This window comes from Ottowia thiooxydans DSM 14619 (genome assembly GCF_000422885.1).
GTDB lineage: Bacteria > Pseudomonadota > Gammaproteobacteria > Burkholderiales > Burkholderiaceae_C > Ottowia > Ottowia thiooxydans.
Genome location: NZ_AUGX01000026.1, coordinates 1 through 57,671 on the forward strand (window position 1 = coordinate 1; position 57,671 = coordinate 57,671).

Annotated in this window: 45 protein-coding genes (1 of these 45 running past the window's edge); 18 read left to right on the forward strand and 27 right to left on the reverse strand. The window is 58.4% G+C overall.

All coding sequences use genetic code 11. The features are described 5' to 3' along the window. Positions 1–507: 507 nt before the first annotated feature. The 7 genes from G518_RS0118685 to G518_RS0118725 form a co-directional block, all read right to left on the reverse strand. Entirely contained in the window at positions 508–981 is a 474-nt protein-coding gene (locus G518_RS0118685) for a (R)-mandelonitrile lyase (RefSeq protein WP_028603844.1), read from the reverse strand. A gap of 27 nt (positions 982–1,008) precedes the next feature. Continuing rightward, positions 1,009–1,596 carry a flavodoxin gene (locus G518_RS0118690; protein ID WP_028603845.1) on the reverse strand — a complete coding sequence of 196 codons (588 nt, stop codon included), beginning with the start codon at positions 1,594–1,596 and terminating at the stop codon, positions 1,009–1,011. Beyond that, positions 1,593–3,812 (reverse strand): xanthine dehydrogenase family protein molybdopterin-binding subunit, encoded by a 2,220-nt coding sequence (locus G518_RS0118695; RefSeq protein ID WP_036595283.1) that lies wholly within the window; start codon positions 3,810–3,812, stop codon positions 1,593–1,595. Before G518_RS0118695 ends, G518_RS0118690 begins: the two co-directional genes overlap by 4 nt. Before the next feature lie 10 nt (positions 3,813–3,822). After that, entirely contained in the window at positions 3,823–4,326 is a 504-nt protein-coding gene (locus G518_RS35860) for a (2Fe-2S)-binding protein (protein ID WP_051237018.1), read from the reverse strand. A gap of 299 nt (positions 4,327–4,625) precedes the next feature. Further along, positions 4,626–5,606, reverse strand: a complete 981-nt coding sequence (locus G518_RS0118710; RefSeq protein ID WP_028603847.1) for a LysR family transcriptional regulator — start codon at positions 5,604–5,606, stop codon at positions 4,626–4,628. A gap of 197 nt (positions 5,607–5,803) precedes the next feature. Further along, positions 5,804–6,832, reverse strand: coding sequence for a LysR family transcriptional regulator (locus G518_RS35865; protein WP_084651978.1), 1,029 nt, complete (start codon positions 6,830–6,832; stop codon positions 5,804–5,806). 156 nt (positions 6,833–6,988) lie between these two features. Further along, positions 6,989–7,891, reverse strand: coding sequence for a LysR family transcriptional regulator (locus tag G518_RS0118725; protein WP_028603848.1), 903 nt, complete (start codon positions 7,889–7,891; stop codon positions 6,989–6,991). A 159-nt stretch (positions 7,892–8,050) separates the two neighbouring features. Here G518_RS0118725 and G518_RS0118730 point away from each other — a divergent pair, with 159 nt between their 5' ends. Then, the gene (locus G518_RS0118730) at positions 8,051–9,247 is read left to right on the forward strand and encodes an MFS transporter (protein WP_036595284.1); all 1,197 of its coding nucleotides are present in this window, start codon (positions 8,051–8,053) and stop codon (positions 9,245–9,247) included. Between the two features lie 13 nt (positions 9,248–9,260). On the opposite strand, the gene G518_RS35870 is transcribed toward G518_RS0118730, so the two are convergent. The 3 genes from G518_RS35870 to G518_RS0118745 are packed head-to-tail and all read right to left on the reverse strand — an operon-like array spanning position 9,261 to position 13,254. Then, positions 9,261–9,938, reverse strand: coding sequence for an enoyl-CoA hydratase/isomerase family protein (locus G518_RS35870; protein ID WP_036595287.1), 678 nt, complete (start codon positions 9,936–9,938; stop codon positions 9,261–9,263). Beyond that, positions 9,935–12,283 (reverse strand): N,N-dimethylformamidase beta subunit family domain-containing protein, encoded by a 2,349-nt coding sequence (locus G518_RS35875; protein ID WP_051237020.1) that lies wholly within the window; start codon positions 12,281–12,283, stop codon positions 9,935–9,937. Before G518_RS35875 ends, G518_RS35870 begins: the two co-directional genes overlap by 4 nt. A gap of 2 nt (positions 12,284–12,285) precedes the next feature. Continuing rightward, complete coding sequence (locus G518_RS0118745; protein WP_028603850.1) at positions 12,286–13,254, reverse strand: tripartite tricarboxylate transporter substrate-binding protein; 969 nt, start codon at positions 13,252–13,254, stop codon at positions 12,286–12,288. Positions 13,255–13,483: 229 nt separating this feature from the next. Between G518_RS0118745 and G518_RS0118750 the strand changes: the two genes are divergently transcribed. The 4 genes from G518_RS0118750 (at position 13,484) to G518_RS0118765 (ending at position 17,120) form a co-directional block, all read left to right on the forward strand. Then, complete coding sequence (locus G518_RS0118750) at positions 13,484–14,401, forward strand: LysR family transcriptional regulator (protein WP_028603851.1); 918 nt, start codon at positions 13,484–13,486, stop codon at positions 14,399–14,401. 241 nt (positions 14,402–14,642) lie between these two features. Beyond that, entirely contained in the window at positions 14,643–15,527 is an 885-nt protein-coding gene (locus tag G518_RS0118755) for an NAD(P)-dependent oxidoreductase (protein WP_281170545.1), read from the forward strand. Between the two features lie 311 nt (positions 15,528–15,838). Next, positions 15,839–16,480 (forward strand): Vat family streptogramin A O-acetyltransferase, encoded by a 642-nt coding sequence (locus G518_RS0118760; RefSeq protein WP_028603853.1) that lies wholly within the window; start codon positions 15,839–15,841, stop codon positions 16,478–16,480. A gap of 277 nt (positions 16,481–16,757) precedes the next feature. Then, positions 16,758–17,120 (forward strand): DUF1801 domain-containing protein, encoded by a 363-nt coding sequence (locus tag G518_RS0118765; protein ID WP_028603854.1) that lies wholly within the window; start codon positions 16,758–16,760, stop codon positions 17,118–17,120. Between the two features lie 109 nt (positions 17,121–17,229). Here the strand turns inward: G518_RS0118765 and G518_RS0118770 are convergent, their stop codons facing one another. Genes G518_RS0118770 through G518_RS0118780 form a run of 3 tightly spaced genes read right to left on the reverse strand, consistent with a single transcriptional unit; the run spans position 17,230 to position 18,716 of the window. Next, complete coding sequence (locus G518_RS0118770) at positions 17,230–17,661, reverse strand: carboxymuconolactone decarboxylase family protein (RefSeq protein ID WP_028603855.1); 432 nt, start codon at positions 17,659–17,661, stop codon at positions 17,230–17,232. Next, on the reverse strand, positions 17,658–18,272 hold the full coding sequence (locus G518_RS35880) for an FMN-dependent NADH-azoreductase (RefSeq protein WP_051237022.1): 615 nt from the start codon (positions 18,270–18,272) through the stop codon (positions 17,658–17,660). The genes G518_RS0118770 and G518_RS35880 overlap by 4 nt, the downstream gene beginning before the upstream one ends. A 12-nt stretch (positions 18,273–18,284) precedes the next feature. Beyond that, positions 18,285–18,716 (reverse strand): GNAT family N-acetyltransferase, encoded by a 432-nt coding sequence (locus tag G518_RS0118780; protein ID WP_028603856.1) that lies wholly within the window; start codon positions 18,714–18,716, stop codon positions 18,285–18,287. 91 nt (positions 18,717–18,807) lie between these two features. Between G518_RS0118780 and pdxR the strand changes: the two genes are divergently transcribed. After that, entirely contained in the window at positions 18,808–20,232 is a 1,425-nt protein-coding gene (gene pdxR, locus G518_RS0118785) for a MocR-like pyridoxine biosynthesis transcription factor PdxR (RefSeq protein WP_028603857.1), read from the forward strand. 91 nt (positions 20,233–20,323) lie between these two features. Here the strand turns inward: pdxR and G518_RS0118790 are convergent, their stop codons facing one another. Both G518_RS0118790 and G518_RS0118795 read right to left on the reverse strand, forming a co-directional pair. Further along, positions 20,324–21,211: an amino acid ABC transporter substrate-binding protein gene (locus G518_RS0118790; protein WP_028603858.1), complete on the reverse strand. Its 888-nt coding sequence runs from the start codon at positions 21,209–21,211 to the stop codon at positions 20,324–20,326. 47 nt (positions 21,212–21,258) lie between these two features. Further along, on the reverse strand, positions 21,259–22,587 hold the full coding sequence (locus tag G518_RS0118795; RefSeq protein WP_028603859.1) for an aspartate aminotransferase family protein: 1,329 nt from the start codon (positions 22,585–22,587) through the stop codon (positions 21,259–21,261). A gap of 187 nt (positions 22,588–22,774) precedes the next feature. Between G518_RS0118795 and G518_RS0118800 the strand changes: the two genes are divergently transcribed. Beyond that, entirely contained in the window at positions 22,775–23,701 is a 927-nt protein-coding gene (locus G518_RS0118800) for a LysR family transcriptional regulator (protein WP_028603860.1), read from the forward strand. A 51-nt stretch (positions 23,702–23,752) separates the two neighbouring features. Here the strand turns inward: G518_RS0118800 and G518_RS0118805 are convergent, their stop codons facing one another. Next, complete coding sequence (locus tag G518_RS0118805) at positions 23,753–24,118, reverse strand: translation initiation factor Sui1 (RefSeq protein ID WP_028603861.1); 366 nt, start codon at positions 24,116–24,118, stop codon at positions 23,753–23,755. Positions 24,119–24,185: 67 nt separating this feature from the next. Between G518_RS0118805 and G518_RS0118810 the strand changes: the two genes are divergently transcribed. The 4 genes from G518_RS0118810 to G518_RS0118825 all read left to right on the forward strand — a co-directional run bounded on the left by G518_RS0118810 (position 24,186) and on the right by G518_RS0118825 (position 28,825). Beyond that, a complete protein-coding gene (locus tag G518_RS0118810; protein ID WP_028603862.1) occupies positions 24,186–25,451 on the forward strand; it encodes a DEAD/DEAH box helicase in 1,266 nt (421 codons plus the stop codon). Between the two features lie 392 nt (positions 25,452–25,843). Further along, on the forward strand, positions 25,844–27,052 hold the full coding sequence (locus G518_RS0118815; protein WP_028603863.1) for a Fic family protein: 1,209 nt from the start codon (positions 25,844–25,846) through the stop codon (positions 27,050–27,052). A 130-nt stretch (positions 27,053–27,182) separates the two neighbouring features. Further along, positions 27,183–27,608 (forward strand): MarR family winged helix-turn-helix transcriptional regulator, encoded by a 426-nt coding sequence (locus G518_RS0118820; protein WP_028603864.1) that lies wholly within the window; start codon positions 27,183–27,185, stop codon positions 27,606–27,608. Positions 27,609–27,640: 32 nt separating this feature from the next. Next, the gene (locus tag G518_RS0118825) at positions 27,641–28,825 is read left to right on the forward strand and encodes an HPP family protein (RefSeq protein WP_084651982.1); all 1,185 of its coding nucleotides are present in this window, start codon (positions 27,641–27,643) and stop codon (positions 28,823–28,825) included. A 71-nt stretch (positions 28,826–28,896) separates the two neighbouring features. On the opposite strand, the gene rtcA is transcribed toward G518_RS0118825, so the two are convergent. From rtcA to G518_RS0118845, 4 genes are all read right to left on the reverse strand, one after another. Beyond that, positions 28,897–29,934, reverse strand: coding sequence for an RNA 3'-terminal phosphate cyclase (gene rtcA, locus G518_RS0118830; RefSeq protein WP_028603866.1), 1,038 nt, complete (start codon positions 29,932–29,934; stop codon positions 28,897–28,899). Between the two features lie 130 nt (positions 29,935–30,064). Beyond that, entirely contained in the window at positions 30,065–30,877 is an 813-nt protein-coding gene (locus tag G518_RS0118835; RefSeq protein WP_051237036.1) for a nucleotidyltransferase domain-containing protein, read from the reverse strand. Positions 30,878–30,943: 66 nt separating this feature from the next. Beyond that, entirely contained in the window at positions 30,944–32,170 is a 1,227-nt protein-coding gene (locus tag G518_RS0118840; protein WP_028603868.1) for an RtcB family protein, read from the reverse strand. Positions 32,171–32,851: 681 nt separating this feature from the next. Then, positions 32,852–34,426: a vWA domain-containing protein gene (locus G518_RS0118845; RefSeq protein ID WP_028603869.1), complete on the reverse strand. Its 1,575-nt coding sequence runs from the start codon at positions 34,424–34,426 to the stop codon at positions 32,852–32,854. Between the two features lie 206 nt (positions 34,427–34,632). Here G518_RS0118845 and rtcR point away from each other — a divergent pair, with 206 nt between their 5' ends. Beyond that, positions 34,633–36,237 (forward strand): RNA repair transcriptional activator RtcR, encoded by a 1,605-nt coding sequence (gene rtcR / locus G518_RS0118850; RefSeq protein ID WP_028603870.1) that lies wholly within the window; start codon positions 34,633–34,635, stop codon positions 36,235–36,237. Between the two features lie 76 nt (positions 36,238–36,313). Here the strand turns inward: rtcR and G518_RS0118855 are convergent, their stop codons facing one another. Then, the gene (locus G518_RS0118855) at positions 36,314–37,216 is read right to left on the reverse strand and encodes a LysR family transcriptional regulator (protein WP_028603871.1); all 903 of its coding nucleotides are present in this window, start codon (positions 37,214–37,216) and stop codon (positions 36,314–36,316) included. Between the two features lie 100 nt (positions 37,217–37,316). Between G518_RS0118855 and G518_RS0118860 the strand changes: the two genes are divergently transcribed. From G518_RS0118860 to G518_RS0118870, 3 genes are all read left to right on the forward strand, one after another. Beyond that, complete coding sequence (locus tag G518_RS0118860) at positions 37,317–38,108, forward strand: NAD(P)H-dependent oxidoreductase (protein ID WP_028603872.1); 792 nt, start codon at positions 37,317–37,319, stop codon at positions 38,106–38,108. Positions 38,109–38,430: 322 nt separating this feature from the next. Further along, complete coding sequence (locus G518_RS38640) at positions 38,431–40,977, forward strand: IPTL-CTERM sorting domain-containing protein (RefSeq protein WP_051237024.1); 2,547 nt, start codon at positions 38,431–38,433, stop codon at positions 40,975–40,977. A 257-nt stretch (positions 40,978–41,234) separates the two neighbouring features. Further along, positions 41,235–42,176 (forward strand): DUF5655 domain-containing protein, encoded by a 942-nt coding sequence (locus G518_RS0118870; protein WP_028603873.1) that lies wholly within the window; start codon positions 41,235–41,237, stop codon positions 42,174–42,176. 181 nt (positions 42,177–42,357) lie between these two features. Here G518_RS0118870 and G518_RS41070 read toward each other — a convergent pair whose 3' ends face one another. From G518_RS41070 to G518_RS0118890, 5 genes are all read right to left on the reverse strand, one after another. Beyond that, the gene (locus G518_RS41070; protein ID WP_245598028.1) at positions 42,358–43,779 is read right to left on the reverse strand and encodes a type I restriction enzyme endonuclease domain-containing protein; all 1,422 of its coding nucleotides are present in this window, start codon (positions 43,777–43,779) and stop codon (positions 42,358–42,360) included. A 68-nt stretch (positions 43,780–43,847) separates the two neighbouring features. Then, entirely contained in the window at positions 43,848–45,611 is a 1,764-nt protein-coding gene (locus G518_RS41075; RefSeq protein ID WP_245598030.1) for a type I restriction endonuclease subunit R, read from the reverse strand. Positions 45,612–45,711: 100 nt separating this feature from the next. Beyond that, positions 45,712–46,788, reverse strand: coding sequence for a Fic family protein (locus G518_RS0118880; protein WP_028603874.1), 1,077 nt, complete (start codon positions 46,786–46,788; stop codon positions 45,712–45,714). Positions 46,789–46,958: 170 nt separating this feature from the next. After that, a complete protein-coding gene (locus G518_RS0118885; protein ID WP_028603875.1) occupies positions 46,959–48,188 on the reverse strand; it encodes a restriction endonuclease subunit S in 1,230 nt (409 codons plus the stop codon). Further along, positions 48,178–49,740, reverse strand: a complete 1,563-nt coding sequence (locus G518_RS0118890; protein ID WP_028603876.1) for a class I SAM-dependent DNA methyltransferase — start codon at positions 49,738–49,740, stop codon at positions 48,178–48,180. The genes G518_RS0118885 and G518_RS0118890 overlap by 11 nt, the downstream gene beginning before the upstream one ends. A gap of 989 nt (positions 49,741–50,729) precedes the next feature. Between G518_RS0118890 and G518_RS35895 the strand changes: the two genes are divergently transcribed. The 3 genes from G518_RS35895 to G518_RS38645 all read left to right on the forward strand — a co-directional run bounded on the left by G518_RS35895 (position 50,730) and on the right by G518_RS38645 (position 55,090). After that, the gene (locus G518_RS35895) at positions 50,730–51,410 is read left to right on the forward strand and encodes a Wadjet anti-phage system protein JetD domain-containing protein (RefSeq protein WP_051237026.1); all 681 of its coding nucleotides are present in this window, start codon (positions 50,730–50,732) and stop codon (positions 51,408–51,410) included. Positions 51,411–51,618: 208 nt separating this feature from the next. Continuing rightward, the gene (locus tag G518_RS0118900; protein ID WP_028603877.1) at positions 51,619–53,868 is read left to right on the forward strand and encodes a P-loop NTPase family protein; all 2,250 of its coding nucleotides are present in this window, start codon (positions 51,619–51,621) and stop codon (positions 53,866–53,868) included. A gap of 28 nt (positions 53,869–53,896) precedes the next feature. Continuing rightward, on the forward strand, positions 53,897–55,090 hold the full coding sequence (locus G518_RS38645) for an HNH endonuclease (RefSeq protein WP_028603878.1): 1,194 nt from the start codon (positions 53,897–53,899) through the stop codon (positions 55,088–55,090). Between the two features lie 38 nt (positions 55,091–55,128). Here G518_RS38645 and G518_RS40700 read toward each other — a convergent pair whose 3' ends face one another. Further along, positions 55,129–57,671 carry the 3' portion of a hypothetical protein gene (locus G518_RS40700; protein ID WP_028603879.1) on the reverse strand. The gene runs 1,210 nt beyond the window's last position, so the window shows 2,543 of its 3,753 coding nt (coding positions 1,211–3,753); its start codon lies beyond the right edge, outside the window; it ends in the stop codon at positions 55,129–55,131.

Genomic DNA, 57,671 nt, shown 5'->3' on the forward strand with positions numbered 1-57,671 from the left:
CTCTCCCTCTGGGAGAGGGCTGGGCGGGGCCGGCCAACCGGTGAGGGCAAGCGGCGGTCGATTAAGCACTGCAGTTGCTAAATACTTTCTGCTCTTGTCTTGAAGTCGGAGGCCGGGATTGCCCCCGGCAGTGCAGTCCCTTTCTTTGCTCGCACAAAGCAAGGAACCAAAGAAATGCGACCCCAAGTCCGTGTCCCTGCGCTGCGCTCCGGGCACCCTGCGGTGCTCAGGCAAGGGGCGGTGCGGCAGAACTCTCTTCTTTCGCTTCGCTCACTACGTTCAAACAGCTGCCGCAAGCTAGTTCTTGAAGCAAGAACATCTTGCAGTGCTCTTGCCCGCCCCTTGCCCTGCGCTCCTCAGCACGGCCTAAAGGGGTGGGGAGCCTTGCTCGGGCCATTGCTGCGCTCGGCCCTCCGCTTGCCAGTTCCCCTACCGGGGAAAGACGCATGGAGACCTTGAATGCGCTTTCTTCGTGGGCAATCACGTTTTAAGCTTTCGCTGCTGCGCTCACTTACCGTACTGTTCGTTATTGACCTGCTCCATCCAGTCGGTGGTCTTGCCGTCCAGAGCTTCCGCAATAGCGACATGGCTCATGGCGGTAGTGGGCGCCGCACCATGCCAATGCTTCACATTCGGTGGAATCCAGACTACATCGCCTGAGCGGATCTCCTGCAGGGGCTGGCCCCATTTCTGAACCCTTCCTGAACCCGCTGTAACGATCAGCGTCTGACCCAATGGGTGCGCGTGCCAAGCGGTTCGGGCGCCAGGCTCAAAGGTGACGATGCCACCACCGACGCGAGCAGGCGCAGGGGTTTGGAAACGTGAGTCAACTCGCACGGCTCCGGTGAAATTCTGTGCGGGTCCCGCTGTGGACGGTATGGTGCCCACACGGGACACAGTGACGGGCGCGGATTCTTGCGCGCCGACGCCGGACATCCCGATGACCGAAGCCAGGGCCATGGAAACAGGTAATTTTTTCATCTTCATTCTTTGTCTTGTTAGATAGGTTCAATTGGCGCCGCGGATGCCACCCAGCCAGCGTGTCACTTGGGCCAAAGTCTCGCGCTCCTGGTCCGCCTTCAGCACAAGACCGGCGTCACGCACACGTGCTTTGGGCGCATGGGCGGCCAGCACGGCCTGGCTGTCGCCGGGCCCATAGCCGCCATGTGTAATGAAAGGGATCAACGTCTTGCCCGCCAGATCGTGGCGCGAGAGGAACGTGCGGACCACTGCCGGAACAGACTGCCCCCAGATCGGAAAGCCCAGGTAAACCGTGGAGTAGGTGGCCAGGTTTTGCACGCTGGCTTTCAAAGCGGGCTCATAGCGGCTTTCGCGTTCTCGAGCAGCTTGGGCCACGGTTTGTTCGTAGTCTTCAGGGTAGTCGTCCACGGGCAGGATTTCGAACAACTCAGCATCGCGTGCGCGGCGAATCTGCCGCGCCAGCACGCGCGTGTTGCCGGTGCGTGAAAAATAGGCCACCAGGGTGTCACGCCGTGCACCTTGTGCGCGTAGCTCGGCCGTTCCGGCGAGCCCTGCTAAAGACACTGCAGCGGACACCGTCAGGAGCTGCCGCCGTGGCACGGAAAAGCGCGTCATAGTTTGGTGTTCTTCAGCGGTAGCTGTCGCACCCGCTTGCCAGTGGCAGCGAATACAGCGTTGAGGACTGCGGGCGCAGCCACCGCAATGGTGGGTTCGCCCACGCCACCCCAGAAACCGCCGGAGGGCATGACGATGACTTCCACCTTGGGCATATCGTCCATCCGCATCACGTTGTAGGTGTCGAAGTTCTGCTGCTCTATGCGCCCATCCTTGACCGTACATTCTCCGAACAACATGGCTGACAAGCTGAAGACGAAAGACCCCGTGATCTGCGTCTCAACCTGCTGCGGATTCACCACGTGGCCGGGGTCTGTCGCGGCCACGATGCGGTGGATCTTGAGTTGCCCATCTGTCACTGAGACTTCTGCAGCCGCTGCCACGTAACTTCCGAAGCCCATGATCTGCGCAATACCGCGGTGCCGGCCCTTGGGTGGTGGCGTGTCCCACCCAATGCCCTTGGCGGCAGCCTCCACCACCGCGAGGTGCTTGGGGTGCTTGCTCATCAGCTTGCGCCGAAAAACCAGTGGGTCTATACCCGCGGCATGGGCCAACTCGTCTATGAAACACTCCATATAGACGGCGTTCTGGTTCAGGTTCACTCCACGCCACGCACCGGGTCGTACGTGAGGGTTGCGCATGGCGTGGTCCACCAGCAGATGCGGGAAGGAATACCCAATGGCCATCTCCGCGCCACTCCCCACCAAGCCTTGGTAGACGATAGGGTCACCTCCTTCGGGCGTGACGCGCGAGGGCGCGTGGTAGGCAAAGATGGACTGACCCGAAAGGCGCATGTGCAACGCCTGTACGTTGCCGCTGCTATCCAGCGAAGCGCGCAGTCGGCACTGTGTGACCGGGTGGTACTGGCCCTGGGCCATGTCTTCTTCGCGCGTCCACAGCATCTTGACCGGCGTATTCGGAACCTGCCTGGCGATCAGTGTGGCAATACGTACATAGTCGGTGTAGAGGCGCCGGCCAAAGCTGCCGCCAATGCGCATGGTGTGAATCTCGCAAGCCGTGGCGGGCAAACCGGCAGCCTTGGCCATCTCATCCAGCGCTGCGTCAGCCACTTGAGTGGGTCCCCACATTTCGCAGCGGCTCGAGGTCCAACGCACGGTCGCGCTCAAGATCTCCATTGGCGCGTGATTTTGGTAGGGGTAGCCGTAGTCGGCTTCGATCACGCGAACACTTTTATCTTGAGCCGCCTTATCCAGTGCGCCCTTGGCATCGCCCACCTTGTTGCCCACATAGGCTTTCTCCGCCGAAAGCCCCTCGCGCAGCGATGCGGCAATGCTCTCGTTGGAGACCTTGGCGTTGGGGCCTTCCTCCCAAACGATGGGCAGGGCGTCCAGCGCTGTCTTGGCGCGCCAGAAAGTGTCGGCAATCACAGCCACCGTGGCGTCGTCTACCCGAATCACATGCTTGATGCCGCGCCGGTTAGCGATGGCTGCCGCATCAAAGCTCTTCAGCTTGCCGCCATGCACCGGGCAACTCTTGGGTACTGCGATCAGCATGCCGGGCATGGTGAAGTCCGGGCTGTACACGAGGCTGCCGTTGAGCTTGTCCGAGGTGTCCAGCCGCTTGAGCGGTTGCCCGGCGATCGTCCAGGTCTTGGGATCCTTGAGCGCGATCTGTGTGGGTGGCGTGATCTTGGCGGCAGCGGCGGCCATGGCGCCATAGGTGGTGCTCCGGCCGCTGGCGGCGTGGGTGATCACCCCTTTTTCTACGGTGCATTGGGCGGGCGTGACACCCCAGCTGTTGGCTGCTGCTTGCACAAGCATGGCGCGAGCGGTGGCGCCGCCCTGCCGCACATACTCGTGTGACCCACGGATGGCGCGCGAGCCACCTGTAGAAAGATCGCGCCAGACATTCTGGCGGCTACGGTTCAGAGCCGGATTGACCAACTCGAACCGCACTTTGGCCCAGTCGCATTCAAGCTCCTCGGCTATGAGCTGAGCCAGGCCTGTGAGTGAGCCCTGGCCCATCTCGGTGCGTGAGATGCGGATGATCACGCTTTCGTCGGGTTGGATGACAACCCACGCATTGACCTCGGGTGGCAATGCCTGCACCTGCGCTTGCGCAGCTGCAGGTTGCGGTGCCAACGTGGAAAAGCCCAGTGTGAACGCGCCGGCTGAGGCGCTAGCGGTGGTGAGGAAACCCCGGCGCGACAGACGCGGGCCGGTTTGTTCTGGCGCTGATGTAATTATTTGGTTCATCATGCGTTCCTCAGGTGCGTGCCTGTGCGGTGGCGGGGGCGCTCGCCGGCGCGCCGGCGGAGTTCATCCTTCGTGCGGCGAGCTGAATGCCCTCCAGCACCCGCATATAGGTGCCGCATCGGCAGATATTGGTGATTTGCGAGCGGATTTCTTCTTCGCTCGGGTTGGGGTTTTGCGCCAGCAGCGCCGCCGCCGCCATCAACATGCCGGATTGGCAGTAACCGCATTGCGCGACATCCAGTTCAGCCCACGCGATCTGCACGGGGTGTGGCTGGGATCCCGCCAGCCCTTCAATGGTGACAAGCTTCTGCTCAGGGGTGATGGCACTGACGGGCATCACGCATGAGCGCAGCGCCGCCCCATCCAGGTGCACGGTACAGGCGCCGCACTGAGCAATACCACAGCCGTACTTGGTACCCGTGAGCCCTGCCTGCTCCCGAATGACCCATAGCAGGGGGGTATCACCCTCGACATCGATAGTCACGGGTTTGCCGTTGAGGTTTAGTTGGGCCATGGTGAATCCAGATTGAGAAAGGTGGATGGATGACGGGCCTTCAGGGCCGTCAGACGATGGCGTGGATGCGTGGGATACAGTTTTTCTTTGAGAACGCGACGACGCCTGCGCGATTGGAGTGACTTTAGCCCTGGAAGGTCCGTTTGAACACCCAAGCAGATCTTGTTCCTTTGACAAGCCTTGCTTGTCAGTCTCGGGGATGCGCTTCCCCGTGTGACTGCGAACGACGTGAACGAGCGCTGCCAGCGATGCGGCGGCGCGAGGAGTTTTGCAGCGGGTCGTTCGGGACCCTCAAGTGTTTAAGATGCCGGCTTGCGGACGAACAGTGCCCGTCCGCGCTCCTCTGCGGTCGTCAGCTCCTGCTGGCTCAGCACGTAGGTGTGGTTGTTGGCCAAACGTTCTATGGCCAGATCAATGAAAGCGCGTACTCGGGTGGGTTGGGAGATGCGGCTTCCGTAGTAGACGAATACGTTGGCGTAGTCTGCAACGTGTTGAGTCAGAAGTGGAACCAGGCGGCCTGCACGAATGTGAGCCGCCGCCGTGACGGCAGTCAGGTGCCCTAATACACGGCCTCCAAGTACCGCGTCAGTTTCCAGCTCCTCTTCATTCACGTAGAAAGCGGCCGGAACGTCCTGCTCGATCACGGTGTCTCCATTACTGAGTCGCCAGGGCAAAGGGCGGTCAGTGATGGTGTTGCGGAAAACGCTGCAACGGTGGTTGGCCAACTGTTCTATGGTGTCTGGCGCGCCATGTTGCTCCAGGTAGCGCGGTGCTGCGCAAATGATCACCTGCAGCGGAAAGAGCCTGCGCGCAATCACCCCTTCGGCGGCTGATGGGCCTATGCGAAACCCTACGTCCACCCGGTCTTCCACCCAGTTGCCCAGACGGTCGTCCAGCTTCACGTCTGGCTGCACCAGCGGATAGGTATCGCAGAACTCCTGAAGAAGTAAGGCCAGCACCGGGCGGAACACGGAATGCGGCCCAACGATCCGTAGCGGCCCAGCAATCTCGTCCGTCGCATTGCGTGCCTGTGCCAAGGCGCGCTCCAGCCCCATGAGCGACGGGCGGGCCGCCTCAAGAAACGCCTGGCCTTCGGCCGTCAGCTGCATATTTCGAGTGGTTCGGTGAAACAGCCGCACCCCCAAGTGCTTTTCAAGCTGCGCCAGCGCCTGGCTGGCGGCCTGGGGACTCATACCTTGTGCTGCCGCCGCCTGGCGCAAGCTACCAAGGTCCGCAGTCTTTACGAAGGTGGAGATGGAACGCAGTTCGTTGATCGGCATCAGAGCATTGTGCACATCCCGGTGTGCAGGCAATCGTACATCTGGGCGAGAGCTTGAAGGCGGTTGATTTGGTGCTAGGTGCGTCTGATCCGCAGGTGATTGACGCCGCCCTAAGGGCGTTGCACATCGAAAGTGAGTCCCTCCCCACGCGATTGGCCGTCTCGATCGAGCGCTGAAACCTTAAGTGTTCCCTGCCATCAAGGCATTTCAGCGACTAAGGCCCCACGCTCGAGCTCGGCCCATTGAAAGTCCTGGCGCGGTAGCGTGACTGCAGCAGGTATCGGTCGCTTCGGGTTCGGCAATGAGGTGCTCGCGGGTTTGTTCGCCAGCCGTTCCGCGAAGAGTGAGATCGCCCAGTCTGCGAACGCGCGTACGCGTGGGTTCGTGCGCCGGCTCAAGGGGTACACCAGATGGATCGGCAGTACCGGGTGCGACCACTCCGGCAGCAACTGCACCAGAGAGCCGTCTGCCAGAAACGGCCTGGCCTGGAAGCTGGAAATCTGAGTGATGCCCAGGCCGGCCAGTACGGCGGAGGTCAAGGCATTGCTTTCGTTCACGGCCAACTGATAGCGTCCGGAGAGTTCCAGGTGCTCATGGTCCTTGATGAATTCATGGGGGAACACACGTCCAGTGCTGGACGAGAAGAAGTTGATGGTGCGGTGACCATCCGTTTCCAGATCCCGGGGATGGCTCGGTGTGCCGTGGCGCTGCAAATAACCAGGCGCTGCCACAGTAAGGAACGACACGGTGGCGACCCGGCGCGCCACCAGCGACTGATCGGTAAGAGGGCCTACGCGCAGCACGCAATCCACGTTGTCTGCGATCAGATCCACCGGCCGGTCGCTGACGCCCAGGTCAAGCTGAATATCCGGATGGCGGGCAAAGAACTTGGGAAGCTCGGGTATCAGCAGCAGCCGAGCCATGGAGGCTCCTATGTCTACGCGCAATCTTCCGCTGAGTGCGGCATTGGCTTGGGTCATGCTGGATTCAAAATCATCCAGGTCGGTGAGCAAGTTCAACGTACGCTCGTAGTACGCCGCTCCCTCGGGAGTCACCGTCACGCTTCGCGTGGTTCGGTTCAGCAGGCGGACTTTCAACCGGGCCTCTAAGTGTTGAATTTGCTTGGTTAAGCTGCTTTTAGGCAAGGAGAGGAGATCGGCTGCTTTCGTAAAGCTGCCGGACTCCACAACGCGAATAAAGCTGCGGATGGAAGAAATCTGATCCATGGATCGAACAAGTTCGGACAATATGGGGGAATACCCGCATAGTAGAGAGCCGCCGCCAGCAATCGTTCCGCTGGCGCCCAGCAAGCCAGGCTTGTCAATGCAACAAGTCGTACGGTGCCCCGAGGGTGGCGTGCAATCCAGTTCTCCAGCCAGGGCTCAGGTTTCGAGCGGCGACTTGCCCAGTACCTCGGCTACGTGGTCTACAAAACACATGATTCGTGCGGCCAGCGCAGTGTTTCGGTAATAGACCGCGTTGATCGGTTGCCGCACTTCTACGGTGTGTTTCGAAAGCACGGGCACCAGGCTGCCGTTGCTGCGGTCTTCACGCGTCATGAAATCCGAAAGGCACGCCAGGCCCAATCCAGCTAAGGCCATATGGCGCAATGTTTCGCCGCTGGAGGCTGCGATGGTGGGCTGAATTCGCAGGTTGCTGCCGTCCGGTTCGCGCAGGGGCCAATTGTTCAGGGTTTCGGGCTGCGTGAAGCCCAGTAATACATGTTGTTCGAGTTGGCCAGGCGTCGTCGGTGTGCCCTGACGTTTGAGGTATGCGGGGCTGGCAAGAATTCGTATGCGGGTTTTGCCGATGGGGCGCGCGTGCAGCGTGGAGTCTTTCAACGCACCAATACGAAAGGCCACGTCCGTGCGCTTTTCAATCAAATCAATAAAACCTTCGTTTGAAATGAGCTCCAACTCCACGTCCGGGAATTTTTCCCTGAAACCCGCCAGCAGCGGCACCAGCAGGTGCAGCATGAAAGGCGAAGAGGCATCTACCCGCAGCAAACCGGCGGGCCGACTGCGCCGCGCCGCCATCTGCTCTTCTGCCGTATCGACCGAGGCCAAAATGGCGCGAGCCTGTTGAACGAAAGCGCACCCTTCTTCAGTCAGCTCCAGGCGCCGTGTCGTTCGGCGCAACAAGGTGGTCTGTAGCTTTTCTTCCAAGCGACCTAGCGTGCGGCTGGTGGCCGAGACCGTCAGACCGAGCCACTCTGAAGCGGCGGTGATGGAACCAGTATCCACGACCGCCACAAACGCCTGCATCTCATCAAGGGTGATCTTCATTGTTGAATTTTAATCAACAGAATATGTCTTATTAATGGCTATGTCTGCAATAGTAATTCGCGCACACTCCATCCCCCAGAGATAAGAAACACGTCGTGTCGTGAATCGGAAGTCGATGTTCAGTGAACTCTTCATTCGTGACACGAGGTCCAAGCCGCCATGAATTCCCTAGCGAAACATCAAGTCAAACCCTCCACGGCCCTGTTCGCCCTGGCTACCGGGGCATTTGCCATCGGTACCACGGAGTTCACTCCCATGGGCCTGCTGCCCGTGATCGCCGAGGGGGTGAACGTAGACATCCCCACTGCCGGCATGTTGGTCTCCGCCTATGCGGTGGGGGTCATGGCCGGCGCGCCGGTCATGACTCTGCTATTCAGCCGCTTCGGCAAGCGTGCGGCGCTGATCGCATTGATGCTTATCTTCACTCTAGGCAATGTGCTCTCGGCGTTAGCGCCCAGCTACACCACCCTGCTGCTGTCGCGCCTCGTCACCAGCCTCAACCATGGCGCCTTTTTTGGCATTGGTGCGGTTGTCGCTGCCAGCCTGGTGCCCAAAGACAAACAAGCGAGCGCCATCGCGGCCATGTTCATGGGCTTGACGGTGGCTAACGTGGGTGGCGTACCGGCGGCTACCTGGATCGGGCAGCAAGTGGGCTGGCGCATGGCCTTCGGTGGCACGGCCTTCCTCGGTCTCATCACCATTGCCGCCTTGTGGATTGCCTTGCCCAAGGGCGAACCCGGTGAACGCCCCAATGTGCGCCGCGAATTAGGGGTGCTCACCCGCCCTGAAGTGCTACTGGCCTTGGGCACCACGGTGCTGGGGTCGGGCGCCATGTTTGCGCTCTACACCTATATAGCGCCCATCTTGGCGGAAATTACCCACGCCAGCCCGGGCTTTGTAGCCGTTGCCTTGGTGTTGATCGGTGTTGGCTTCACGCTGGGTAATAGCCTGGGCGGACGCCTTGCCGATTGGTCCCTGGACCGCTCCACCAAGCTCTTGCTGGCTGCACTCGCCCTCATCATGCTTGCACTACCCCTGCTGCTCATGACTCATGTGGGTGCGGCCATCGGCCTCGTCGTGTGGGGTGCTGTTTCCTTCGGCATCGTGCCGCCAGTGCAGATGCGCGTTATGCAAGCTGCATCACAAGCGCCAGGTCTGGCTTCCTCAGTCAATATTGGCGCGTTCAACCTGGGCAATGCGCTGGGCGCCGCCTTGGGTGGGTTCGTCATCGGCCAGGGCTTGGGCTATGCCTCAGTCCCCTTGGTGGGCGCAGCGCTCGCAGCAGCTGGTCTGGCCTTGGTGTGGTGGGGCAGCGCTGGCCGCCGGGGTGCGTTGGCGGCTTCTTCTTGCAACTGAAATTCAGTCGGTATCAAGGGGCGTTCTCGCCCTCCAGAGTGGCTTCAAACCCTTGAAGCACCGATTGATGCAACAGTGCCTTCACCCGGCTGATGGCTCGCGGGTCCGCTCTTGAAATCAGCTCGGCGCACGCGGCCACTTCGGTCTCCAATTGTTCCGGCGGCACCACGCTCCAGAGCAAACCCCATTGAAGAGCCTGCTGCGCATTGAACTCCTGGCCAAACCACAGCAGTGCTTTGGCCCGGCTCAAGCCTATGAGGCGAGGTAACAACGCATGCACGCCGCCCGTGCCGGGCAATCCGAGTTGTGCTTCAGGGAGTTTGAATCTTGCGTTGTCACTTGCGATCACCAGGTCGCAGTTCAGCGCCAACTCAAGGCCAGCGCCAACCGCCCAACCGTGCACGGCTGCGATGGATGGCTTCTCGCTGTTGACCAACGCATCCGCAACCGCCTGTAGCGCTGCCACGAAGGCGGAGGTGCCAGGCGCATCTCTATCCTTTCCGGCGCAAAACGCACGACCTTCGCCCTTGATGATCAAGACCTTCACCTGCGGGTCTGCAATACCTTGCTGGATGCATGCCAGAAGTTCGGCGGCCATCTCGGGTGTGAGGGCGTTCAGGCTCTGCGGTCTGTGCAGCTGAATCTCCCACACGTCATGCTGGTGTTTGCAAAGAATCTCCGGCGTGTTCACGTGCTCTCCACGGGCATGAGCGATTCTGTCTTCTTCATATAGGGTCCTTCTGAGGGGTATGGAACAGCAAACGCATTCAAAACGTTGGCGAGCAACCTCCCCATTTTCTCGTCAACTCCCAGGACCCAGCTGGCTCCTACGGCACCGGCATTGAAAACTCTACCGCCTGCGGGACGATCCCACACAATCATTTCGCATGAGAGCCCGTCCAATGATTTTGTAGGCGTTTCGAAATAGCCCAGATACGCATCCATTTTGCCGGGGCTATCCCTCACCCCTTGTGCAATGACCGTGATGCCCTTCTGTGGCTCGGGTACATCGGCGTCATGCGGAATGTGAGGTGTCATGCGCATCAAGGTCGCTGTCGTCAAATCCCATTCGTGGCCAATAGCCCGGGGAAGGCTTCCATCGGGGCCATGTCCAAAGGTGTCACCGTTTTTCAGCTCGGTCGCAAATGGTGTATTGAAGAGTGCGTGACTGACATCGCCCACTTTATAGACACCAAAGTCTTGCGCTTCTGCAAAACCCCACCCGGCCGTTTCAAGGCCAATCGCCTCCGTGCTCGGCCTGCCTGCAAATCGCCATAGTCCGCCCCTTCGCCCATCCTGGCTGTGATACTGCTCGCCGTGCGGTCCGGCAGGAGCCATCACGTCTTCACCATCTTCTTCGGAGCCGTCGTGAACGGTGCGCGTCTTGCGTTGCTCCATGACATGTCCACTCTCGTCAAAACTGACACGCCAGTACATGGAATTTCCGGAAAGCACGATGGCGTGGCCACCTAGATCTAGATACTTTTCCAGGCCGTTGCGCGCAGGCTCAGACCAATATTCGCTATGGCCGTTGATGATGACGGCGCTGTATTCATTGAGCAGACTGGGTGATCGATGAAGATCAATGTCCGCGATCAAGTCGTACTCGTAATCATGGGAGTCCAGCCAGGTGTGAAGTTCCCGCTCAAGCCGCGTCCATTGCGCAAAGCCGCTGCCCGCAGGGTCATATTTTTCATAGGGCGCCGTATGCGGCCTGGGCATGCGTGTGCCCGCGTAGTAGGTGGGTTGCCCGCCGTGGTGGTAGGAATACACACACTGCTGAGGTGCCAGCGGGTGGCTGTTCGGCAAACCCGTGCATCGCCGCGGCCAAGTGGCTGGCTGCAAATACGATGCCGCGAACGGTGTGGCGGCATAGGCCAACCAGCTATTGGTGGCACAAAGAACCAGTAGCTTTGGTGCAGGCGCTTGCCTGTTTCGTTTGACGACGAAGGTCACGTCGTAACGTGCAGGCTTCCCATTCAAAGCGTATTCAAAGCGCGCCACATATAGGCCGGAACGGGCGTTCTCTGGAATGTGGAACACATGCGTAGGTTCCCAATCACAGTCGACCAAGTCGTCGCTTGCGAACCTCAGGCCAGCGCGATCTGGTGGCGCGCTGTGCTCAAAGTGCAGGCTAGGGTCGTCGCGGTAGCGAGGCACCGTGCTCGGATCGAATGCTGGCCCGTTAATGACCCGGGTACCGTGGTTCACAAGGCTACCGTGGCGCTCGTTCGGGGAAGAGTCGCGAACCAGTGTACCGGTCAATTCATTCAAAGGCCAGCATGCAAGGACGTCAGGGTGATCAACTGGGCTTACCCCAAGAGCCTGAACCCGCGCTGCCATATCCGCTGCATCAAGCGCTGACCCATACAACGTGGGCATGGCCAAGTCGCCCTCAAGGAACATATCAGCGACTCCGCCTAACCCACACGCACCAAGCCTGATGGGACAGTCTTCAACGCTGACTGCGCGGGTAAGCTGGGTGCGAGCGACGCATGTTCCATCCAGCCAGATCTCTGCGCGCTCGTGATCAATGACCGCAGCGACGTGCACCCACTGTTTCAGGCTGATGGGCGCGGGCGATTTCAGAAGCCCGGGAGTGCTATCACTCTCCACGTCAGGGCTTACGCTGCAACCGAATGCGAGGTATCCCTCAGGATCCACAAACAAGCCAATCCCCTTGGCATCAACGCGTTGCTCCATCTGCGAGAACACGCATTGCCAATCCCTGAAGCTCCAGACCTTGAGCCAACCCTCAAACGTCAACTGAGGAACCGGACCCGCCGGCAAGCCGCAGGGCACATGAGCGTAAGACCCAGGGTGAATAGGTTGAAGGCGAGGTTCAGGGCAAGCCCGTTTCTCCAGCACCTCGTCTTTCGCAGGCGAGTCCAGGTCCGGCCCCAAGCGGCAAAGCGAGACCGAGTAAGGCCTGTCGGCGCTGACGTGAAGCGTGATCTGCTGGCCAGCCTCTACGCTGATCTGATCAGCGTAGGCGTGAAGGCCGGGAAGCTCCACGGCCCGATGTGGCGCGATCATGCTCAATCGATGGTGAAACCGGAAGCTTTGACCACCGGCCTCCAGGTGGCCAGATCGCTGCTGACCAAGGAGCTCAGTTCAGCCGGCGTGCTGGGATGAGACTCCATGCCAAGCTTGAGCAAGCGTTCCTGAACGCTCTTCTGCGCCAGCACCTTGTTCAATGCCGCATTGAGCCGTTCAGACGTTGCATCAGGCGTTGTTCGCGGTACAAACAGGGCTGTCCATTCCAGGGAATCAAAGCCGGAAACCCCGAGCTCTTTCAGAGTGGGAACCTCTGGCAACAGCTGGGCGCGCTTGGTGCCATTGACCGCAAGGACGCGCATTTTTCCGGATTGCGAGTGTTGCGCCACATCCAGGATAGGCAGAATGCCGGCGCTGATCTGGTTGCCCAGGAGATCTTGAACCAAAGGCGCAGCACCCTTGTACGGAACAGCTTGCAGCGAGACCTTGGCATCCGCGCCCAGCTTGTAGCCAATGAAGTGCGACACGCTTCCCGCAGCGGGCACGCCGAAGCTGGAAAGCTTGGCATCCCCTTTGGCTAGATCTATCCACTGCTTGACGTCGGTGGCGGCAACCGAGCTGGGCAGAGCTATCGCTTCATAGAAGCTGGTCATCCGCCCAATAGGTTTGAAATCTGCCACGGAATCGTATTTCACGGCCTTGGAGGTGAGCGGCAGCATGACCATCATGTGCGAATTAGCCACCAGTATCGTGGTGCCGTCCCCCGGCAAGGCGCGCACGTAATCGGCGGCAATTTGGCCCCCTGCGCCGGCCCTGTTCTCTACCACTACAGAAGTTTTGATCTCATCTTTCAGACCCTCTGCCACCATCCGGGCCACAGCATCGGCCGAGCCACCCGCCGGATACCCCACGATCAATCGAACCGGCCCTTTCAAATCCTGCGCCTGAGGGGCGGTACTGAAGGCCAATAGGGCTGCGGTGGCTAGGATGAGTTGGCGAGGTAGGTTCATGGGGGGGCTCCGTGGGATGAGTGACGAGCGTTCTTAGACCAAATACTGTTCAGTTAGTCAAAAACCGTTCGGGCTGAGCTTGTCGAAGCCTTTACGCTACAAGCAGGCCCTTCGACAGGCTCAGGGCGAACGGAGCTAACTGAACAGCATTGCGCTTAGCCCCCATCTTCCGGCCAAGCAGCCGCATTGGGTAGCATGCTCGCATTGATATCTTCTATACGTGAAGCGTATGACCACCAAACTTGATCGCCTTCATCTGGTTCTGACCTTCCTGGCTGTGGCGCAGCACGGCAACCTGTCGGCGGCGGCCAAGGCCCTCGGAACCACGCAACCCACGGTCAGCCGTCGGCTACGCGATCTGGAGGTTCTACTGGGAACGCGCCTGGCAGCGCGAACCACCCACAGATTTCATCTCACCCCTGAAGGAATTGAGCTGCAACGCCGAGCCATGGTGTGGTCGGACGAGTGGTCGGAGTGGGAGCATGACCTGAAGACGACTACTTCCGTACCCAGAGGCGTCTTGACCATCGTCGGCCCTCATGCGTATGGCAATAGCTTTCTCATGGAGGCCATAGGGCAGTACCGGGCCACCTACCCGCAAGTGCAGGTGAGGCTCAGGCTCACAGACGGCGCGGTGGATCTCATTAAAGAGGGGGCTGATCTGTGGGTATGCGCTGGCGGCTCACAGGATCAGACCCTGCATGTTCGGCGCCTGGGGCTCATGCGCCGGATACTGATCGCTTCCAAGGACTACCCAGGCCGAACAATACGGCAGCCAGAGCACCTGAAGGACCATCCGCTCATAGGGTTGATTCCTCTGGTCTACGACCGTTTGGTTCTCAGGTCGGTTCGCACGGAGGAACGGCGCGAGGTCCGTATGCAGTCAGCCGTGGCCACGGACGGATTGCTGTCCAGCTACAGAGGGATTCAATTGGGAATGGGGATCGGGGCCTCGGCATTCTGGCTTTGTGGGCCAGACTTGGCGAGTGGTGCAGTCAAGCGCATCTTGCCAAGCTGGGAGCTTGAACCGGTACCGATTGAAGTGGTCACCGTAGCAGGGAGGTTTAGGCCTGCCCGGATTGATGCCTTTGTGGAAATTTTGAGCCGGTTGATGGCGAACACCAAAGGGTTTGAGCCGTCGAGTTGATGCCGTTTGCCCTTGAGCGTGTTCGTCCCTCCATCCTTAGCAGGCAATCACTGCTTGCCGCTACTTGCCGCGATTTGCTGCGGTAAGCTTACCTGCGCGCTGCGCGATGTGTGCATTGACGCAGTGAGTCAGCGTCTAATCCAACAGATCGTAACCGTGCGCCGCCCTTGGTGTTTACGTTGAACATCGCGGCGCGAGAGGTACGCCCCTGTGGAGCAAGGTCGCTGCAGGTCAATCTGAAATTCAGGGAGCACTCTTCATGAAAAAGACTATCGCAATTGTGGGCATGGGTGAAATGGGTGCTGGCGTGGCTGGCCGCCTCGTTGAGAATGGCATCGAAGTCATCACCGTACTGAGCGGCCGTAGCGCAGCCAGTGCGGAGCGCGCTCAGCGAGCCGGCGTACGTGTTGTGGCGAGCGACGCAGAGATGATCGAGCAAGCAGATGCGTTTCTGTCCATCCTGCCGCCTGCGCAGGCAGGTGCGTTGGCCGACCGAATCCGGCCCGTCATCCAAGCCAAGAAACCTGCGGTGACTTATGTCGATTGCAATGCTGTGGCGCCAGAGACCGTCAAGTCAATCGCTGCGAAGTTCTCTGCCTTGGGATTGCCATTCATCGATGCCGCCATCATTGGGCCGCCGCCAAAGCCGGGTGCCGCTGTGACGCGGTTCTACGCGTCAGGTGCTGAGTTGAGCGTTTTCTTGGAGTTGAATTCTTACGGCCTGGACGTGCGAGCACTCGGCCCGCTTCCGGGAGAGGCGGCAGCACTCAAGATGTCGTACGCGGGTATCACCAAGGGATTCCAGGCTCTTGCAACCGCCATGGTCCTGGGGGCCAAAGAGTACGACGTGACTGATGCGTTTCTGAACGAGTTGCGCACCAGCCAACCGATGTTATTGAAATGGATTGTGAGCGAATTGCCGCGCATGGTTCCGAAAGCTCATCGGTGGGTTGGCGAGATGAATGAGATCTCCCTCTTTCTCAATTCAGAGCAGGGGGCTTCGGAGATCTTTGCTGGAGCCGCCAAGTTGTACGAAGCAGTGGCTGCAGACAACGCCGTCGGGAGTGAGTCGCCAAGAGTCAAGGCTCTTGATCAGTTTGTTGCTCAAGAGAAAGGCGGGGTGTGACGAACGCCTTTGCAGTCAAAAAACGGGTTGGCGCCCAAGGTTTCCAAACTCTTGACCCCGTTGCTCCGAGATTTTGAATTTCCTATCCGTTCGGGCTGAGCTTGTCGAAGCTTTGCGCAACGCTTCGACAAGCTCAGCCCGAACGGTTTTATATTCTTGAAAGCGAGTAAGAATGAAACGCTGACGCCCGCTGGCTGGAGAACGCCTGGGGGTAGGCGGGGAGCTCTGCAACTGAGTCGCGTTGAATCCATCAGCACCGTTCAGGCTCAGGACTAATACATCACAGTGCCAGATCAATAGCCTTCAGAAAAATGCACGGCCCGGACCCAAAAACAAAACACCCCATGCCGGGCTTTCCACAGGTGTGCTTCATCAAGAACACCGTGCAGAACCCGAACATTGTCATTGGCGACTACACGTACTACGACGACCCTGAAGATTCGGTGAACTTTGAGCGCAATGTTCTCTATCACTTCCCATTCATCGGCGACAAGCTGGTCATAGGCAAGTTCTGCGCCATTGCACGTGGTGTGAAGTTCATCATGAACGGCGCCAATCACAAGATATCCGGCATATCCACGTACCCATTCCAGATCTTCGGAAGTGGATGGGAGGCGGTCATGCCTGCTCCCGGTGACTTGCCGTTCAAGGGTGACACCATCATCGGTAACGATGTCTGGATTGGCTACGAGGCGCTCATCATGCCCGGGGTCCGAATTGGGAACGGAGCCATTGTGTCTTCACGTTCAGTGGTCGTGTCTGATGTCCCCCCGTACACCATCGTGGGTGGCAATCCAGCCAAGCCCATTAAGCAGCGCTTTGAGCCCGAGGATGCAGCCAAGCTCAATGAGATCGCGTGGTGGGACTGGCCCATTGAGAAGATCACAGAGCACCTGGGGAAAATTGTGGCGGGTGACATTGACGCATTACGCCAGTGCGCTAGTAGTCTTTAGCGGGGTTCCCTGCTAGGTGTGCTTGCGAGCGCACGACATAACCCTGTTCCCGTTCTTCAGGGCATCCGTGCATCCGGGGATGACGGTGAACCAAAATAGTGATTTTTCTCTTCACGAAGCGGGCTGTTCGCCGGGACCGCCGAGCTCCCGCTCGGCATTGCAGCAGATGCAGATCCCACGAATGCCAATCAGGCGCTCGGCGTCGGCTGCTCCAGCCAATACCATGTGGAACCACGTATGCGAGTCCTAGTGTGAACACGCTCTAGATCAGACAACAATGCCAACCAAATCCGTAGAAGCCCTTCTCGAAGACATTCGTTTCCTGAGCGAAGACCGTCATGCCACCGTCCAAGCGGTCCGATCCTTGGTGAAGAAGCTCGTGAAACCTTTGGCAGAAGAGGTCAAGTACGGAGGCATCCTGTTCACCTCAGGCGTTCAGTTCGGTGGCGTGTTCGCATACAAGGATCACGTGTCCGTAGAGTTTTCTCATGGTGCCTCCATTGCTGACGAGTTGGGGCACCTGCAGGGCGGAGGCAAGTTTCGGCGACACATCAAGTTGAAAGCCCCAGCCGATGTCGAATTGACACAGCTAGCTGACTACATTCCGCTGGCGTTGCAAGCGGCGAAAGGGGCCGCTTGACGCCTTGGCTGAGCCAAGCTATTCCGTGACCGAACGCGGCCTGCCACCATGGAGCGAGAATTTCCAAGCGCTGCCACCCAGATGACTAGCTGCCATCTGTGCTCGCGTCTCACTGACGCATGCCAATCGCCAAGCGATTGAATGCACTCATCAGTGCGATGGCAAAGCTCAAGTCGGAGATTTCCGCGTCGCTGAAATGCGCTTTGAGCGGCTCGAAATCTTCATCAGGTGCATGAGTGGTTGCTACGGCCACCAGTGATTCTGTCCAGGCCAACGCGGCCTTTTCGCGTTCGCTGAACAGCGCGCTTACGCGCCAGCCGGCCAAGCTGTCCAGCTTGGCGTTCGGCACACCACCGGCGCGCAGAGCCGCTGCGTGCATTTCCAGACAGAAAGCGCATCCATTGATCTGGGAAACGCGTAGATAGACCAGCTCGATCAATGGTTTCCCAAGGCTGCTCTTGTCCAGGGCGGTCTTGGTGAGGCCGAGGCCCCGATAGGCATCAGGTGAGAGGGTTTGATAAGGCAATCGAAGTGTGTTCATGACATGGTTCCGGCATCAAGGGTGGGAGCGAAGAATGAAGTCAGCGCGTGGTGGACTTGATCCAGTACATCTGAGCTTGGGTATGGCCCTGCCAAGTACAGGAATTGAACCTCGTGAATACCTATAGTGGACAAAGCATGACGCAGGTAGGGCGTCAGGAAGTCGGGCTGCCTGGCCGTATCGCCAACGCACGCACCGCCTGAGCGCACCAGTACCAGGGTGGGGCGATCCTGCAGCAAGCCGACTTTGCCTTCCGATGTCACCGTGAAGCTGCGGGCTATGCGCAGTACATGATCGATCCACAGTTTCAGCGTGGCCGGTACGGTGAAGTTGTGCATCGGGGTGCTGATCAGCAATCCGTCGGTGGCTTCCAATTCGCTAATCAGCCGCTCGGAAAGCTCCAGGGCGGGGTCATCGAAGGGCGCTAACGAGGTAATGGCATTCGCGTATTGCGCAGTCAGTGGCGCAAGAGGTTCAGCCACCAGGCTGCGCGTGGTCATGCTAACGCCGTGCTCGCGGGATTCACCATCCCTCAAAACCGCTGCCACCTGTTGCGCCCCCAGAGACTGGTTGCCCATGGGGCTGCATTCCAGAAAGAGAATGTGATTCATGGTCTTAGTACCTTAAAGCGCCTGGGAGAAATGCATTCCTTTGGAAAGCAAGCCCTGGCGGAAATAGAAACGTTGTGCCAGGGCGTTGCCAAGGCCTGTATCGAGCACGAAATGGGCGCAGTCTTGCTGCTTCGCTGTTTCGCGCAGCGCCTCAATCAGAACGCCGCCTAACCCCTGGCTGCGTGCGTCAGCGGTGGCCACCAAGTCGTCGACATAAAGGAAGCGCCCGTAAATCAGGTTCTCCTGGATGCGGTATCCCGCCAATCCCTTCACTTGATGGCCTTGCCATGCGCCCAGCAAACGGTAGCCCTGTTCGGACTGTCGACGGGCCTGCGCAGTAAATGAGGCTGCATCGCGCAGGTGTGGCCGCAATTCCCGCATGACGTCGAAGCAGGCGGCGTAGTCCTGATCGCTGTCAATGAGGCTCAATCGAAAAGTGCTCATACCGATTTCCTTGTAACTAGGGCACTAATTTAAGAGAATCATGGCCTAGCAGGAAGGTGCAAGAATCAATTAAATGAATGGGACATAGCACATGGACATGCAGCAACTAAAGCTGAGCAGAGAACACGATGCGCCCATCTATTTGCAGCTGTATGGGCGCTTCCGAGATTCAATTGCGTCGGGAAAGCTGCGTCCAGGCGACCGAGTGCCTTCCGTGCGAAGCCTGGCCAGCGAGCTGAACCTGGCGCGTGGCACCGTTGAAATGGCCTATCAGATGCTGAGCAGTGAAGGCTATTTCCTCTCGCGGGGCCCAGCAGGCACCGTCGTGTCTCCACGGCTGGAAACTCTGAGCGAGTCTGGCCAGCAGGCTGCGTCCAAACCGTTGGCGCGAACTTCCCCAGGTTCCCAGACAGTCACCGGCGTCATCCGGCCTTTCCAGCTGGGGTTGCCAGCGTTAGATGCGTTTCCACGAAAGACTTGGGCGCGCCTGGCAGGCCGCAACGTGCGCACTTTGCAGGCGCAGTCCATGACCTACCCTGATCCAACAGGGTACGAGCCGCTGCGCCGCGCCATCGCCACCTATCTAGGCATATCGCGCGGCATTGCCTGCACGCAGGAGCAGGTGTTTGTCACGGCGGGCTACCGCAGTGGTCTTGAGTTGGTGTGTCGTACCCTGCTGACACCTGGAGATGCCGGATGGTATGAAGACCCCGGCTACATATTTGCCCGCCAGTTTCTGGAGCGTGCAGGCATGCGCCTTGAGCCAGTTCCCGTGGATACGGAGGGCCTGAAAGTGCAGGTTGGCTTGCAGCGGGCGCCGCATGCGCGTTTCGCCGTAGTGACGCCCACCCACCAGAGTCCCATGGGCATGGCGATGTCGCTGCCCCGGCGACTGGAATTGCTGGAATGGGCCAGCCAGCGCCAAGCCTGGATCATTGAAGACGACTACGACAGCGAATTCCGCTATCACGGAAGGCCGCTTCCCGCGCTGAAAAGCCTGGATCGAGACGGGCGCGTGCTCTACACCGGCACCTTCAGCAAGGTGTTGTTTCCTGGCTTGCGCCTGGCGTATCTGGTCGTGCCTGAAACACAGATCAAAAACTTCAGGGACTCGGCGAATCACCTTGGCGGCCTGGGTTCCATCTTGACGCAGGCCACGGTGGCCGACTTCATGGAACAAGGCCACTTTGCCCGCCACCTGCGCAAAATGCGGTCACTGTATGCAGCCCGGCGCGGCTATCTGGTGGATGCGCTCTCAACGACCTTTGGTTCGCGCCTGCATGTTCAGCCCCAGGCCGGAGGCATCCATGTGCTGGCCCATCTGAGCACTTCGCACCATGACAAGGCCTTGGCTGAGGCGGCCCAGGCTCACGGGCTGGCCGTTGAAGCCTTGAGCAACTGGCGGATGAGAAGGTCGCGGCAGGGAGGCTTGTTGATGGGGTTCGCCGGCTTCACCACCAAGGAGCAGGCGTTGACATCTGTTGAGCAATTGGGGGCTGTGCTGAACCAATTCTGATCAGGTCCCCATGTAGGGCCTTATCTGCGGTGTCTCCGCTGAATCTTGATAGGTGATCCGTGAGCCTTCGAGGAAGATGGCTCAGAGATCCCTAGTTCCCATACGTCTCAGCCGGATCGTTGTTCGGCGCTTGAAACGCTGCTTGCAAGGAGGCGGGGAAAGGCAGATTGAGCGAGGTGTTGGAAGGTGGGATAGGGCTCATGAACCATTTGTCGAACAGCTTGCGAAGCTCCCCTGAATCCATGAGCTTCTTGATATGCGAATCCACGGCTTGCTTGAACGCGGGGTCGTTTTTTCTCAGCATCAAAGCAATGGGCTCTTTGCCCAGCGGAGTCCCTACGATCTTGTAGTCCTGTGGGTTCTTAAGGTTGGCAATGTTTCCGGCCAAGGTGTTGTCATCCATAGCGAACGCGTCGGCTCTTCCCTGGTCCACCAGAAGCATGCTTTCGGCATGATCTCGCGCCAGCACCAGATTGAACTTCAGGCCGTCTTTCTCCAACTTTCGCAGTCGCGGAACCAGGGTGGTGCCTGTGGTGGTCACGATAGTCTTGCCTGCCAGGTCTTCGTTGCGCGTGATGCCAGAATTGGCCTTCACTGCATATCGTGCTTCAGTGATGTAGGTGGTGTGGGCAAAATCCACTTGCTCTTTGCGCACGGCAGTGTTGCTGGTGGAGCCGCATTCCATATCAATCGTGCCATTTTGGACCAGGGGCATCCGGTTTTGCGACGTGACGACTTGGTAGCGAACATTGGCCTTGGGGAACAGGGCCTTGACGATGTTCTCGCACAGCTCTATGTGATAACCCAGATACTTGCTGTTCCCCAGTGTGTATGAAAGCGGGGCTGAGGAATCTCTGACCCCCAGAACGATGGTCCCTGAAGAATTGACTTTCGCGATGGTGTTGATGTCTTGTGCATGCACACCAACGGCGGAGATCAGGCAGGCAATGGCGCCGAAAGCTACTTGATGAATCTTCATGGGATCGCTCCTAAACAAACATGGGGAGTGGTGGCAATGGCGCTGACTTAAGCGGCTACGAGCTTGGTGCGAGAAATCTCATCCAGGCTGAGCCTCAAAGCTTCATCCAGAATGTCCACGCCACGGTCTATCTCAGACTGCGTAGTGGTGAGTGGAGGCGCTATGCGCCAGACCGAACCGCGCTCGGGCCGGCGGCGGATGTTCATGCTGAGACCCAACTCGTAGCAGCGCTGTGTCGTGAGTGCGCCCAGTGCATGGAAGGGCTCACGCGAGTCACGGCTTTTGACGAGTTCCACGCCAAGAAGCATGCCCTCGCCGCGCACATCGCCAATGGCTTCATAGCGTGATTGCAGTTCTTCAAGGCGCCTTCTCAGGTACCCACCCATCGTCTGCGCCCGCTCGATCAGGTGTTCCTCTTGAATGGTGCGCAACACCGCCAGTCCAACGGTGGCCGGCAATGGATCGGACACGTGGCTGGTGTAGAAAGTGAAGCCCTTGGAGTGAATGCTCTCTTCAATCGCCGGGGTAGTGGCAACCGCCGCCAAAGGCAGGCCGCCACCCATGGTTTTGGAGACGGACATGATGTCTGGCGTGACACCAAAGAAATCAGCAGCGTGGCGATGCCCAATGCGGCCGAATGCGGTTTGCGCTTCATCAAAAATCAGCAGCATGTTGCGCTCATCTGCTGCTTCGCGCAGAGCCTTCATGTAAGACTTTGGTGGAACCAGCACACCACCAGCGCTGATGATGGGCTCCACAATGATGGCGGCGCGGCGTCCGGTGGAAGCCATGTCATACATCTTGAGGCCCATCTCCAGGCAAGCCAGGGCAGAGGCTTCTCCATCCAGACCTTTGATGTAGGGCCGGTACAAGTTGGGCTCCGGCATCACGAAGACGCCGGGAACGTGTACGCCGTAGCCTTTTCGGTCGCTCGCGAAGGACGCTGCCGAAGCACCACCCGTCACACCATGCCAAGACCCGCCTACGGCAAGAATTTCATAACCATCCGTGAACATCTTGGCCATGCGCATGGCCACTTCGTTGCTCTCAGAGCCGGTGTTGATGAAGATCGACTTGGATAGGCCCTTGGGCATCCAGTCCTTGGCCATCGTCTCGGCGAGCTGGGCTACCACTTCAGGGATCATTCCGCTGAACAGGTGATAGGCCTTCTCCCCGGCTTCGTGAACCGCTTGCACAATGGCGGGATGATTGTGGCCAATGGTGGCGCACATCTGCCCTGAGGTGAAGTCCAGGATTTCGCGCCCGGTATCGTCAATGACGATGGAGCCCTTGGCACTCCGGAACAAGCTGGGAAAGGTATCGCCGCCGTAGCGAACCATGAATTCTTTAGCGGCCTCGCGCAGATGGGTGTTCATACGTTCTCTGAAAATCAGTTGGTGATGTGAAAGTATTGAAAACTTCCCCTCGCCAGTCCAATGCCAATTCCACAAATGGCGTGATTGGTTGAACGCAGGGGCTATGCATAAAACGAATCACGTCCTGCCAGGAATCAGCCCGGACTCACATAACATGTGGAATCGCTGACGCGAAGGGCTAAGAGCTATGGAAACTCGCTGGATTCAAGATTTCGTGACCTTGACCGAAGTGCGCAACTTCACGCGCGCGGCGGAGTTGCGCAATGTCTCCCAAGCGGCCTTCAGCCGGCGTATTCAGGCATTGGAGCGATGGCTGGGCGCTACCCTGGTAGACCGCTCCTGCTTTCCCATGCGCATCACCGAAGCGGGTGAGCGGTTTCGGCCATCGGCCATTGCTCTGCTCAGCCAGATCGCGGATGTGAAAGCTGAAACCGCGGGCGAGCAGGAAGGCCATATCCTGCGGGTAGCGTTGCCCTTTGCGTTAGCGGCCACCCGCTTGGCGCAATGGTGGAGCGATTGGAGCCATGGCTTGGATGTGGCCGTCAGCATTGAAACCGGCCATGTGCTGGACACCATGCAATCGCTCTCTGAGGGCAGCGTAGATATGGTGATCTGCTATCAGCATGCGGCCAACCCCATTGCGCCCGACATGAGCCGCCATGAAAAAATCGTGCTCGCCACTGAGAAGGTGCGCCCTTATTCCGTGGCTGAAATCACTCCGGAAGGCCGCAGACCCAAGTTTGTCTTGCCGGGAAGCGCGCAGAGCAAAGTGCCGCTGCTGATGTATGCGCCCACGGTCTATTTTTCTCGAGTGGTCGATTCCGCCATTGACAATGCGCCGCTAGATTTTCACAGCACGACGATCGTGGAGTCAGCCATGACAGATGTGCTGGCCAACATGGCTCAAAAGGGGCTGGGTGTGGCGTGGTTGCCAGACAGCAGCCTGGAGAATGGTCGCTTTCCTGATCTGGTGTTGGCGGCTGATGATCAATGGAGTACTGAGGTGGACGTAGTCGCCTACCGCTTGCGCAACAACGGTCGTAAAGTGCTGGAGCGCGTATGGCAACGTATTCAGCAGCGTATTCAGCTTCGTCACGATCAGGGCGGTGGGTAGCTGATCGCCGCTGACGAGAATGTCGCGCAGGAGCTCGGCGAATCCAGCGCCTCACCCACCGGCACGTTTCACGCGATGTCCCTGGGCCTGAAGCGCAGCCATCACTCGCTCCACGTGATCCCCCTGGATTTCGATCACTCCATCCTTGACCGTGCCGCCCGATCCGCAAGCCGTTCTTAATTGCTTGCCCAGCGTGGCCAGCCCTGTCATGTCCAAGGCCACGCCCTTGACCACTGTGACCGCCTTACCGCCTCGCCCCTTGGTTTCGCGCGAGACCCTGACCACGCCGTCGCCTACCGGCACGGGGTTGGTGGACTTGCAAGTGCATTGCGCCACCGGCTGACGGCAAGCCGGGCACATGCGACCCCCTTCAGTGGAATACACCAGGCCGCCGATGGAGAGTGATTGCTTCTTCATGGCCCCCGATCGTACCGCCCGCATACACTGCCCCATACGGCTCTTCGCCAAAATTTCACTACGCGCCATGCCATTTACCTCATTGGGCCTCTCGCCCGAACTCGCCGGCGCCACCAGCGCTCTGGGTTTTACCCAGCCCACGCCCGTTCAAACCCTGGCCATTCCAGCAGCACTCAGCGGCTCGGATTTGCTCGCCACCGCACAAACTGGCTCTGGCAAGACTGTTGCCTTCGCCCTGCCCCTGCTTCAACATCTGCAGCAGGCCGGCACTACCTCTCCACGCCGTGTACGTGCCCTGGTGCTGGTGCCCACCCGGGAACTCGCCGCCCAGGTGGGCGAAGTGCTGCGCGGCCTGGGAGAAAACCTGCTGCCGCGCCCGAAGACCGTGGTGGCCTTTGGCGGTGTCTCCATTAATCCGCAGATGATGGCTCTGCGCGGCGGGGCTGACATCGTGGTGGCCACGCCCGGCCGCCTTCTAGACTTGGTAGAGCACAACGCACTGCGTCTGTCCGGCGTCGAACAACTGGTACTGGACGAGGCTGACCGGCTGTTGGACCTGGGCTTTGCCGAAGAGCTGAATCGTGTGCTGGCGCTGTTGCCTGCACGGCGGCAGAACCTGTTCTTTTCCGCCACCTTCCCCCCCAACGTGGAAGCCCTTGCCCAAGGTCTGCTCCGCGAGCCCGTGCGCATCGACCTCCCGCCTGAGCCTGACAGCGCGCCCGCCGTGACGCAGCGCGTGATTCAGGTGGACGAACGCAAGCGCACGCAGTTGCTGCGCCATCTGGTCAAGGAGTACAAATGGGAGCGCGTGCTGGTTTTTGTGGCCAGCCAGTACGCCGCCGAGCATGTGGCCAGCAAGCTGCACCGTGATGGCTTGTTCGCCACTTCCTTCCACGGTGGCCTGAGCCAAGGCGCGCGCAAGCAGGTACTGGACGAGTTCAAAGATTCGCGCTGGGATGTATTGGTCACCACGGATCTGGCCGCACGCGGCCTGCACATTGACCAGTTGCCAGCAGTGGTGAACTATGACCTGGCGCGCTCCCCGGTAGACCACGTACACCGCATAGGGCGAACCGGCCGGGCGGGCCAGAGCGGCTTGGCCATCAGTTTCGTCAGCGCCAGCACCGAAGCGCATTTCGCCCTGATCGAAAAGCGCCAGGGCCTGAGCCTGCCGCGTGAGCATGTGCCGGGTTTCGAGCCCACTGATACCGCAGAGGCGGCATCTCCCGTGCAGAGCGTGGCGCCTAACAACGGCGGCATAAAGGGCAAGCGCCCAAGCAAGAAGGACAAGCTGCGCGCCGCTGCTCAGCAGAAGAATGCATCGGCTGATTAGCTGGGTTTGGTGTCAACATCATCCGAAAAAATACGTTACGGAATACTGCTTCCTGACAAGCCAGCGCTTTGCAGAGATCTGCTTTCTTAAACGGTAGCGAAACTTTAATCTTTTAAGAGCGGCTACGAGCCACAAGCACTCTCAAAAGAGCGTTTGTGGTGAGTACCGTCGGACCGAAGTTCGTCGCAGTATCCGGGGATAGACGTTGCGAAGGCGGCTGTTCTCGGGGGTAAAGACCAACGGTTACCAAAATCGACGTTTGGGTATTAGAGGAAAATATCCGGAAATAGAACCGGAAAAAAAAGAGAGAAGTGCTCAAGGATTTAGTAAAGCAAATTATTGATATTGAACAATAAAATTGTTAATATGCGAGGACATAGAAACCGGAAAATATGTCTGTTAAGTCTGACCTGATTGCGATCTACGATCAACCCCACCAGTTTGAGCCGCTACTGCCTGCTCAAAATTTGGTGGAGCTGGTTGACGCCACGCGGCGAGTCTTCGAAAAATCGGCTGCATTGAAGGCGTCTGCTAGTCCTGAGGCAAGATCCGCCATACGGGAAATCGTGCGCTCTATGAACTCCTACTACTCGAATGGCATCGAGGGGCAAGCGACCCACCCGGCAAACATCGAACGGGCACTGCGGCACGATTTCTCCGAAAAACCCGATGTAGCCAAACGGCAGCGAATTGCATTGGCACACATCGAAGCCGAGCGCGAACTCGAACCGAGTGTGACAACAGAAGCCTCAGCCTTGAGCAGCGCGTTCCTGCGCGAGGCCCACAAGAGTCTCTACAGTCGGCTGTCACGCGAAGACCGCACCACAGAGGATGGTCGCGTGGTCGAGCCCGCTGGGTTGCGTGTGCACGAGGTGGTTGTCGGCCGCCATCAACCGCCAGCATGGAAGTCATTGCCACAATTCCTCGCTCGCATGGATCAGGTATATGGCCGGTTGCATGGGGTGGATGCCGTGCTGATTAACATCGCGTCGGCACACCATCGCATGGCCTGGACGCACCCATTCGAGGATGGCAATGGGCGAGCTAGCCGTCTGCAGACGCACTGTGCACTTTTTCCCATTAGTGGCGGGCTGTGGTCGGTTAATCGCGGTCTGGCGCGCCAGCGCGAGCGCTACTACGAGATGCTCGATGGCGCTGACAGTGCCCACCAGGGAGACCTCGACGGGCGGGGCAACCTCAGCCAAAAAATGCTTTGGGCGTGGTGCTGCTATTTCATCGAGCTCTGCGAAGACCAGGTGAACTTCATGGGCTCCATGCTCGACCTTCCTAAGCTCAAAGACCGCTTGCGAGCTCATGTCATGGTCAAGGGTGCCACAGAAGGACTTACTGAGTACCGCGATGAGGCCGTTCTGCCACTGCAGACCCTGGCAGTAAGTGGTGCCATGTCGCGTGGTGATTTCATTCGGATGACTGGGCTAGAGGAGCGGACCGGGCGCAAGGTGGTATCGCGATTCCTTAGCGATGGCCTACTCAAGAGCGATGGTCACCGTGGAGCGTTGCGCATCGGCTTTCCGATGTCCGCGCTCAACATCCTGCTGCCGAACCTTTATCCGGAAGCGTCCACAGTCATGCTCGATTAGTGTTCAACGCGGTGTTGATGCAACCCGTTTGAGCAGAACACGCCCTAGTCGCCAGTCAATCCAGCCAAGCCAAAGTGCATGCAAAATATATCGTGGCACGATATAATTTTTTGGTTTATTTGATGCACACATGGCGAACAAGTCCAGCACACTTGTCAAATCCGACTTCGAGACTCTTTCTGAATTTCGCTATCAGATGCGGCGCTTCGAGCGCTTCTCGGAGCGCGCCGCTGCGCAAGAAGGGTTAACGCCGCAGCAGTACCTGCTGCTCTTGCACATCAAGGGCACGCCTGAACGAACATGGGCATCGGTCGGGGAAATCGCAGAACGTTTGCAGATCCAACCACATGCAGCCGTTGCACTGGCCAGTCGCTGTGAAGCGCTGTCTCTGGTCGAGCGTCGCGCGAGCACGGTCGATCGCCGGTCGGTGGAGGTGCATCTCCTCGCACGCGCAGAAGTGTTGTTGCAGCGTCTGGCGGCCCTTCATCGCGCCGAACTGAAATCGCTGGGCGGCGCGTTCCAGGTCCCCAAGATCGACTTCCCGGGCCACGCGTGAAACACGCGCATCGCTGACTCTCTGAAGTACGCATGGAACAAACTACAACCGAGTTGCCCTTGGCCAATCCTCCTGTTTCCTTCGGGACCCGGCTCGTCCGTTATCTGACGCGCTTTCGACCTGCGCGTTTGCCTGTGGACGGTCGAGAGCGTTTGCGCGCGAGTATTGGGGTTTTTGTCGGCATTGCCATGACAGGCTTGCTTAGCCGCTGGTGGGCTGATGTCTATCACTTAGGTCCGTGGCTCGTGGCGCCTCTGGGCGCGAGCGCCGTTCTCGTCTTCGCGGTGCCTGCAAGCCCGCTGGCTCAGCCGTGGTCGGTCTTCGGCGGTAACACTCTGTCTGCACTGGTTGGCGTGGCCGTGGCCATGGTCGTCCCCGATCCCGTATGGGCTGGCGCGATCGCGGTGGGCGTTGCCATCGGCGTGATGTTTGCCTTGCGGTGCGTGCATCCTCCGGGGGGCGCTTCGGCTCTGTTTGCGGCACTCACAGCGCAGAGTTTCTCTTTCGCGGTGTTTCCAATCCTCGTCAATTCGATTCTGTTGATCGTGGCAGGCGTTGTATACAACTCTTTGACCGGCCGTGCGTATCCCCATAGCCAATCCCTGCCGGCAACACGCGCTGAAGGTGCGGTTTCGCGCTTCAGCGCAACAGACCTCGACGCAGCCCTGGCGCATTACAACCAGGTTCTTGATGTGAGCCGTGACGATCTGGAAGCGTTGCTCCACCACGCCGAAGCCAACGCCTACCAACGCACCTTTGGTCAACTTCGCTGCAAGGATGTCATGACGCCTAACCCCGTCAGCGCACAGTTCGGAGCTTCGCTGGCCGATGCATGGGCCCTGATGCGTGAACACCAGATCAAGGCGCTCCCCATCACGGATCGCGAACGCCGTCTGGTTGGCATCGTCACGATGGCGGATTTCATGCGAAACGCTGACCTCCGCTCGCACGACGGAATAGGCCGACGCCTGATGAACCTTGTCCGCAAAAATGGCGGCGCGCAGTCCAACAGGCCTGAAGTAGTCGGACAAATCATGTCCCGCGAAGTTCGTGTGGCGAGTGAAGAGAGGCATGTGGCGGAACTGGTGCCGCTGTTCTCCCATGGAGGTCACCACCATATTCCGGTGATCGATGAAGAAAAACGACTCAAGGGGATCATCACGCAAACTGATTTGGTGCGCTCTCTTTACCAGGCGATCTACCAGACCAATGCATAAAGACAGGGCCCGTGCCGGGTCCGCTGTCTTCAGGGTGCAGGAGGTCGACTCAGTGAGCTTCTGTCCAGGTGCTATGTGGGTTGAACCCTGACCTGCCAACCTCCCTTTATAGGTGTGGTCAAAAACTTCACAGGCAGGAACCGCTCAACCATTTCAAAGTTGGTTTTCGCGTGCAGGGTGAGCTCAGTACAGGTGTAGGCCGCCGCGCGCTGGCGCTTCCCTACAGCCAAAGCAAGTGGCAGCGCCCACTGATCGGCCAAGTGCGGGCCGAGCGCGGCATCGCTTGCCTGGTAGGCGCTCACTTCTTGCGCCACGTTGCGTGCGACCTTCTCGGAGCTGACACCCTTTTCACCGAACGCAGTAAAGACCTCAGTGACCTGCTCATAGGCGAGTGTTGCCATCAAGGCGTTCCCTGGTCCTTCGTTCTGGCGGGCAGGTGCCACGCGCAGTTGATCTTCACTCCAACCCAATGATGCACCGAGTTGCTCTAGCTCCCGGCGGGCGATGGAACGGTTCAGTGCCGGTGCCAGGCATTCCGCATGGGCTTGTACTTCGGCACCACGGTCGTTCAAATCGAACGGCTCAAGCTCGTTGATCGCGGGCTTGATCACTACCTCTATTTCACCGCCACCTGCAGGGTAGAAGCCGAGCCGGCGCAGCTTGAGTTCGGCATTGGCGCCCAGCCTGCGCAGCAAGGGTGCGTAGCTGCGCTCCAGGAAGTGGAAAGGCGGCGCCATGGGGTTGTGCGTGCCACCGCCCAGCTTCAAATGACTCTGAGCATCGGCCATCAACAGTGCTGGCCACACCGTCTGCAGTACCAGCGTGCAGCTGCCCGCCGTGCCAACGTTGAAGTTGTAGTTACCCGCGCGCACCTGGCCCGGCCTGAAGCTCAGGGTCTGGGAATTCAGTTCAGCACCATGGACTTCAGCGCCGCAGATTTCAGTGGCCGCATTGACGCAGGTCAGGTGCTGGCGCATCAAACCAGGTTTGGCCCGGCCGGCGCGGATCTTCGTCAGCGCAAACGGCTGCCCCGTGCACATGGAAAGCGCTAGCGAAGTCCGCAGGATTTGTCCTCCACCCTCACCGGCGGAGCCATCAATTTCAATCATCTTGTTCTCAAATTCTTCTTAAGTACTTCTATTGATCCAGCACGGTGATGTATTAACCGTTCGCCCTGAGCTTGTCGAAGGGTTTAGGCCCTTTCCAGGGACAACGGATTTCAAACTTCATAAGGCCGTATCAATAGGCTCGCGTGTCGAAGTGCAGCACGGCATCATGCAGATACTCGTCAAGATGCACTCCATCTGCCCTGGGGCCTTTGGCGATGGTGTGGGCCATCGCTTCGGCCAGTTCTGCCTCAATGAAGTGGTGGATCCCCACCCAGCGCGGGCTCGTCGCCGCCTCCCCCGCCCGCATCTTCATCTCCAGCAGCGCGTTCACTTCATCCAGCAAGGCCCGATCCGTCAGGGTGGCGCTGGCCAGTTCCGCAAAGCGCATCGGCGGAACGCCGCGCCCCTCACGTATCCAGCGTGCCGCCAACAATGGGCGCAAGACATACAGATACTTCTTGTACCGGACGACCTCGCCATACAAGTGCTCCCGCAGGTTTTTCTTGGCCATCGACACGTAGTGGTGATAGCCTCGTACCGGCGAAAAACTCTCCTCAGCCAAGGTGCGAAGCCGGTCTGCCCACGGATTTTCCTGTTGGTAGATGATGGGCGAGCGCAGCCATTCGAGCAAGGTGGGATTGGAATCGCTCGCCAGTTGCAGCGCTTTGCGCAAATCCCAGCCATTGATGTCCAGCTCACCGCTGATGGGCTGCTCGATCACGTCGCGGCCCGGGCTCACGGTCAGGTACCAGTCAAGCCGGTTGACGTAGACAAATCGTACGTCGTAGTCGCTGTCTGGCGAGGCAAAGCCCCAGCCCCTGCTGCCGGACTCGCAAGCGAACAGCACCTTGACCTGATGCTGCCGTTCGAGTGCCGCCAGGTTCTCCTTGATGGTGACCCGCATCTCATCCGAGACAGGGTGCGCGCTCAGAACGGTTTCCATTCCCTTCATGTTCTCTTCCCCCAGTTCATTCTCATGGGTGGATGAGAGCACAAGGCCCTCATCCACCTATCCCTTCACGCACACGACCTGCTTCAGGGTGTACACCACTTCGACCAGATCGCTCTGCGCCGCCATAACGGCATCGATGTCTTTGTAGGCCATCGGGATTTCGTCAATAACGTCAGCATCCTTTCGACACTCAACGCCCGCCGTAGCCCTCGCCTGGTCCTCCAGAGTGAACATCTTCTTGGCCTTGGTGCGGCTCATCACTCGGCCCGCGCCGTGGCTGCAGCTCTCAAAGCTTTCCGGGTTTCCCAGGCCGCGCACAATATAGCTGCGTGCGCCCATGCTTCCCGGAATGATGCCCATCTCACCGCGCTTGGCACTTACGGCACCTTTGCGGGTCACGAACACATCCTGGCCGAAGTGGCGCTCCTGCTGCACGTAGTTGTGGTGGCAATTCACTGCTTCCACATGCGCATCGAACGGCTTGGTAATCACCAAACGCACCGTGGCGATCAGGTTGGCCATCATTACTTCGCGGTTCTTCATCGCGAACTTTTGTGCCCAGGACACACCACGCACGTAGTCACCAAAATACTGGGCGCCTTCTTCGAAGTAAGCCAGGTCTTTATCTGGCAGATTACGTTGATGGCGCTCCGCGTCTTTCTTGGCCAGCTCTATGAAGTGCGTACCGATGGCATTTCCCACACCGCGCGAACCAGAGTGCAGCATGAACCACACGAAGCCCGCTTCATCAAGGCAGACCTCAATGAAGTGGTTTCCGCCACCCAGTGTGCCCAAGTGCTTACGGTTGTTTGTGCTCGCGAGACGCGGGTGCAGTTCGCAAAGCGAATCGAACTCACCCACCAGCGTGGCCCAGATCTGATCTACCGCTTCAGGTGGATTTTCCCAGCTACCTTTATCGCGGCCACGGCTCTTGGGGCTGGACCCGTGTGGCACAGCCCTTTCTATGGCCGAGCGCAGTGGTGCCAGGTTATCAGGCAGATCTTCCGCACGCAGCGTGGTCTTGGCGGCCATCATGCCGCAGCCAATATCCACACCCACGGCGGCCGGGATGATGGCTTTCAGCGTTGGGATCACAGAGCCTACAGTGGCGCCAATACCCAGGTGTACATCTGGCATGGCCGCGATGTGTTTGAACACGATGGGCAGGCGAGCGGCGTTGGCGAGCTGCTTTCGCGCCTCATCTTCCACAGGGACACCTTGGGTCCACATTTTTACCGGCACACCGCCGGAGATTTCTTCTACGTTGTAGTTTTGCTTTGACATGTTCTTATTCTCAAAAAAAGTGCGGTGACTAAGTCAGGAGCTCTCTACAAGAGAGCCCCACGTCAATGAAATTTTCAACCCGCTTCCATTGCTGGACCGGGGGGCGCAGTACGGGCGCTTCCAGATGGCTCTGGAGACACGCCCTGCTCGCTATGAGCTATTTGTAATTTCATCTGCATTCAACGCTAAATAGGCGATGCCCTGCTGCGACAAGGATTGGTGAAACATTCGTGCTCTACCACTGAGCTACGGTCTCTTTGCAGAAACCGACGGGATTCGAACCCGTGACCCCGAGAGTGAAAGTCTGTAGTTCCACCTGCATTCGCAGCAAGACATCAAAAAAATGCGCGACAAGGGTCGACAAGACGTTGCCAGACCGGTTTCCCGGTTGGGGGTTCGATCCCCCGGGCGTCGATGTAGTCCTGTCAGCATTCGCGCAAAAAACCAGTAACTCCCCGCGTGACGACTAACAATTGATGAGGCGTATATCAACAATGTAGCCCCACCTGCATTCGCCACGCGACGACGTCTGTTCGTCAAGGTTTGATGCCCCAGGCGACGAGAGTTGCAAGAGCGGCCTACGGGTTCTCCGTTGCGGGCTAGCAGGCCCGCGCGGCCTAACGTGCTGTACTCCTGCAGGCATTCGCCTGGGACACCAAATCAAAATCATCTACCGCAGTGCTACTGTTGCACCAGTGAGACCTTTTCGATCTCACCGACCCAGTGCTCTGCGTCCATCTGGCCGTTCGCAAAGCTCGCGACCATGGTGAACACTGCATCAGAGAATCCGCCGACATTCAAGATGTCGTGGCGCTCCGCTGCCTGTGTGGTCACACCGGGCTGGATGTCTATGCACACCAGGCGCGCTTTAGGGTTGCGCTTTTTCAGCACTTCCCATTCGCGCAGGGTCTGCGTCGCTCCGTGCCGGTTGGCATCAACCCAGGACTCGTTATCCGAGACCAGGATCAACAGATCCACCGGCGCACGCTCACGGTTCAACAGAGCCAGCGGCGCGCTGCAGTTGGTACCCCCGCCACCGATCTTGGCCAGTGCTTGCGCATTGGTCATTACCGAGTCGCGGGCGTTCAACGACAGCTTCACCACCTCTTGCTCGAATGGCAATACACGAGCCTGAGGGTTCTTGCGCAGTACCGCCGCAGCGACCAAGGCCGCCACGTCGATACAACGCACGCTGGATGTCGCAGAACCGCGATGGCCAGTCACGACCGAGCTCATAGAGCCCGACACGTCAGGGCACACCACCACACGCCCCGCAAAGCTGGGCACGTTGTTCAGCGCGACTTCCATCGCATCCTGCAGCGCATCACGCACTGGTTGTGGCACGGCTTCTCCGGTTGCCTTGAACGCAGCCATGAGCTGGTAGGGCATCACACGAGCCTTGGCCACAGCCAGTGGATCACGCAGCTTGGCAGCGATCACATCGGTCATCCCTTCGACTTCGAACACGCCGTGACGAGCAAAGGTGTTCAGGTTCTGACGCACCATCTGCCAAGAACCAGTGCGAGCGATCTGCGTCCACTGGGTGGAGTCCAGATTCAGTGCAGTCAGCATCTGGAACGGAACCTCCGGCACATGGGTCGCTACGCCTTGGGCACTTTCGCGCTTGAAGCGTTCGAACGCTTGCGTGATGGGCGGCAGAGCCGCTTCATCGAGTGGCTTGCCTATCAACCACGCGAACCAGGCGGCACGCCAGGCCTCGGAAGGCTTGGGGTGAACCATCTTCACCACGTCGGTCAGCGAAGGCGTGTTGCCCACGGCGGCATTCAGCAGTTGCTTCTCGGTTGCCGTCAGCAGCCAGTGCTGTACCAGCTTCTTAGGGCGGGTACCTAGCGATTTGCGGCCTACGGCGCCGCTGCGCAGGATTTGCACGAAGTTGCGCAGCATCTTGCCGTTATCAACCACGCGTGAAAACACCTGATTCAGCAGAGCCACATCACGCACAGCCAGGCTGGCTGCGAGCAGTGCTGGCATGTCCTTCATATAGCCGGATTCACGGGCATAGATGGCAGTCTTGGCGACGAAGGTGGCATCCACCTCTTGAGCCAGTGCGGTCACTTTGTCGAGTTGGTCTTCCGCATGGGCATAGAAGGTCTTGCTCAGGCAGCCCGTAGTGGCCAGTTGTGCCAGCTGATGACGGGGGCTGAAAGCGTAAGCCGGCGCCTGCTCTGCATTGCGTGCAGTGGGCGTAGGCAGTAGGGCGCCTCTGAGGGTTTGGAAGAGTTGTGTGTTGACCATGATTGTTCTTCTCTTTGCATTCAACTTGTTGTTCGTGCCAATTACTTTGCAAAGGGTGTGCCAACTTCTGAGATTTCTTAGCCGAATAAATGCAAGTTATTGATTTGCATTGATTTATTTCCTGTTTCCTATCGAATTCACCAAACTCAATGCATAAAGGCTATTGAAAATACTAGAATTTCAGCTAGTAAGATATCTAGAAAGCTATGGCTAAAAAGAACGTTGTCGTCGGTTTCATGGGAACCCAGCTGGATTCCGGTCAAGGCGCAGGTCGCTGGGAAAAGTGGCGGCCCACGATTTCCCTGGTTCAGCACGAAGACACACAGATTGACCGCCTGGAGTTGCTCTACACCACGCGCTATGAGGCCTTGGCCCACACCCTGGTGCGAGACATTGCGGGGGCTTCGCCGGGCACCGTCGTGAACCTGGTGCGCATCGATGTAGAAGACCCCTGGGATTTCGGTGAGATGTACGCGGCGCTTTATGACTGGGCGCGCGCTTATCACTTTGATCCGGATCATGAGCAGTATTGGGCCCACATCACCACCGGCACCCATGTGGCGCAAATCTGCATGTTCTTGATGGTGGAATCTCGCTTCATCCCTGGCGTGCTGCTGCAAACGGCTCCGCCGAAGAAACAGCAGGCGGGCAACCCTGGCAGCTACACGCTCATTGACCTGGATCTCTCGCGCTACAACGTTCTGGCCCAGCGCTTCAGCCAAGCCCATTCGGAAGCGCTGGAGTTCCTGAAAAGTGGCATCCCTACTCGCAATCAGCGCTTCAATGCCTTGATCGAGGAGATTGAGCGCGTGGCTGTGCGCTCGCACGCGCCTATCTTGCTCACAGGCCCCACCGGCGCCGGCAAGTCCCATCTGGCGCGGCGCATGTTCGAGCTGAAGAAGTCGCGCCATCAGGTGCAAGGCGATTTTGTCGAGGTGAACTGCGCCACCTTGCGTGGGGATGGGGCCGCCTCCACCTTGTTCGGCCACAAGAAGGGGGCTTTCACAGGAGCTGCTGCAGACCGGGCGGGGCTGCTGCGCACGGCGCATCAGGGTGTGCTTTTTCTTGATGAAATCGGCGAGCTGGGGCTGGACGAGCAGGCCATGCTGCTGAAGGCCGTGGAAGAGAAACGTTTCTTTCCTATGGGCAGCGACCGCGAGGTCAGCAGCGATTTCCAGCTGATCGCCGGCACCAACCGTGATCTGCGCCTTGATGTGGCGCAGGGGCGTTTTCGAGAAGACTTGTTCGCACGTATCAACCTCTGGGCGTACACACTGCCCAGCTTGGCACAGCGCCCGGAAGATATCGAGCCCAATATGGACCATCTGCTCATACGAGCAGCTGCAGAAACAGGCCAAGCCGTTCGTTTTAACGCCGAGGCCAAGACGAGATATCTTCAGTTCGCCAAATCCGCAGAGGCACTTTGGAGCGGCAACTTCCGCGATTTATCTGCCAGCGTGACACGCATGGCAACGCTAGCCGATGGTGGGCGTATTTCCACGGCGCTGGTAGATGCTGAAATACAGCGCCTACGATGGCTATGGCAACCGGCAGGGGAGTTAACGGCACCAAACGTCGACCTTGGCGCCCTGCTACCGGTGGATGCCGAGAGCAAGCTGGACCTGTTCGACCGCATGCAACTCGAAAGCGTTGTTCGCGTATGCAGAGAGTCGCCAACGCTTTCCGAGGCAGGGCGACGCCTCTTTGATCAGTCACGCATGCAGCGCTCAGTGGTGAACGACGCTGATCGGCTGCGGAAATATTTGCTCAAGTTTGAGTTGACTTGGGATGAAGTGCGCCAACAGGCGTGAGGCGGTTCTCGGTAAGCCTTTGGCGCTGCGCTGTTTGATCCATTGACGGGGTTTTACGGTCGATGTTGTCTACGATCTAGAGCTCGCGTGCAAGCTCCATGACGATTTCGCGAACCCATCGTTGCCCGCTGTGGCTATGGTTTCGCTCGTGCCACAACATGCTCACGCTGAAGCCCTGCACAGGGAACGGGCATTCGACAATCATGAGTGCATCGCGGTGATCGCGCACCAGCCGCTCCGGCACCAAGGCTACAAAGTCCGAGTGGGCAACGATCTCCGGCACGACCAGAAACGACGCGGCGGAAAGCGCCACCTTGCGGCGGTAGCCTAGCGCTGCGAGACCTTCGTCTACCGGGGTTGTGAAGTCCCCGCCACGTAGCGAGACGATGACATGATCAAGCTGCGCGAAGCGCTCCACGGAGAGACTGCCCCGCAGCCCGGGATGCCCTCGCCGGCCGATGAGCACGTATCGCTCATCGAAGAGATGTCGGCTGCGGAGGCTGCCAGGGCCGTGCTCGGGCGTCATCAGCGCCAGATCGACCTCGCCACCAGCCATTTGTGTTTCCAACGCAGACGGTTCGAGATGGCGCAAGGCAATCCGCAGACCGGGCGCTTGCTTTCTAAGCGCAACGGCCAACGGCCGAACCACTGCCGTCTGGAGATAGTCGGTACAGGCGATGACGACGGTGAGGTCAGCCTTTTCGGGGTTGAAGTGGCGGTGCTCGGCCAACGTGGCGCGTACTTGATCGAGCGCCTGGCGAAGCGGGCCAAGCAATTCCAGAGCTTTGGCCGTGGGCGTCATTCCACGTTGAATCGGGATCAGCAAAGGGTCATCAAACAGTTCGCGCAGGCGGCCTAACTGTGTGCTGACAGCCGGTTGGCTGAGGTGCAGGCGCTCGGCAGCGCGCGTCACGTTCTGTTCCGCCAGGAGAGTTTCCAGAGTGACCAAGAGATTGAGATCCAGCTTCTTGCTATCCATTTTTTGGATAGTAGAGGAAAAGTGTTTTTATTTCACAGATACCTGAAGCCTGTCCAAACTGCTGCTTATTCAACTATCCACGCGCTGTGAAAGCCAAGACATGCAGTTAATCAACAGAAAGAATGTCCTCATCGTTCATGCGCACCCCGAGCGGACCTCCGTGACGCACCAACTCTCCGATATCGCTTCCGAGGTGCTGAAGGCTCAAGGCCACGAGGTCTTGCACTCAGATCTGTACGGCATGGGATGGAAGGCTGTATTCGATGACCAGGACTTCCCCCAGCGAGTCAATCAGGATCGCTTGTCTTTCATCGAAGAGTCAGGGAACGCGTTCTCCAATGGTTGGCAAACGCCCGATGTCGTAGAGGAGCAGCGCAAGATTCTGGCTGCCAACGCGGTGATTCTGATTTTTCCCCTGTGGTGGTACAGCATGCCGGCCATCATGAAGGGGTGGGTGGACCGCGTGTGGGCCTTTGGCCTGGCCTACGGCTACCGAGGGGCTGGTAACACCTATCGCTACGGAGAAGGCGGCTTTGCGGGAAAGCGAGCGCTGCTGGGTGTGTCTGTGGGCGGTTCGGCCCAGGACTATTCCCCACGTGGCATCAATGGGCCCTTGGAGCAACTGCTTTTCCCCATCACGCACGGCACCCTGTTCTTTCCTGGCATGCAGGTACTACCGACTTTCGCGGTGTACGGAACTGCAGGGCTAGAAGCCAAAGGCATGGCCGAGGCCACCATGGCGTGGCGCAGCCGGGTGGAGCGGCTGTTTGAAGACGAGCCTATAGCGTTCCGTTCACAGAACGGCGGCGACTACCCGGACCGCCATGTGCTTGCAGACCACGTTGCGCCGAATCAGACTGGTTTGACAGCGCACATCGCGGATGTTTCTTGACCTCCCCGTGATGCTGGGGGAAGCCGGCTCTCCAAAACCATAGCGGTAGTTACAGGGGAAAGATCGTTGTGAGGCGGGCTGCAATCAAAACATTTGCTGTTGCAGCATGTGCAGTGCATGAGTAGGAGGGCGAGAAATTGACATAATACGCAGCAGTTGTTTCTGAGTACCTTAGGGTGTATCTATTCGCAAACCGCATGCGATTAGGCTATCCCTTTACTCATTCTGGCCTAACGGATCATCCAAGAGGAGCCGTCATATGCAACGTTCGGGATCAGTACCCATGAGAAGTGCGAGTCATTTCAGCCGCTTGAAACGGTGCATGCAAACTGCAGGGCTGATGCTGCTCGCCGCTGGTTTTCAAACGGGAGCGGTAGCCGCCTGGGTGCCGGATGCGACGATGTTGACACCGAGAGCGCAGCATGCGGGTGCGTTGCTCGATGACGGTTCTGTTGCCGTGTTCGGTGGGGTTAACCGAAATGGGTTTGTTTTGGATGCCGAGCGATTGACTAGCGGCACCTGGGCGTCCTTGGGTGTGATGGGCATCAACGGCAATGTCACGGAGGCCGTGACGTTAGGTACGGGGCAGGTTCTTGTTCGCACCGATGCAAGCAGGCAAGCACGTCTGTACGACCCGGTGACGAACGCATGGTCCGACGCGGGAATGCAGACAGTTGTGCGCGGCCTGCCTTCCATGACGCTGCTGTCAGATGGCAGAGTGCTGGTGGCCGGTGGCAGCAATGAGAGATCAGCAGAACTTTATGATCCCGTGACCCGCTCCTGGGCCGCTACGGGCAGCATGGCTACGGCGCGACGTGCCCATACTGCCGTGCTGATGCGGGATGGGCGTGTGTTGGTGGCGTCAGGAACCCAGTCAAGCGGACAGGTCCCTGGAGCGGAAATCTACGATCCGCTCACAGGCTCATGGTCACTGGCTGCACCGCCGCTGGTTCCGCGCCACTACGCAAGTATGAATCTGCTGGCTGACGGACGCCTGCTGCTGGCGGGGGGATATACGTCTGGTGGCGTGACAGGGCAATCGGAGGTGTACGACCCTGCTGCCAACACCTGGACGGCCACGGGCACGCTTAGCTTTCCGCGTAACGGCACGATGGGCTCTCCCTTGGCACATGCCACGGTGTTGGTCTCCGGCAAGGTGCTGATCGTCGGGGGCGCTGATGGAGCGCGCAATGCCCAGAAAACTGCGGAACTGTACGACCCCGCAACGGGCTTTTGGAGCAATGCAGACGTGATCACCGTGGGAAGAGAAAACGGCAACGCCCATCTTCTGCCCAGTGGCGAGGTTTTGCTGGCGGGGGGATATGAATCAAATCCTGCGACAACTTTCTTTGGAGAAGCTGCCCGCTATCAGCCAACAGTTCCCTTGGGCCCTGCCGCTGTGCTGGATGCGCTGCCGCTGCTGCAGCGTCGTGGCCAGGCACTGACCTTGACCGGAAGCGGGTTCAAGGGCGCTGGCGGCACCAGCACACCGCAACTGCATTTGCAGCGCGTGGGAAACGGCAACATCACACTCCTGAGCGCTGCATCACATACCAGCACGAGCTTCCAATCACCCGCACTGGGTGTGCTCCCTGCGGGCCTATACATGGCGCGCCTGATTGTGGATGGTGTTCCTTCTATCGCTCAGATGGTCCGTTTCACTGACCCGGCCGGCACCCCCACGGGCACCGCTGGTGACCAGCAGGTTGAGGTACGCTGGACCGCTCCCGTTGATGACCGTGGCAATCCCCCGGTGGGCTATGAAGTCACTTCCAGTCCGGCCAGTGCAGGCTGTACAGCCACTGCGCCTGCATTGCAATGCACTGTGACTGGTTTGACGAACGGCACAGACTACAGATTCACCGTGCGCGCCAGGCACGCCAATGGCCTGGGGCCGGAGTCATCCATGTCTTCGGCCATACGGCCGGTGCCAAGCTTGAGCGCACCAAACAACCCGGCCGCCGTAGCCGGAAACACCACCGCAGATGTCACCTGGCTGGCGCCAGACCATGACGGAGGCAGTGCCATCATCCGCTATACCGTGACCGCCGAGCAAGATGGCACCGGACAGTGCACGACGACTGGTGCGCTTGGATGCACGGTCACGAATCTGACCAATGGCACGAACTACAGCTTTGTGATCGTGGCCAATAACGGTGTCACAGATTCACCTGTAGCCACCACCAACGGGGTAGTTCCACAAGGCACACAGACCATCAACTTTCCCCAGCCTTCCCCGCAGATCGTGGGAGAGTCATACACGCCACAGGCCACAGCCACTTCGGGCCTTGCGGTGAGTATCAGCGTGGATAGCGGCGTTTGCACTATCGCCACGCCGGGAGTTGTGGAGTTCAGTGCTGCGGGTTCCTGCACACTGCGAGCTACCCAGACAGGGGATACAGCTTTCGTGGCTGCTCCCCCAGTCGTCAGGACGTTTGACGTCGTGTTGCCTACGCAATCGATCGTGGTGAGCTCAACGCCTAATCCATCGCTCGCCGGCCAAGAGGTGACATTCACGATCTCCGTTGAGCCGCTGGCGGGCGCGCAGGCCAACATCCTTGCCAAAGCCGCACCCGTTCCCGGGGGCACGGTAGAGATTTCAGAGGGCGGAACATTGCTAGGCTCGGCCCCGCTGGTCGCAGGCCAGGCGACCATCACCACCACGCAGCTCACCACACCGGGTTCGCACCTAATCGTTGCACGCTACAGCGGTGATGACAACTATCCTGAGCAGCGCAGTGCCGCGTTTGATCAGGTGGTTGCCGGGAGTACTACCGTCCCCGTGCCGACACTCAGTCAATGGGGGCTGATACTGCTTTCTCTGGTTGTAGGAGGATGGGCAGTAGCCCGCAGGCGCGTGTTGGGTTGAATCGGTCCGCGCTCGCCTGCGTGAACTCAAGCCGAGCGTGAGTTCTTGACTGTGCCGGGACCGCCGAGCTCCTGCTCGGCATCTCCCCTCTCCATCACCACTCACACAACTCCGTCATTCTCAGCACGGGAAAGACGGCCCCGCGCTTGCGTTCAAGATGTCACTTGGTGATCTGCTCACGAACGAAGGTGGGGACTTTGCTAGATTCGGGCACAGTGCAATTTGCTGAATCATCTTCACTGGTTTGATATAGATCTATGGCCGACATTCAACTTTTCCGTCTACAAGCCGACTCTGTCATCGAGCTGGGGAGTCATTCTGCAGCTCTGGAGAGAAATCTCCAGGCGCTTGTCGAAACTCACATGGAAACGTTTCTCGGCGTACGTTTTCTAGCGACTGAATACACCACAGGAAAAACGCATCGCGGCCGAATCGATTCCTTGGGTTTAGATGAAAACGACTGCCCCGTCATCATTGAGTACAAGCGCCACAGCAAAGAGAACGTCATCAATCAAGGCCTGTTCTACCTTGATTGGCTACTGGACCACAAGGCTGAATTCCGTTGGTTAGTCATGGAAAAGCTAGGAAAGGATGTGGCCGATGCGGTGGAGTGGGAAGGAACACGCCTGATTTGCATAGCTGCTGACTTCACCAAATACGACCAGCACGCGGTGCAGCAGATTCCACGCAACATTGAGTTGATTCGCTACAAACATTTCGGCACGGAACTCTTGTTGCTTGAGTTGGTAAATACACAAACTTCTGTAGATGCCAAGCCGATTTCTGCCAATGTGATGAAACCTGGCCCGGAGAATTCGGCTGAAGATGTGCCAAAGCCCGTGTCCAAGGACAAAAGCTTTATAGAGCAAATGGCCCTTGCACATGAAGACATTCGTGCGCTGTATGGTGAGCTGAGTTCGTTCTTGTATTCGCTGGGCGATGACGTGACGGAGAAGCAGCTACATCTGTATATGGCATTCAAGAAGCTCAAGAACTTTGCCGCCGTAGTACCGAAAGCGAACCGTTTGCAGGTGTATTTGAAGCTGGCTCCCGGCAGCGTGGCTTTAGAGACGGGTTTCAGTCGTGATGTCAGCAATGTCGGACATTGGGGGACCGGTGATGTTGAGCTGATCCTGAACACTGTTGCCGACTTAGAGAAAGCCAAGCCTCTGTTAGAACGTGCGTATCAAGAGGGGTGAGTGCAATTGGGAGCCCATGCGCATCAGAAGCAACCTATCGAGGTTGAAATCTACCGTTGAGCGTTTTGGTATTCGGCATTCCTGGGGCCGCCGAGCTCCTGCTCGGCATCTTCAAGGCCTCTAGAAGCGCCGCAATGCCGAACTGGAGCTTTGGTGGTCGCAGGCCGGTGTTACCCCATGCCTATGACCAGCTTTCCCCAAGCGCCTCAGCCTGTTGCAGCACTAATTCCACGGCAGAATCGGCGAAATCTGGTGGGTATTTGTACTTGCGTAATATGCGTTTAACCATCAGGCGGAGGCTTGCACGTACGCTTTCGCGCTTGCTCCAATCTACGGATATGTTTTTACGTAGGTTGTCGGTCAGTTCATGGGCAATTTTCTTGAGCGTCTCATCGGTCAGCTCTCTCACGGCTGATTCGTTGTTGGCTAGGGCGTCGTAAAACCGAACCTCATCGTCGGTCAAGCCCAAGACTTCGCCCCTGCTGGCGGCCTCTTTGAACTTCTTGGCCATGGCCACCAGCTCTTCCATGACCTGTGCAGTTTCGATGCTGCGGTTCTGGTAGCGGCTAATCACACTGGTGAGCATGTCAGAGAATTTGCGTTCCTGCACCACGTTGCTGGCGAACTTGGATTTGATCTCGCCCTCCAGCAGTCGCTCGAGCAATTCCACTGCCAGGTTGCGCTCGGGCAGGTTTCTTACCTGAGCCAAGAATTCGTCATCCAGCAGACCAATGTTTGGTTTTTCCAGACCCACTGCGTCGAATATGTCCACTACGCGTTCACTCACCACCGCCTGGCTAATGATCTGCCGAATAGCGGTCTCTCGCTGCGCATCGGATTTCTTCAAGGCGCTGATGTCACGCTTGGTCAAGATGACCTTCACCGCTTGCAAAAACGCCACTTCTTCCCGCAATGCCTTGGCTTCATCAAGCGTGCAGCACAGGCTGAAGGCTTTGCTCATGGCCAAGGCCGTGTCGGCAAAGCGCTGCTTGCCGTCGCGTGGGCTGCCTTTGCCTTGCGAAGGAATCCCCAACACATGGTTGGCTGCACCCGCCAAGGTCTTGTGGCCGCCCGTCAAAAAGCCGCCATAGTTGTAGCCGTGCAGAAGGGAGCGCAACACGTCCAGCTTCTCCAGCAGCACAGAAAAGGCTTCATGCGCATCGACAGTCGGCTTGCCCCGGCCCTTGCTGGCCGTGTACTCCTTCATCGCCGCCTTCAGTTCGTTCCCGATTCCAATATAGTCGACCACCAAGCCACCCTGCTTATCCTTGAACACGCGGTTCACGCGGGCAATGGCCTGCATCAGGTTGTGGCCCTTCATGGGCTTGTCTACGTACATGGTGTGTACGCAAGGCGCGTCAAAGCCCGTCAACCACATGTCGCGCACGATCACTAGGCGCAGTGGGTCGGCGGGATCCTTAAAGCGCTTTTCCAGTCGCTTCTTGACTTGGCCACTGTAAATGTGCGGGCGCAACAGAGCCTTGTCGCTGGCGCTGCCCGTCATTACGATTTTTATGGAGCCTTTCTCTGGGTCTTCGTCATGCCAGTCAGGGCGCAACTTCACGATTTCGTCGTACACGTGGACGCAAATTTCGCGGCTCATCGTCACCATCATGGCCTTGCCATCTTGAGTTTGGTTGCGCTGATCAAAATGCGCCACCAGGTCAGCCGCTACGCTTGCGATGCGCGGGGTTGCGCCACTACTTTTTCGAGCGCTGCCCATTGGCTTTTTAGCCGGGCCTGGACGCTTTCTTCTTCGTCTTCCGCCAACTCGTCTACTTCGTCGTCGATGAGAGACAGGTCTTCTTCCTTGAGTCGGAGCTTGGCTAATCGGCTTTCGTAGTAAATAGCGACGGTGGCTCCATCCTCCTTGGCCTGCTGCATGTCATAGACATGGATGTAGTCACCAAAAACGGCGCGGGTATCTCGATCAGTGCTGCTGACGGGTGTACCCGTGAAGGCCACAAAGGTGGCGTTGGGCAGCGCATCGCGCAAATGCTGCGCATAACCCACCTGATAGCTCGTTTTGTATTCCGGTGGGCTGAACTGGGCTAGCACGGCACCACTGCTGCGATGCAGGTCTCCATCTCCGGTGACGATGCTTGTATTCTCAGTTTGTGCGGGTGAATAAAAAGCGGAGGTCTGGTTCGACTTAGAACTCAACCTGCGCGTCTTGAGCTTGGCTTCAAAACCGTACTGCGTACGATGAGCCTCGTCGGCCATCACCACGATGTTTCTGCGCTCAGACAACACTGGAAACATGTCTTCGTCCTCGCCCGGCATGAACTTCTGAATGGTGGCAAACACTATGCCGCCTGAAGGCCGGTTGCTAAGCAACTGCCGCAGCTCCTGCCGCGTGTTGGCTTGCGCTGGTTGCTCACGCAGCAGGTCTTGCGCCAGACTAAATACGCCGTATAGCTGACCATCCAGATCGTTCCGGTCTGTGATCACGACGATGGTCGGGTTCTCCATCGCAGGCTCTTGCATCACGCGAGCTGCAAAACAAGTCATGGTGATGCTCTTGCCACTGCCCTGGGTGTGCCAAACCACGCCGCCCTTTCCGCGCAAACTAGCCGCACTGTCTGAGCGCGACGCGGCCACCACTTGGTCGATGGCCGCGCGCACGGCGTGGAACTGGTGGTATCCAGCTATTTTTTTGACCAATCGGTCATCTTCTTCAAACAGGACGAAGTAGCGTAGGTAGTCCAGCAGATATCGTGGAGCCAAAGCACCATGAACCATGGTTTCCAGCTCATTGAATTGGCCCAGAGGGTCAAGTTGCACGCCATCAATGGTCCGCCACTGCATGAAGCGTTCAGCGTTGGATGAGAGCGAACCCAGCCGCGCCTCGCTGCCGTCGGAGACGACCAAAACCTCGTTGTACAAAAACAGATCGGAGATTTGTTCTTTGTAGGTTTGAATCTGATCGTAGGCCTTCCAGATATCGGCCGTTTGATCAGCGGGGTTCTTCAGCTCGAGAAGTATGAGCGGCAGGCCATTCACGAACAAGACGATGTCCGGGCGTCGCGTATGGTGCGGTCCCTTGATCGTGAATTGGTTGACTGCCCAGAACTCGTTGCTTGAGGCGTTTTGCCAATCGATCAAGCGCACAAAGTCGCCGCGGGTTTCGCCATCCTTTTGGTACTGCACTGGCACGCCACTGACCAGCAGTTTGTGAAAAACTCGGTTGGCACTCAACAGCGACGGAATGCCTAAATTCATCACCTGCCGGAGCGCATCTTCCAGGGCGGCAGTTGGGACCTGTGGATTCAACCGCTCTACAGCTGCGCGCAGGCGAGGCAGGAGGATGACCTCACGGTAGTTCCCCCGCTGTGGGTTACTGCCGTCATGGGCAATGTTTAGGCCGTTGTGCACCGAGTAGCCTACGGTAGCCAACCAGGCCAATGTTTCTTGCTCCAACTGGTCTTCGGTCACGTAGTGCCCTCCCTTATGTTCATGTCATCGACATGATTTTTTAATATGTTTATTTTTTATAGAAAAATCGACATATCCTGCGAATCTGTCGATTCCATCATCATTTCAAAAGCTCGGCAAACAAGGCGTCATTGATGTAGTAAATCTCGCGCCCTTGCTTACTGGCACGGAGAAAACCCAAATTTGCCAAGGTCTGTAAGTAAGCGGATGCCGTCTGACGCTTGGCAATGTTCGCTTCGACCACGAACTGAATCTTGGTGTATGGATGCCGGAAAATGACCTCAATGAGATCCTTGCTGTAAATGCTCGGGGCTTGCTGCTGTACTTGTCCGCGTACTTGCTCCATGAGTGCCCGGATACGCATCACTTGATCAAAGGTCTGTTGAGCCGTGCTTTCCACGGCCTTCAGCATGTACACCACCCAGGTTTCCCAGTCCTGTCGCTCAGTCACGCCCCGCAGCCCCTCGTAATACGCAGCTCTGTTGGCAATGATGTAGCGCGATAAGAACAGCACCGGAATGTCCAGCAGCTTCTGTTCCACCAAGTACAGCAGGTTCAAGATGCGGCCTGTGCGTCCGTTGCCATCTTCAAATGGGTGAATAGCCTCGAACTGGTAATGCATCACCGCCATCTTGATCAGCGGGTCCAGACCATCGTCGGCATGAATGAAACGCTCCAGGTCAGACAGCTTGTCTCGAATCACTGCGTCGCCAACAGGCGGCGTGTAGACGACATTCCCACGAACGTCTTTCAGCGCGGTGCCAGGCACCCGGCGCACGCCGATGTCCACTTCCTTGATGATGCGGACAATATCGATGAACAAATTGGTGCTAAGCGGGCGTTGGCCTAGTTCATGGAAGCCAAATTTTAGCGCCTGGCGGTAACGCAGCACCTCTTTGGTGTGCGGGTCGGCTTTGCCGTCAGGGTCTACATCGGCGCGGTAAAGCTCATCGTTCGTGGTGACGATGTTTTCAATCTCCGACGACAGCCGCGCTTCTTGTAGCACGATGCTATTGATTAGCACCGCTTGGTTGGGAATCTGCGCTGCCAGTCCGCGCAGGTTGGCCAACACCCGATTGGCAGCAATGGCTTGCTTCAAAACCGCCTTGCTCTCCAAATCCACGGCGGGTGGTAGCAGGGGCAGATCGTTGTAAGGCTGGCTGCGGTCAAAGGGCATGCAAATGCAATCTTGGCTTGGTCAGATGTGTACAGAAATTTAGGATTTCTATACATGTTAGCCGCGATATGTATAAAAACACGTGGTGTTTAAACCTATTCAACTCTCCCCGCTCGCCCCAAGTCTGTGACTAGACATGGTCTTGGCGAGCTAGTAGTGGTGGTTCAGACTTAGGCAACCAGGGCGTCTGCCTCGGGCAGAAGCAGCTGTCCGGAAATCAGCCGGGGAAGTAACGAGTCCCGGAGAGATATAAGGGTTTGGGCTTGCCTTTCGTTTTCGACCAATCGCTGAAACAATGTCCCGGCTGCATCAACAAATGCCTGAATCACTTGAGCCGGGGGAATCAGGGCCGGCATAGGGCGAAAAGCCTTTTTGCTAATTTCCATGAAAGTCGAACCGTTTGCCCGAGCCTTGATTCCTTCCATGTTTTGAGCGCACCAGAAATACATGTAAAGAGGCGGCAACAATCCGCCAGGGAGCAAAGCGATATAGCCCTGATTGATGGCTAACGGTACTTGAGCCAACGCTAGATAACCAATGGGGGCTCGCGATGACATCAGTAACGATCCAACGGGCAGTAAGCCAGAGCCTATTTTGGCAAGGCCCTGAGCACTAAGCTTTCGCTCTGTGTCGAGCAAGAGCGGAGCTGCGATGCCTGAAAGATCTTTGGGTGTCGTCCAGCAATGGATGCCAGGCTCCCAAAAGAGTGGATTTTTCGTATCAGGTGTTGCGCCACCGACAGCTTCGGCAACATCACCAACAGGTATGACTCGCCATCCCCTCGGCACAACCCCCAACTCCGACTCTTCAAACCCATCCGGAAACAACGCCGCCGTGGCCTCATCCATGCCTTCAGGGGCGCGGCCTTCCATCTTGGCGCGCACGGGGTCGAAATCGACAAACCAAGACTTGAACAGCGTCTGGGCAATGGCTTCGAGCGTGGCATTGGTTTCGCGCAGGAGGGTGATGCGGTCATCAAGTACGCCGAGAAAATTAGCAATTTCCTTTTGTGCAGCATGCGAAGGGACCGTAACCAACGCCTCGTGCAGGTGGTTGCGGTTCACACCAGGGACCGCAGCCTTGTCGGAATAGGCCAAGAAATCTAACGTCTTAAGGAAGTAGTGAATGAACTTGGGTTCATTCCCCTTGAAATTTCGAACGTAGAGTGTCGTGTTTAAAGGCCAAAAATCCTCTTCGATATAGAACACTTGGCCGATTGTTCCGTATCGGCCAGTTACTACGCCGGGGCCCTTAACCATAGCGACGTCATGCTGGTCACTGACTCCAGAGGATGAAACCAGTGGCACTGAGCCGCTTTGGCGCTTGGCTTGCGGAAGATCGTAGCCCCGTTTCAGCTCAACGAAACTACCAAGTTTTCCGGTTGACCACTTAGAACTCATATCCCAATCCCCCCAACTTCAAACGAATCAGCTCGTCCAATTCAGCACCCTTAGTCATCTGTTCGCTCAGCTTTCCAGTCAACTTCTGCATCTTGTCCGCAAAGGCTTCGTCGTCGTCTTCCACATCTTCAGCACCCACGTACCGCCCAGGGGTGAGCACATGGCCGTGCTGCGCAATCTCTGCGAGGGACACGCTACGGCAGAAACCCGCTACATCTTGGTATTCGGTGACGGTAGCGCCAGATTCGACCTCGCCGCGCCAGGCAGCCACGGTTTCAGCGATGCGTGCAATCGCACCCTCATCTAGCTCGCCCTGCACCCGTGAAATCATCTTGGCTTGCTTGCGGGCGTCAATAAATAACACCTCCCCCTTGCGCTTCTTCTGCTTGGCCAAGAACCACAGGCAGGCGGGAATCTGAGTGTTGAAGAACAACTGCCCCGGTAGGGCAATCATCACCTCGACCACATCGGCATCGACCATGGCCGCGCGGATGACACCTTCGTTGTTCTGACTGGAGCTCATGGAGCCGTTGGCCAGCACAATACCTGCACGCCCATTAGGCTTAAGGTGGTGCAACATGTGCTGTAGCCAGGCGTAGTTGGCGTTACCCTGCGGTGGATCACCATATATCCAGCGCGGGTCTCCCTCCAGACTGCCGTGCCACCAGTCGCTGATGTTGAAAGGCGGGTTGGCCAGAATGAAGTCGGCGCGAAGATCTTTGTGCTGGTTGCGGGTAAAGGTGTCGCCGGGTTCTTTGCCCAGGTTGAAGTCGATGCCACGAATCGCCAGGTTCATAGCCGCCAGGCGCCAGGTGGTGGGGTTGGCCTCTTGCCCGTAAATGGACACATCGCCCAGTTTGCCGCCGTGGGCTTCGATGAAGCGCTCTGACTGCACGAACATGCCACCCGAGCCGCAGCAAGGGTCGTAGACTTGTCCGTGGTGCGGGGCCAGTACGGCGACCAGTGTTTTGACGATGCTGGCCGGCGTGTAGAACTGCCCACCGCGCTTGCCTTCGGCATTGGCAAACATGCCTAAGAAGTATTCGTACACTTGGCCCAGCACGTCGCGGGCAATGCTGGGGTTGTCACCAAACCCGATGGTGGAGACCAAATCCACCAGTTCTCCCAACTTGCCGTCGGGCAATTGCGCACGGGCAAAGCGTTTGTCAAGAATGCCTTTGAGCTTGGGGTTCTCGCCCTCAATCAGGGTTAGCGCGTCATCAATCTGTTTGCCAATGTCCGGCCGCTTGGCCACGTTGCGCAGGGTCTCCCAGCGGGCGCCTTCGGACACCCAGAACACATTGGCCGAGGTGTAGTAGTCGCGGTCGTCCAGTTCTGCATTTAGGTCTTCAGGGCTGGCATCACCGTAGTAATACTCGTCGTCAGGGTCGCTCAAGCGGGTGGCGACTTCGGCACGGCGGGCTGCAAAGGTGTCGCTGATGTACTTAAGGAAGATGAGGCCGAGCACGAGGTGCTTGTATTCCGCAGCGTCCATGTTGGCGCGCAGTTTGTCGGCGGTGGCCCAGAGTGTTTTTTTGATGTCGTCGAGCATGAGAGAGTTTTCTTGCTACCGTTAGCGCGCACGACAGAAGCATAGCGTGCTAGCGACTCTCTTCACCAGATTCCCGCACAATAAAGCAACGCCTCGACACTACGAGTGCGCAGTGCCTAGATCCTGGCCTTATAAGGTGCGACCAGTCGACGTACTTGGGTGCTTGCGCTTGGTTTCGTCGTTCTGTCCACGGTCACTATGATGAATTGATCGCTCCAGGTTCAAGCCAGCTATCGGTCCAGGCGCCTAAATGTCCTCACGGCCATCTCTATCCGACCTCAACAGTCTGACTGAGGCCCATTGCTCCCGAATAACTCTACGGTGTTGACCCGGCTGGGAATTGCCCCTAATTCGCGACAAGCATGGTAAATCTACTTCCGTAGCGCAGAGCTTGGAACGCGCCCTAGTCGAAGCGAAAGGGCTTCCGGTTTCGTTTCGGAACTCGCAGCAACCAGGGCGTTCGTCAATTGGAATTCTCTACTCTGAGTACGAGCATTGCCACTTCGCCATGTCGTTCATCTTTGAGTAGGGGGTCTAGGCGACTGTTGATTCGATCGAACCGCAAGGTATGCGCAAGTGTTGATGAAATTCCCAACCTGCAGGGGTCGGAGCTTTCAGCCGAATTCTGTACATCTCACTATCGACGAATACAGTAGGTTGCCGAGGCCGGTGGCAAGATGCGCGTGCTCGATTTAACTCAGACTGAAGCGGTAGTTGCTATCAAAGAGGTCTGAGAGGGGTACGGCGCTCACGTTGGGCAGCATCGGTATCCTCGACTACTCCGCCTCTGTGGCGCGCGCTGCCACGGGTCTGAACAGTTAGATCGCAGTCCACCCCGATATGCCCAAAGGCCCTATACCGAGTAGGCTAGCTGCCGACTTCAACGCGGAGTGGCCTAGGCTGATACGCGAGACATAAGTTGTTCGTTTGCCGTTAGCGTAGCCAGCCTTCTCATAGGCATTGAATGCGTCAAGTATTGGGTGCCATCTATGCGGGTTCACTGGTTCGTGCTGCGCTCACGAGGGCATTTCCTTCTGCGTCGGCGCGGTACTTTCATACGGGTGCCCATCAAGGAGCGCTCTCTCGAAATCTACGGCGACGAGAAGCGGCTGGACGCGATGTGTACCGGAGACACGCTGTTCTCGGGGCGGCTGCCTCTGGAGAGAATCGGCTGCTTTCGCGTGCCGCAGCCTTTGCCCTACCGGGTCGCTGATGCGCCAGGGCGTCCCGTTCTGGTGGTCGAGAACCACAACACCTACTGGAGCTTCGGCGAGTGGAACCAAACGGTGCGGCAATACGCTGCTGTCATTTACGGCGGCGGGCAGAACTTTCGCCTCACGGGGCGCGCACTCGACCAAGCGATACGTGAGACGCAGGCCTTTGGGGCCGAATACTTTGGTGACCTGGACCCCAAGGGCGTCTCGATTCCGCTGGACTTCAATCGCACGGTCGAGCCCGGGTTCACAGAGGTCACTGCAGCGCTTCCGCTTTACCGATGGCTGCTGAGCAACGACGTCCATCGAGAGAAATCGGAATGCCGCTCTTTCGTCCCAGACTTGGCACCAAAGTGGCTGGGTGCAACGATGGCCGTCGAATTGGAATCGCTCTGGTCAGCCGGTCTTTGGCTTCCGCAAGAGGCGCTGGGCATCGAACAGCTACAGCGCTTCTGATGGCCCTTACCTTGTGCCCGTGCAAGGACACGAGGGGGTGCGGCACCAAGCATCATATGAACTGCCGGCATGAGCTTTTCGACCCAATCTGAGCGATGGGAGGCGAGCGCGGCCGCATTAAAAACGATGTTCCTGGATGTTCCAAAATTTCTGAGGCAGACGGCGCATCTGCTATATTTGCCACACCTTGGAACATCGGAGTGTCAGTATGGCTCAGTCTTACGTCGCAACAGCAAAACAGAACCCTGGTCGGCAGGCGTGGCTGGTGGAGTTTCGGCACCCTCTACGCCTGGATGCGGCTGACAAGCCGGGCAAAAAGACCCGCAAGGGACTTGGAACCAGTGAAGGTGATCGCGCCCAGCTCCTGGTCGGGCAATTGAACCAACTCCTTGCCACCGAGGCTCTCTGGTCGCTGGGTGCACGGGGCGAGGCAGAAAAGCTCTTTGACCCCGCTGTGGTGGAAATCTTCTACAGCGAAATTGAGCCTCGAACCTCCGACGCCCGTCCGTTGCGCGACAAGCTGCTGCCATTCCCGAAGCGCGAGGACGGGTACGCCAAGGTGGCCATGCTCGGCGTTCCAGGTGCGGGCAAGACAACCCTGGTGAGGCAGCTGATTGGAGCGCACCCCAAACGCGAAGCCTTCCCGTCGACCTCTATGAACCGGACCACAACGTTCCCGACAGAACTGGTGCTCCACCCCGGTCCCTACCAAGCCGTGGTGACGTTCATGTCGGAGCATGAAACCCGCTTCGAAGTCGAAGAATGTGTGTCGGCGGCCATCGTGGATGCCGTCGACGGCGACATTGCCCTTGTCGCACGCACCTTCCTTGAGAAGAGCGACATGCGGTTCCGCCTCAAATACATGCTGGGCGATCTGGAGGTGGATGCCCTGGAAGACGATCCGTATGCAGATTCGCCTGAAGACGACACGCCACCTGACGGCGAAGAGGCGCTATCCGTAGGCGCCGATGAGAGGCAACGCAATGCCGCAACCGTTCGCGGCTACATCGATCGGTTGCTTGCGATTGCCGCCAAGTGCCGCGCAAACGTCGAAGCGGACTTGGGACCGCTCGCCGAAATGATCCCGGCGGACCGAGCCGCAGCGCTCGACCTCATCGAGGAACAGGCAGACACTGGAGAAGACTTCCTCGAACTGGTTTCAGCCATCCTCGACGAACTTCGCAGCAAGTTCGACGGTGTCACCGCGGCTGGCAAGTTTGACAAAACAACAACCGGCTGGCCGCGGGCCTGGTTGAGCACGGCCAAGCTAAACGGGCGCACTGACTTCCTGGCTGGCCTACGCTTCTTCTCGGGCATCAGCGACCGCTCCTGGGGGAGGCTGCTGACGCCACTGGTCAACGGCATGCGCGTGCAAGGCCCGTTCAAGGCCGACTGGGCCACCGTTGAGCCTCGCTTGGTGTTGATAGACACAGAAGGACTTGGCCACAAGGCCAACTCGACCGCCGATCTGCCGGAGCAGACCGCAACGCTGCTGCATGAGGTTGACGTCATCCTTCTGGTCGACAGTGCCAAGAATGGCCTGACAAACTACGCTGCAGGCAAGGCCCTTGAGAGCGTCGCGAACTCTGGCCTGACGCGCAAGCTCGCCATGGTGTTTACGCATATGGACATGGCATCCGCATCTGGGCTGAAAGGTCAGCGCCTCCATGACCAGGTCTTCTCCGGACTGCGCAACGTGGTGGACAACCAGCTCGCGAAGTCGATGACCCCAGAGTCCGCTCGCTTTCTGCTGGACCGCCTGCAGCAGCAGACCTACTACGTTGGTCGCATCGACCGTGCAGAGGCCAAAGGCGCGGAGCCCGAGCTCAATCGACTTCTGGACCATCTGATGGCAGAGCAGCCGCCTGTCATCAAGCCGGTGTCTGTTCCTGAGTACAACCACGCGTTCCTCCTCATGGCGGTACAAGAGGCCGCCCAGGACTTCCGACGCCAATGGCAAGGCATTCTGGGCATCGCCACCAATTCCGACCACAAACCGCGGTCCTGGCAGACCATCAAGGCGCTCAGTCGGCGCTACGCCGAGAACTGGGGGGAGAACTTCGAGCTGCGGCCGACGGCCAACTTGCGAACAACGCTGGAGGCTGCCGTGTCGCGATTCCTCGAGAGCCCCATCGCGTGGTCGGGCGATCCGACCCCAGAACAAAAGCGGGACGCCATCGAACGGCTGAAGACCGCGGTGACGCGCCAGTTGCCCGACCTTGCACGCAAGCGTCTGCGCGAGCAGCCGCAGCCCGCCTGGCAAGAAGCTTGGGCGCCGCGCGGCGCGGGCAGTACCGTGACACGCCGCATCCGTATCGAAGGCATCTACCAGCGTCAAGTGCCCATTCCTGACGCCCGTGGGGACAAGTTGGTCCTTGAGTTCATGAACGAGATGGAGGCCGCTGTGCAGCACGCCCTGGCCGAGTTCGAGGCAGAGGTGAAAGCAGAGCAGTCCTGAGAATACCCAGCCATTCGCGGGGGGCACCATGGCGACCAAACCGATTACCCAGTTTTTTCTGAACCTCAAGCTCCCCTTGAGGAATGCCCGCTGGTCCTGGGGCGCGCAGAACGAGAACACGATCCTGCTACGAACCTGGGCGGACGAGTTCTCGTCGCAGGGCAAGCGCGTTGTGGTGCTGCGCGAACCTGTCGGCTATCAGGAGCGCGAGTCCTACGGCTTGGACGAACGCATCCGGCATCTGCGCACTTTGTGGGCGGGCGGTGTCGCCGGCTACAGCGTCATTGCAACGGCCAAGGCCACGGATGTGGCCAAGCGGGAAATCAAGGAATACCGCGACGACAAAGTCTTCGTGATCGACCAACTAGAAGCTCGAGCTGACGGTGCCATCGTGGCTGTCCTCGGAGGTATGGTGCCAGCTGATGACCTCGCTACCCACCAGGCTCAGCATGTCACTGCGCCGGCGGAAGGCCCCTTTCCGGTGGATGTGTTCGCGACGGGCATGTCGACGGACAGCTACAAGGCGAAACTGCCGGCGATGCGCGACTGGCTGATCGAGGTGGCGCGCCGGGAGAGCTACGTCACCTATGCCGAGGTCATGGACCGCTTCGGGCTCATCTTCTTTGTGCTCCGAACGGCGATGGGCAAGCTTGGCCATCAGTCGGCCGACAACGGCGAGCCCATCCTGACTGCGCTGATCGTTGACAAGGAGACTCATCGTTGTTCCGACGGGTTCGCGGAGGAGTTCGGGATCGTCGATGACCAGGCCGAGCGTCGCAGGTTGTACTCGTACTGGGCCCTGCCCAAGGGCCGAACGGAGGACATCGCAGAGCCGGCATCCGCTCCGCCCGTCGCCGATCCCGATTCGCTGGAAGAGCGGGCAAAACGCTTTGAGCAGGTAGAAGTGCGTACCCAGCAGGGTGCGTTCCGCAAGGCGGTTTTCCTGGCCTGTGGAGGGCGTTGCATCGTCAGCGGCTGCAGTATCCTCGAGGCGCTAGAAGCTGCTCACCTTGAGGGGCGCAATTGGCGAGACGGGCACAACGCGGCGTCCGACGGCATCCTGCTGCGCCGAGACCTTCATGCCCTGTACGACACGGGGCTGCTCTCGTTCGCAGAGGACATGCTTGTGCGGCTGAGCCCGGCCGTTCGCGAACACTACGGCGTCTTCGAAGGCGTTCATGTTGCGACCACGCTCCATCCAGGCAACCAGAAGACGCCATGATCCTATCTACCGGCTCGATACGGATCGACTCAAGAGCGTCACCAGCGCAGAGCATCCTCGTTGGCCTCCACATCGGCTCGCTCGGCGTATTTCGTCCAGTTTTCCGAAATCCGCCTGAGCATTGCCGCTGTTCGGGGGGCCGTCGGCATGGCCTCTGCCCACCTGAGTGATTCGGCTGCGAGGTCTCTCTCTTGCGCGCCACCTTCTCCGATGGACTTGGAATAGATGCCACGCATGTTCACGCGGGCCACTGCTACACCTCTTTCCAAGGCGTCCGACGCAAGCTTTTCAATCGCACGCCTCACGGCTTCATTGGGCCAAACACCGTCAGTAGTGCTCGCTGGGGCACGGGCAAACAAGTGGCCAATGCGCTGTTCAGCCATAGTCAAACGGTCTGCTTTCTTGCTGAGATCACGCACCTCGAAGCACCACTCGAGCAGCGTCACCTCGTCAATTTCATTTGCAGTTTGGCCAGGCAGCGTTCGAATTCCTTCAAGAAGCTCATAGGCGGCGACTGCTTGCCGCGTAGCACCTTCCTCTGGTGGTTGGGCGTCGCCATGTTCAGGCTTGAAAACGGCAGACACAACTTCGACGAAGAAACTGGCTTTCTCGACCATCATGCGATGAAGCACGAGCGGCTTTTTGCGCGCCCGGAAGACCGGGAGATAGGCGAACTCGAGCTGCGCGATGTCGTCCGGTGGCACGTCACCACGCGTCCTAAGCTCATCGAACGCTCGCTCAATGATGTAGCGAGTCACGGTCCCGGTTGAGCCATGCTTTGAGTTGATTTCCGGTATTGCATCGCTAAGCAACTCCATTAGTAGCTTCGTCGGGATGTCCTTGAGTCGACGGCTAGCGGTATCCAACGAGGCCAGAAAGCGGCCTCGGCTCGCGTAGTTTTCAATGGCTTGTAGCAGCTCTTCAGTAGGACCTTCGACGAAGAACGAATGCTTGGTCCGCCAATACGCATCCTCAATCTCTTCGCCGAATGTGCGAATGTAGGACCAAGTGTGAGCACTTTCCGGAAGGCTCATCAGCAGTCTAGCGTTGCGAACCGGTCCAAGATGAAGCGCAAGCAGCCCTATGCGGACGCCAGCCTCCCCTTCAACACCGAAGCGATGCACGCATTCGGACAGAACAACCGTGCCAAACGAGTCGAGCGCTTCCCCGGCTTGCAGCGCCAAGTGCAGCAGCTTCAACAACTCTTCTTGGAGTAACTGCAGAGACTTTAGCGCGTACGCGACGTGCTGGGGTAGCTTCACTTTCCCCGCGAGCTCGACCAGACCCGTGATGCCAGCAGACGCATACACGTTCGCAATAGCAGAAGCGCGTGCCGCATCAATCCCATCGGTCGGGTCGTCGGCGGTGTCATCCTGGCCGGGCACGTCCGGCATCCAGTCGTCAAACAGCCAGGAGGCACGCAGCACAGGGTCCTTGGGCTCATGTGCCGCCACAAGGGCCGAGAGTTGGGCCAGCGGCTTGTCCCGAAGCGCCCAGTCTGTAGACGCGAAGGTCTTATGCCGGTTCACTTCTTTGCGCAACTGATCCCATATCTGGAATCTGCTCTCGCGCGACGCCTCCATCTCCAGGCGCAGAGCCTCAGCGACCTCATGGAAGGCTGGTTCCGGGAAGTGATGCAGGGCGTCGATGATCGTGCCCCACCGGTGCGGATCGTGATCGACCCGGGCCAGCGCTAGCCTGATGACGGCGGTTTGGCTTTCCCAAACCAGCCCGTAGGTCAGGACTTCCAGCTCGCCGCCGCCATACTCCCGAAACTTTGGCTTCTGTGTTGCGCTGGATGAGTCATGCGCCGTGGGAAGCAGCTTTGTGACTAACTCCCACGCAACTTCGGGGACGGCCTCTACCAGGTACGTGAGAACCCCGGTTCGCTGCGCCGCATTCGCCGAGGTGTTTGGCGACCACGACAGGAATATGGCCCGCAGACTGTTGATGGGTCGATTGCTGTCTGAGCCACCAGGGTCAATAGCAGCAAGCCGAGCCAGACACATTGATGCCCGGAGGAGGAGGCTCGGGTCCCACGCAACGACCTCGAGCGCCCACAGTACACCGTAGTGGTACGCGCGCGAATTGACCAGTCCATCGAACTCTTCGAAGATAGGTTTGATGCCCGAGGCGTCGCCCTCGAGCAGTTGCTCGAGGGCTTCAAGGAAAGGGACGGGGGCAGCCTCCGCCAGGAAAGCCAACTGGTCCTGCAGCGATGCCAGTAGCCGATAGTCTTGGGATAGGCCCGGAAGCCCGCGCACAATGCCATTGACGAAAACGGCTGGTGTGCTGCCGGTGACTGTGAAATCAGCCTGCTCATGCAGCACGGCCATATGCAGCAAGGTCGTCATAAGGCCGTCCCTTAGCCAACTGCTGTGGGACTCCTCGCGTTCGGAAGCCGGCTTGAATACTTCATGTGCCTTCGGCGGGTCACTCACCTTAGAGAAGACGGCGGTTGCTGCAGCCGCGAACCGTTCCAGATGCTTCGGGCCAAGCAGATGGGCAAGATGAACAAAAGCATCGACGGACGCGCGCATCGACCATACGTCACCGGCACGATCCACCGGCGGGTCCTGAA

What these genes read in the sequence shown, in the direction of transcription:
- G518_RS0118685 (WP_028603844.1), bottom strand. Translation starts at nt 981, where the DNA reads ATGAAAAAATTACCTGTTTCCATGGCCCTGGCTTCGGTCATCGGGATG.
- G518_RS0118690 (WP_028603845.1), bottom strand. Translation starts at nt 1,596, where the DNA reads ATGACGCGCTTTTCCGTGCCACGGCGGCAGCTCCTGACGGTGTCCGCT.
- G518_RS0118695 (WP_036595283.1), bottom strand. Translation starts at nt 3,812, where the DNA reads ATGAACCAAATAATTACATCAGCGCCAGAACAAACCGGCCCGCGTCTG.
- G518_RS35860 (WP_051237018.1), bottom strand. Translation starts at nt 4,326, where the DNA reads ATGGCCCAACTAAACCTCAACGGCAAACCCGTGACTATCGATGTCGAG.
- G518_RS0118710 (WP_028603847.1), bottom strand. Translation starts at nt 5,606, where the DNA reads ATGCCGATCAACGAACTGCGTTCCATCTCCACCTTCGTAAAGACTGCG.
- G518_RS35865 (WP_084651978.1), bottom strand. Translation starts at nt 6,832, where the DNA reads ATGGATCAGATTTCTTCCATCCGCAGCTTTATTCGCGTTGTGGAGTCC.
- G518_RS0118725 (WP_028603848.1), bottom strand. Translation starts at nt 7,891, where the DNA reads ATGAAGATCACCCTTGATGAGATGCAGGCGTTTGTGGCGGTCGTGGAT.
- G518_RS0118730 (WP_036595284.1), top strand. Translation starts at nt 8,051, where the DNA reads ATGAATTCCCTAGCGAAACATCAAGTCAAACCCTCCACGGCCCTGTTC.
- G518_RS35875 (WP_051237020.1), bottom strand. Translation starts at nt 12,283, where the DNA reads ATGATCGCGCCACATCGGGCCGTGGAGCTTCCCGGCCTTCACGCCTAC.
- G518_RS0118745 (WP_028603850.1), bottom strand. Translation starts at nt 13,254, where the DNA reads ATGAACCTACCTCGCCAACTCATCCTAGCCACCGCAGCCCTATTGGCC.
- G518_RS0118750 (WP_028603851.1), top strand. Translation starts at nt 13,484, where the DNA reads ATGACCACCAAACTTGATCGCCTTCATCTGGTTCTGACCTTCCTGGCT.
- G518_RS0118760 (WP_028603853.1), top strand. Translation starts at nt 15,839, where the DNA reads ATGCACGGCCCGGACCCAAAAACAAAACACCCCATGCCGGGCTTTCCA.
- G518_RS0118765 (WP_028603854.1), top strand. Translation starts at nt 16,758, where the DNA reads ATGCCAACCAAATCCGTAGAAGCCCTTCTCGAAGACATTCGTTTCCTG.
- G518_RS0118770 (WP_028603855.1), bottom strand. Translation starts at nt 17,661, where the DNA reads ATGAACACACTTCGATTGCCTTATCAAACCCTCTCACCTGATGCCTAT.
- G518_RS35880 (WP_051237022.1), bottom strand. Translation starts at nt 18,272, where the DNA reads ATGAATCACATTCTCTTTCTGGAATGCAGCCCCATGGGCAACCAGTCT.
- G518_RS0118780 (WP_028603856.1), bottom strand. Translation starts at nt 18,716, where the DNA reads ATGAGCACTTTTCGATTGAGCCTCATTGACAGCGATCAGGACTACGCC.
- pdxR (WP_028603857.1), top strand. Translation starts at nt 18,808, where the DNA reads ATGGACATGCAGCAACTAAAGCTGAGCAGAGAACACGATGCGCCCATC.
- G518_RS0118790 (WP_028603858.1), bottom strand. Translation starts at nt 21,211, where the DNA reads ATGAAGATTCATCAAGTAGCTTTCGGCGCCATTGCCTGCCTGATCTCC.
- G518_RS0118795 (WP_028603859.1), bottom strand. Translation starts at nt 22,587, where the DNA reads ATGAACACCCATCTGCGCGAGGCCGCTAAAGAATTCATGGTTCGCTAC.
- G518_RS0118800 (WP_028603860.1), top strand. Translation starts at nt 22,775, where the DNA reads ATGGAAACTCGCTGGATTCAAGATTTCGTGACCTTGACCGAAGTGCGC.
- G518_RS0118805 (WP_028603861.1), bottom strand. Translation starts at nt 24,118, where the DNA reads ATGAAGAAGCAATCACTCTCCATCGGCGGCCTGGTGTATTCCACTGAA.
- G518_RS0118810 (WP_028603862.1), top strand. Translation starts at nt 24,186, where the DNA reads ATGCCATTTACCTCATTGGGCCTCTCGCCCGAACTCGCCGGCGCCACC.
- G518_RS0118815 (WP_028603863.1), top strand. Translation starts at nt 25,844, where the DNA reads ATGTCTGTTAAGTCTGACCTGATTGCGATCTACGATCAACCCCACCAG.
- G518_RS0118820 (WP_028603864.1), top strand. Translation starts at nt 27,183, where the DNA reads ATGGCGAACAAGTCCAGCACACTTGTCAAATCCGACTTCGAGACTCTT.
- G518_RS0118825 (WP_084651982.1), top strand. Translation starts at nt 27,641, where the DNA reads ATGGAACAAACTACAACCGAGTTGCCCTTGGCCAATCCTCCTGTTTCC.
- rtcA (WP_028603866.1), bottom strand. Translation starts at nt 29,934, where the DNA reads ATGATTGAAATTGATGGCTCCGCCGGTGAGGGTGGAGGACAAATCCTG.
- G518_RS0118835 (WP_051237036.1), bottom strand. Translation starts at nt 30,877, where the DNA reads ATGGAAACCGTTCTGAGCGCGCACCCTGTCTCGGATGAGATGCGGGTC.
- G518_RS0118840 (WP_028603868.1), bottom strand. Translation starts at nt 32,170, where the DNA reads ATGTCAAAGCAAAACTACAACGTAGAAGAAATCTCCGGCGGTGTGCCG.
- G518_RS0118845 (WP_028603869.1), bottom strand. Translation starts at nt 34,426, where the DNA reads ATGGTCAACACACAACTCTTCCAAACCCTCAGAGGCGCCCTACTGCCT.
- rtcR (WP_028603870.1), top strand. Translation starts at nt 34,633, where the DNA reads ATGGCTAAAAAGAACGTTGTCGTCGGTTTCATGGGAACCCAGCTGGAT.
- G518_RS0118855 (WP_028603871.1), bottom strand. Translation starts at nt 37,216, where the DNA reads ATGGATAGCAAGAAGCTGGATCTCAATCTCTTGGTCACTCTGGAAACT.
- G518_RS0118860 (WP_028603872.1), top strand. Translation starts at nt 37,317, where the DNA reads ATGCAGTTAATCAACAGAAAGAATGTCCTCATCGTTCATGCGCACCCC.
- G518_RS38640 (WP_051237024.1), top strand. Translation starts at nt 38,431, where the DNA reads ATGCAAACTGCAGGGCTGATGCTGCTCGCCGCTGGTTTTCAAACGGGA.
- G518_RS0118870 (WP_028603873.1), top strand. Translation starts at nt 41,235, where the DNA reads ATGGCCGACATTCAACTTTTCCGTCTACAAGCCGACTCTGTCATCGAG.
- G518_RS41070 (WP_245598028.1), bottom strand. Translation starts at nt 43,779, where the DNA reads ATGAGCCGCGAAATTTGCGTCCACGTGTACGACGAAATCGTGAAGTTG.
- G518_RS0118880 (WP_028603874.1), bottom strand. Translation starts at nt 46,788, where the DNA reads ATGCCCTTTGACCGCAGCCAGCCTTACAACGATCTGCCCCTGCTACCA.
- G518_RS0118885 (WP_028603875.1), bottom strand. Translation starts at nt 48,188, where the DNA reads ATGAGTTCTAAGTGGTCAACCGGAAAACTTGGTAGTTTCGTTGAGCTG.
- G518_RS0118890 (WP_028603876.1), bottom strand. Translation starts at nt 49,740, where the DNA reads ATGCTCGACGACATCAAAAAAACACTCTGGGCCACCGCCGACAAACTG.
- G518_RS35895 (WP_051237026.1), top strand. Translation starts at nt 50,730, where the DNA reads ATGCGGGTTCACTGGTTCGTGCTGCGCTCACGAGGGCATTTCCTTCTG.
- G518_RS0118900 (WP_028603877.1), top strand. Translation starts at nt 51,619, where the DNA reads ATGGCTCAGTCTTACGTCGCAACAGCAAAACAGAACCCTGGTCGGCAG.
- G518_RS38645 (WP_028603878.1), top strand. Translation starts at nt 53,897, where the DNA reads ATGGCGACCAAACCGATTACCCAGTTTTTTCTGAACCTCAAGCTCCCC.